This is a genomic window from Streptomyces sp. NPDC058671, assembly GCF_042716475.1.
Lineage (GTDB): Bacteria > Actinomycetota > Actinomycetes > Streptomycetales > Streptomycetaceae > Streptomyces.
This window is the reverse complement of record NZ_JBHXSA010000022.1, coordinates 1-55,091: the sequence shown is the minus strand read 5'-3', so window position 1 is coordinate 55,091 and position 55,091 is coordinate 1. Positions and strand designations below refer to the sequence as shown.

Below are 55,091 nucleotides of genomic sequence, written 5' to 3'. Positions count from 1 at the left end.
TTCGGCCGGCACGTCCTCGACACCCTCGACAACGGCGGCGGCACCGGCACCACGTGCTGGATCGAGCCCGCCTGGAAGATGCTGCTCTCCAACAAGGCGCTCCTCGCGATCCTCTGGGAGCTGTACCCCGGCCACCCGAACCTGCTGCCCGCCTACCTCGACGGGCCGCGTGAACTCGCCTCGACCACCGGCTGGGCGGCCAAGCCGCTGCTCGGCCGCGAGGGCGCGGGCGTCACCCTCCACGACGCCGGCACGGAACCGTTCGTACGGGACGGGGAGCCCTGCTGCTACCAGGAACTGGCCCCGCTGCCCGACTTCGACGGCAACCGGGTGGTGCTCGGCGCGTGGGTCGTCGAGAACGAGGCGGCGGGGCTCGGGATACGGGAGTCGGCAGGACTCGTCACCGACGAGTACGCCCGCTTCCTCCCGCACGTGATCCTCTGACCCCTCCCGGAGAGGCCCCCGCCGCTGCGCCGGCGGGGCGGATCAGTCCGACAGCACGCCCCTCAGCTGTTCGAGACCCCAGTCCAGGTCCTCCTTCGAGATCACCAGCGGGGGTGCGATCCGGATCGTCGAGCCGTGGGTGTCCTTCACCAGGACACCTCGCTCCATCAGCTTCTCCGAGATCTCCCGGCCCGTGCCCCGCGACGGCGCGACGTCCACGCCGGCCCACAGCCCGCGTCCGCGCACCGCCTCCACCGCGCCGGCGCCCACGAGCAGCCCCAGCTCCGCGTGGAGATGGTCGCCCAGCTCCGCCGCCCGCTCCTGGAACTCGCCCGTCCGCAGCATCGCGATCACCTCGAGGGCCACCGCGCACGCCAGCGGGTTCCCGCCGAACGTCGACCCGTGCTCACCCGGCCGGAACACCCCGAGCACGTCCCGGTCGGCGACCACCGCCGACACCGGCACCACCCCGCCGCCCAGCGCCTTCCCCAGGACGTACATGTCCGGCACCACACCCTCGTGCTCGCACGCGAACGTCCGTCCCGTCCGGCCGAGGCCCGACTGGATCTCGTCCGCCACGAACAGCACGTTCCGCCGGCGCGTCAGCTCCCGCACCCCCGCCAGATAACCGGCCGGCGGGACCAGGACCCCCGCCTCGCCCTGGATCGGTTCGATCAGCACGGCCACCGTGTTCTCGGTGACCGCGGCCTCCATCGCCGTCAGGTCCCCGTACGGCACGATCTCGAACCCCGGCGTGTACGGACCGTAGTGGTCCCGCGCCTCGTGGTCCGTGGAGAAGCTGACGATCGTCGTCGTCCTGCCGTGGAAGTTGTTCGCCGCGACCACGATCTTCGCGTGCCCGTCCGGCACGCCCTTCACCTCGTACCCCCACTTCCTGGCGGTCTTCACGGCCGTCTCGACCGCCTCCGCGCCGGTGTTCATCGGCAGCACCGCCTCCTTCCCGCACAACTCGGCGAGTTGGGCGCAGAAGTCGGCGAACCGGTCGTGGTGGAAGGCGCGCGAGGTCAGCGTCACCCGCTCCAGCTGGGCCTTCGCCGCGTCGATCAGACGCCGGTTGCCGTGCCCGAAGTTGAGCGCCGAGTACCCGGCGAGCAGGTCGAGGTAGCGGCGCCCCTCGACATCGGTCATCCAGGCGCCGTCCGCCGAAGCGACGACGACCGGCAGGGGGTGGTAGTTGTGAGCGCTGTGCGCCTCCGCCGAAGCGATCGCGTCTTGTGTGCCCGACACGGGATCTCCGTTCGTCCTGCGGCTCGCGGGATGGACCCGCCGAAGGGGTTGTGGTCCCTGTTTCTATCGTCGCTCGCGCACCGGGCGGGGAAACCTCGCGCACGGCGCGCCCTTCGCGGGTGTCGTGTCGGGCAGGCCGTGACCGCGTGTCCCCGCTCCGGCCGGACCGACGAGACCCCCGCTACTCTGAGAACACGCACGGCGACTGGCGCACGGGGAAGCGACCCCGGGGGAGCCGTGCGCGGCAACCACACGGGACGCCGCCCGCCTGGGCGTCACGGGACCTCGTCCCGCGTGGCGCCGCGCCTCCCACGCAGCGCCCCGGGACCCACCGACGCCCCGGAGGATCCCCGCATGAACGCCCCGCAGCATCCCGCGCTCGCCGCCGCCGACCCCGAGCTCGCCGCCCTCGTCGACGCCGAGGAACGGCTCCAGGGGGAGACCCTGCGCCTCATCCCCAGCGAGAACTACGTCTCCGCCGCCGTCCTCGAAGCCTCCGGCACCGTCCTCCAGAACAAGTACAGCGAGGGCTACCCCGGCCGCCGCTACTACGAGGGCCAGCAGATCATCGACCGGGTCGAGACCCTCGCCGTCGAGCGCGCCAAGGCCGTCTTCGGCGTCGAGCACGCCAACGTCCAGCCCTACTCCGGCTCCCCGGCCAACCTCGCCGTGTACCTCGCCTTCGCCGAGCCCGGTGACACCGTCATGGGCATGGCCCTGCCGATGGGCGGCCACCTCACCCACGGCTGGGGCGTCTCCGCCACCGGCAGGTGGTTCCGCGGCGTCCAGTACGGCGTCCGCCCCGCGACCTCCGAGGGCGACGGCCTCATCGACTTCGACGAGGTCCGCGACCTCGCCCTCAAGGAGCGCCCGAAGGTGATCTTCTGCGGCGGCACCGCGCTGCCCCGCACGATCGACTTCGCCGCCTTCGGCGAGATCGCCCGTGAGGTCGGTGCCGTGCTCGTCGCCGACATCGCCCATATCGCCGGCCTCATCGCGGGCGGCGCCCACCCGTCCCCCGTCCCGCACGTGGACGTGATCTCCACGACCACCCACAAGACCCTGCGCGGCCCGCGCGGCGCCATGCTCATGTCCCGCGAGGAGCACGCCAAGGCGCTCGACAAGGCCGTCTTCCCCGGCCTCCAGGGCGGCCCGCACAACCAGACCACCGCCGCCATCGCCGTCGCCCTCCGCGAGGCCTCCCAGCCCTCCTTCCGCGACTACGCCCACGCCGTCGTCGCCAACGCCAAGGCCCTCGCCGAGGCGCTCCTCGCCCGCGGCTTCGACCTGGTCTCCGGCGGCACCGACAACCACCTGATCCTGATGGACCTGACCCCCAAGCAGGTCCCGGGCAAGATCGCCGCGAAGGCCCTCGACCGGGCGGGCATCGTCGTCAACCACAACACCGTCCCCTACGACCCCCGCAAGCCGTTCGACCCCTCCGGCATCCGCATCGGCACCCCCTCCCTCACCTCGCGCGGCCTGGCCCCCGAGCACATGGACCAGGTCGCCGACTGGATCGACCGCGGCGTCACGGCGGCCGGCACGGGCGACGAGGACGCCCTCCGCACCCTCCGCGCCGAGGTCGCCGACCTGATGAGCGCGCACCCGGCCCCGGGCCTCCCCGTCTGACCGCGCCAGGGACCGGACCGGCAGTCACCCGCCGGGGCCCAGGGACTCCGCCGCCCGGCGGGCCTCCTCCCGGTCCGGTATGCCCTCCAGCCGGAAGGTGCGCACGCCCCCGCTCCTCGTCCAGAGGAGCGTGGGGCCCGCCGTGCGGACCTCGTGGGTCCAGGCCGTGCCCGCCCCGTCCGTCAGCGGGACCGTCAGGAGGTGCGGGGCCGCGAACCAGTAGCCCTGCGCGCCGTCCGGGAGGTCGACCCACTCCGGTCGCGTCCTGACCTGTTTGGCGAAGCCGATGTCCAGGCGGGCCGGGAACTCGTCCAGCCGGACCGTCCGCCCCCCGTCGCGCCAGCACAGGCTGATCACCGCCCGGCCCCGCTCGGCCGACCCCGTCACCGTGACCGCGTCCGGCGCGCCGAGCGCCCCCGGTATCAGAGGCTCGAAGCCCGCCCTGCGCCCGGCCTCCGCCAACGGCACCGGCTCCGCGCATCCGGGCACCGGCACCGCGCCTCCGTCCGGGACCCGGCGCCCCTCCGGGTCGTACCGCACGGCCACCCCGCCGAAGCCGAACCACTCCGCCACCGCCGCCCGCACCGGCGGGGTCAGCACCAGGACGATCAGCACCCCGGTGAGGCCCGCGACCAGCGCCCGCCACCGCTCGCGCGCCCACGCCCACGCCGAGGCCCACGCAGGGACCCACGCCGACGTCCACCGCCGTCGCCGGCCCGGCCCGGGCACCTGCTCGGGCACCCCTTCGGGCACCCCTTCGGGCGTCGGCGTCGGCACCCGCTCGGCGAGGAGCTGTGCGAGCACCCGCTCGGCCATCGTCCCGCCGTCCACGTCCGGCACCCGCAGCCGCCGTCCCAGCTCCCGCAGCTCGTCCGGCAGCTCCTCGTCAGCCACGCCCCTCGCCTCCTTCCCGGTCCTCGCCGAGCTCCAGTCCCAGTTTCCGCAGCGCCCGGCTCAGCCGGGACTTCACCGTCCCCTTCGGCCAGCCCAGCGCCTGCGCCGTCTCCGCCTCGTCCAGCTCCAGGAGATAGCGGTGGATCACCACCTGCCGGTGGTCCTCGCCGAGACCGTCCAGGGCGTCGAGCAGCCGCCGGCTCCGCTCCCGCTCCTCGGCCGCGACCGCCGGGTCCGCCGACTCCGGTATCCGCGGCTCACCGCCGAGCAGGTCCGCCTCCCGGTCCGCGACGGCCCGCCGCCGCCCCGCCGCCCGCACTGTGTTCCTGGTCTCATTGACGACGATCCGCAACAGCCACGGCCGGAACGCCGCCCCCTCCTGGAACCGCCCCAGCGAGCGGTACGCCTTGAAGAAGGCCTGCTGCACCACGTCCTCGGCCTCCGCGCCGGCGCCGCACGCCACCGCCGCCCTCAGAGCGACCGCCGTATGCGCGCGAACCAGCACCGCGTACGCCTCCGGCTCTCCGGCGCGTACCCGTGCGATCACCGCGGCCTCGTCGGCGACCAGGCCCCCCTCCCGCGTCCTCACACTCTTGATACACCGGCAGTCCGGGATCGGTTCCCACACCTGAGAGAATGATGTGCATGGCCTCTGACAGCCCGCCCGTCACCCACCTCCACCCTCAGGGGAATGGCTCCGCCGTGCAGCATCGACCGCGTGTGCTCTCCGGAATCCAGCCCACCGCAGGCTCGTTCCACCTCGGCAACTACCTCGGCGCCGTGCGCCAGTGGGTCGCCCTCCAGGAGACCCACGACGCCTTCTACATGGTCGTCGACCTGCACGCGATCACGGTTCCCCAGGACCCCGCCGAGCTGCGCGCCAACACCCGGCTCGCCGCCGCCCAGCTGCTCGCCGCCGGTCTCGACCCGGAGCGCTGCACCCTCTTCGTCCAGAGCCACGTCCCCGAGCACGCGCAGCTCGGCTGGGTCATGAACTGCCTCACGGGCTTCGGCGAGGCCTCCCGTATGACCCAGTTCAAGGACAAGTCGGCCAAGCAGGGTGCCGACCGCGCCACCGTCGGCCTCTTCACGTACCCGATCCTCCAGGTCGCGGACATCCTGCTCTACCAGGCCAACGAGGTCCCGGTCGGCGAGGACCAGCGCCAGCACATCGAGCTGACCCGTGACCTCGCGGAGCGCTTCAACGGCCGCTTCGGCGAGACCTTCACGATCCCCAAGCCGTACATCCTCAGGGAGACGGCGAAGATCTACGACCTCCAGGACCCGGCGGTCAAGATGAGCAAGTCGGCGTCCACGCCGAAGGGCCTCATCAACCTCCTGGACGACCCGAAGGCCACCGCGAAGAAGGTCAAGAGCGCGGTCACCGACACCGACACGGTGATCCGGTTCGACCCGGAGAACAAGGCGGGCGTCTCCAACCTGCTCACGATCATGTCCACGCTCACCTCCACGTCCGTCGAGGACCTGGTCACGAGCTACGAGGGCAAGATGTACGGCGCACTGAAGACGGACCTGGCCGAGGTCATGGTGGACTTCGTCACGCCGTTCCGGGCGCGCACCCAGGAATACCTGGACGACCCCGAGACGCTGGACTCGGTCCTGGCCAAGGGAGCGGAGAAGGCCCGCGCGGTCGCCGCGGAGACGCTGGCGCAGACGTACGAGCGGATGGGCTTCCTGCCCGCCAAGCACTGAGGCGGAGGACCCTGGCCACAAGGGTGGTACAGGACGCACACTGGCGGCTGAACCACCGCACACCAGTCGACGGACGACGGAGGAGAACGACGTGGGGACCGTAACGCTCGGCGTTTCGATCGCGGTCCCGGAGCCCTACGGCAGCCTGCTCCAGGAGCGGCGCGCCGGCTTCGGGGACCCGGCCGCGTACGGCATCCCCACGCACATCACCCTCGTCCCGCCGACCGAGGTCCCGGAGGAGCGGCTGCCGGAGATCGAGGCGTACCTCGCACGTGTCGCCGCCGGCCACCAGCCCTTCCCGGTGCGCCTCCAGGGCACCGGGACCTTCCGGCCGCTCTCCCCGGTCGTCTACGTGAAGGTGAAGGAGGGCCACTCCCTCTGCCACCGGCTCCAGCACGTGATCCGGGACGAGTCGGGGCCGCTGGTGCGCGAGCTCCAGTTCCCGTACCACCCGCACGTCACCGTGGCGCACGGCATCTCCGAGGAGGGGATGGACCGGGCGTTCGAGGAGCTCGCCGGCTACGAGGCGGCGTGGATCTGCCGCTCCTTCGCGCTGTACGAGCAGGGCCCGGACGGGGTGTGGCGGAAGCTGTACGACTACCTGTTCGGCAGCGGCCGCCCGGTCTCGGCCGTCCCCACCCAGGGCGGCAGCCCGGTCGACACGCCGTCGGGGTCCCCGACGGCCTGACCGCCGGGGACCCCGCGCCGCGAGGTCCCGCCGCCTCGCACCGGCGGGTCTCACACCGGCAGGCGTCGGAACAGCGGCCTCGGCACATGCCGTACCGCCGCCATCACCATCCGCAGCGCCCCCGGCACCCACACCGTCTCCGAGCGGCGCCGCAGACCCAGCTCGACGGCGGTCGCGACCGCCTCGGGGGTCGTCGCGAGCGGTGTCTCCGCGAGCCCGGCCGTCATCTTCGAGCGGACGAATCCGGGCCGTACGACCATGACGTGCACCCCGGTGCCGTGCAGCGCGTCCCCGAGCCCCTGGGCGAAGGCGTCGAGACCGGCCTTCGAGGACCCGTAGATGAAGTCGGCGCGACGGGCCCGTTCGCCCGCCACCGAGGAGAGCACCACCAGGGAGCCGTGCCCCTGCGCCTGGAGCGCGCCCGCGCAGACGAGCCCGGCCGAGACGGCGCCGATGTAGTTGGTCCGGGCGACGCGGACGGCGGCCACCGGGTCGGACTCGTCCCGCGCCTGGTCGCCGAGGACCCCGAAGGCGAGGAGCACCATGTCGATGTCGCCCTCGGTGAAGATCTTGCCGAGCCGCTCCTCGTGGGACTCGGTGTCGAGCGCGTCGAACGGGACGGTCCGCACGTCCGCGCCGAGCGCGCGCAGCGAGTCGGCCGCGGCGGTGAGCGCGGGGGAGGGGCGTCCGGCGAGCCAGACGGTACGGGTACGCCGGGCGATCAGCCGGCGGGCGGTGGCGAGCCCGATCTCGGAGGTGCCACCGAGGACGAGCAGGGACTGCGGGGCGCCGAAGGCGTCCTTCATGGGGTCTCCTCAGATTCCGAGGCGGCGGGAGAGGTCCGAGGTGAAGACGGACCCGGGGTCGAGCGCGGTGCGCAGGGCCCGGAACTCGTCGAGCCGCGGGTACATCGCGGCCGCCGTCTCCGGCCGTACCCGGGAGTCCTCGGCTAGCTGGACCCGGCCGCCCGCACCCGCGACGTCCTCGTCGAGCGCGTCGAGGAAGGCTCCGAGCCCGGGGAGGCCGGCCGGCAGGTCGAGGGCGAGCCCCCAGCCGGGGAGCGGGAACGACAGCGGACCGGGGCCGCCCGCGCCGAAGCGCCGGAGGACGGCGTGGAAGGAGGGGCAGCCGCGGTCCGCGATCCGCCGCACCACCCTCCGCAGGGTGTCCTCCTGTCCGTCCGGGACGACGAAGCGGTAGGGGACGAGCCCCGCGCGCCCGTGGAGCCGGTTCCAGTGCGGGACGCCGTCGAGGGGGTGGAAGAGGGCGGTGAGCGGCCGGAGCCGGCCGGTGCTTTCGCGGAGCGACCCGCGGTACCGCAGCTCGTCGATGAGCCCCGCGGCGGTACGGCCGAGCAGCCCGCCGGGAACGTACGGCGGCGGGGCGGGCAGCCGTCCGGGCCGCAGGGCGAGCGGCGCGCGGCGGGCCCGGTGGCGGCGGGGCAGCGCGTCGTACGGGGCGTGGTCGCCGCGCGTGAGGACGGCGCGGCCGATGGTGGCGCCCCGGGAGCGCAGGTCGATCCGGGCGACGGAGTAGCGGTACCGGTGGTCGGTGGCGGCGAGCCGGTCCATCAGGTCGTCGAGGTCCCGGGCGCGCTCGGTGTCGAGGGCCATCAGCGAGGTCTCGACGGGCAGCAGCCGCAGGGTGACGGCGAGGATGACGCCGGTCAGGCCCAGGCCGCCGGTGGTGGCGTCGAAGAGCGGGGTGCCGGGCAGCACGGTCCGGATCTCGCCGTCGGCGGTGAGGAGCCGGAGCGCGGTCACGTGCCGCCCGAAGGCGCCGGCGGCCCGGTGGTTCGCGCCGTGGACGTCGGCGGCGACGGCCCCGCCGACGGTGGCGTGCCGGGTCGCGGGGACGACCGGGACGAACCAGCCCAGCGGCAGCAGCGCCTCCATGAGCCGGTGCAGGCTGACGCCCGCCTCGCAGACGACGAGACCGGCGGCGGGGTCGACGGCCAGGATCCGGTCGAGGCCGGTCATGTCGAGGACGGTGCCGCCGGCGTTCTGGGCGGCGTCCCCGTACGCGCGGCCGAGGCCGCGGGCGATCGAGCCACGGGCTCCGCGGCCACGGACGGCTTCGGCGGCTTCGGCCTCGCCGCGGGGCCGGTGCACGCGCGCGAGGGTCGGGGCCGTGCGCCCCCAGCCGCTGAGCTCTTCGCAGTCGTCGTCAAGGACGTAGGTCTCGACAGCCATGGAGGTGACCGTATAGCCGCCTGTGTCCCTTATGTCGGCATGGCGTGGCGGTTCGTCGAAACGGGTGATTAAAGGAGAGTCGGGTAAGCATCCCCCAGCAGCGCCGGGATCGGGGGTAAGGGTACGGAATGGACTGGCTGACCAAGCTCCCCGTCATCGGCCCGTGGGCCGCCCGCCTCATGCGGACCCACGCCTGGCGCGCCTACGAGACCCTCGACCAGGTCCACTGGAGCCGCCTCGCCGCCGCGATCACCTTCCTGTCCTTCCTGGCCCTCTTCCCGCTGATCACCGTGGCCGCCGCGATCGGCGCCGCGCTCCTCTCCGACCAGCAGCTCGCCCGGATCGAGGAGAAGATCGGTGACCAGGTCCCCGGCATCTCCGAGCAACTGGACATCGGCGGACTCGTCGCCAACGCCGGCACCATCGGCCTCGTCGCCGGCGCCCTCCTGCTCGTCACCGGCATCGGCTGGGTCGGCTCCATGCGGGACTGCCTGCGCGCGGTGTGGAAGCTCGACGACGTGGACGAGGGCAACCCGGTGCTGCTCAAGGGCAAGGACGCGCTCGTCCTGCTCGGCCTCGGCGGCGTCGCCCTCGGCTCGCTCGCCGCGTCCTGGCTCGGCTCCACCGCCGTCGGCTGGAGCGCCGACCGGGTCGGGGTCTCCGGCGACGGGGCGGGCGGCGTCCTCCTCCAGGGAGCGGCCGTCCTCATCGGTGTCGCCGCCGACTTCCTGATCCTGCTGTACGTGCTGACGCTGCTGCCCGGCGTGCAGCCGCCCCGCCGCGCCCTCGTGGTGGCGGCGCTCATGGGGGCGGTCGGCTTCGAACTGCTCAAGCTGCTGCTCGGCGGCTACATGCGGGGCGTCGCGGCGAAGTCGATGTACGGGGCGTTCGGCGTTCCGGTCGCCCTGATGCTCTGGATCAACTTCACGGCGAAGCTGCTGCTGTTCTGCGCCGCCTGGACCGCTACGGATTCACGTCGGGATCCTGCTCCCGCCGCCGACGCAGCCCCGCCGGCGCGGCCAGCGGCCAGCGCCGGTTGACCAGGAAGACGGCACCGGCGAGGAGCAGGAACACCCCGCCCGCCACGGCGAGCGCGATCCCGACGCCGCCGGACCTCTCCGTGGCCGCCGCCTGCACGGTGTTCCCCGGGACGTCCTCGCCGGGGCCCGCCGTGGCACCGTCGCCCGGAGCGGTCGTCCCCGTACGCACGGACCGCGGCGGCACCAGCTCGCCGACCGGCGTCACCTTCCCGGCGGCGGCGAAACCCCAGTCGAGCAGCCGGGCGGTCTCGCGGTAGACGGCGTGCTGCTCCTTCGACGACGGGTTCATCACGGTCACGAGCAACACCCGGCCGCCCCGCTCCGCGACCCCCGTGAAGGTGGCACCCGCGTGCGTGGTGCTGCCGTTCTTCACCCCGGCGATGCCCTGGTACGGGGCGACGCCGAAGTCACCCGTGAGCAGCCGGTTGGTGTTCTGGATCTCGAAGGTCTCGCGCTTCTTGCCCGGCTTCTGCTCGCCGGGGAAGACGGCCCGTGGCGTGGCGGCGTACTCGCGGAAGGCCGGCTTCTTCATGCCGTTGCGGGCGATGAGCGTCAGGTCGTACGCGGAGGAGACCTGGCCCGGGGCGTCATAACCGTCCGGGGACACCACATGGGTGTCCAGGGCCTGGAGCTCGGCCGCCTGTTCGTTCATGTCCTTCACGGTCTGGAGGAGGCCGTTGTTCATGCTGGTCAGGACGTGGACGGCGTCGTTGCCGGAGCGGAGGAAGACGCCCAGCCACAGTTCGTGGACGCTGTAGGTCTGCTTCTCCTTGATGCCGACGAGGCTGGAACCCGCTCCTATCCCGGCGAGGTCGGCGGTGGTGACGAGGTGGTTCCGCGTCTTGGGGAACTTCTCCAGGAGCGTGTCCGCGAAGAGCATCTTGAGGGTGGAGGCCGGGGCCAGCGGCCAGTGCGCGTTGTGCGCGGCGAGGACGTCGCCGTTCTCCGCGTCCGCGACGATCCACGACCGGCCGGAGAGCTCCTTGGGCAGCACCGGGGCGCCGGGGCCCAACTTCACCTGGGTCCCGGGCCTGCCGAGCAGGGGGCCGCCGATCGAGGACATCGCGGCCGGTGGCTTGGGCTGCTTGTCCTTCCCTGGCACCGGTTCGGCGTGGGCGGGCCCGGCGGAGACGAGCGGCAGGAGTACAGCAGCGGCGACCGCCCAGGCGGTCCTCTTCGAAGCAGACACGGTCGTGAACGTACAGGTACGGAATGACGATCCGAACCCCGGCTGGCTCCGCGCCCCCGGTCGTCCACCCGGACGCGGGGCCCCTGAGGCACGCGGTGATACTGGGGGCATGAAGCTCAGCCGCCGCGTCTCCTGGTTCCTGCTCGCGTTCGGGGTCTGGAGTTGGTTCATCTGGATCACCTTCGTCGCGAATCTGGCGAAGGACGGGAGCGGCCTCGCCTTCGACGACGCGGGCGACCCGACGGCCTACTTCTGGGTCCATCTGCTGCTTGCCGTCACGTCCTTTGTTCTGGGGACGGTGATCGGGGTGCTCGGGTTGCGTGGCGTGCGTGCCGCGCGCCGCGCGAACGGTTGAGAAGAAGGGGTTCCGGGGCGTGATCGCCTTCCTGCTGGTCCTGATCGTGGTCCTCGCGCTGCTCGGCGCGGTCCACTGGTACGTGTGGCGGCGCCTGGTGCGTGACGTCACGAGGCGCGGCAGCCTGCCGCGCCGGCTGGGCACCGTCGCCGTCGTGGCGCTGCCCCTGCTCTCGTTCGCGGCCCTCGGCTCCGCCCGCGCCGGAGCGCCCTTCACGCTCCAGCAGGTGGTGGCCTGGCCGGGCTTCCTGTGGCTCGCCCTGCTCCTGTACGTGACCCTGGCCCTGGCCGTCGGGGAGGCCGTACGGCCCGTCCTGCGCGCCTGGCTCGCCCGCCGGGACGCGGCGGGCGTACCGGCGGCGGCCGCGGCCCCGACGGCCGCTCCCGCGCCGGTACCGGTACCGGAGCCCGTACCCGCCGCGGCGCGCCCCGCCGAACCGGCCGAGCCCACCGCGGCGAGGGCCCCCGCGTCCGCCCCGGCGCCCGCCGCCGATGTCTCCCGGCGTCTGTTCGTGTCCCGGGTCGTCGGCGGCGCCGCCGCGGCGGCGGCCGTGGGGACCGTGGGCTACGGCACGTACGGCGTGCTGCGCGGTCCCCGGATCAAGCGGGTCACCGTCCCGCTCGCGAAGGTGCCGCGCGCCGCGCACGGCTACCGGATCGCCGTCGTCTCCGACATCCACCTCGGGCCGATCCTGGGCCGCGCCCACACCCAGCGCATCGTGGACGCGATCAACTCCACCCAGCCCGACCTGATCGCGGTCGTCGGCGACCTCGTCGACGGCACCGTGGAGAACCTCGGCCCCGCCGCCGAGCCGCTCGCCCGGCTCCGCGCCCGCCACGGCTCGTTCTTCGTGACCGGCAACCACGAGTACTTCTCGGGCGCCGACGCCTGGGTCGACCACGTCCGTGAACTGGGCCTGCGTCCGCTGCGCAACGAGCGCCTGGAGATCGCGGCCGGTTTCGACCTCGCGGGCGTCGACGACATCGCGGGGGAGAGCGAGGGCCGGGGTCCCGACTTCGCCCGGGCCCTCGGGGACCGCGACCGGGCCCGCGCCGCGGTCCTACTGGCGCACCAGCCGGTCGTCGTCCACGACGCCGTACGCCACGGTGTGGACCTCCAGCTCTCCGGTCACACCCACGGCGGCCAGCTCTGGCCCGGCAACTACCTCGCCGAACTGGCCAACCCGACCGTCGCCGGGCTCGAACGGTACGGGGACACCCAGCTGTACGTCTCCCGGGGCGCGGGCGCCTGGGGACCCCCGGTGCGGGTCGGCGCGCCGTCCGACATCACCCTGGTCCAACTCGCCTCGAAGCAGGCGTGACGGGAGCGGGGCGTGTGACCGGGGCCGGGCCGGTGACCCTGGCGGGGCGTGTGACCGGGGCCGGGCTCGTGGCCCGGCCAGGATTCACGAGGTCTCCGGCGGCTTCGCGCCCGACTTCTTCGACGGCGTCCCCGAGGCCGCCATCCCGGCCGCCGTCGGCATGAAGTCCGAGAGCAGCTCGTGCGTCTCCTTGACCAGGGGGCGCAGGACGCGGAAGCGGGAGAGCGAGATCGCCCGGGCGGTGACCGGCGCGAGCCGTTCCACCAGACGGCGGCTGTTGGCGGCGCCCTCCGAGCGGTCGTACACCCAGAACAGCACCAGGCCCATCTGCTGGAGCCAGAGCAGCCGGGGGAGTGCCTCCGCCAGTTCCGGGTCGACCTTCACCGAGGCGCCGGAGATGACCCGCCGGTGCACCTCGATCGCCGCCTCGCGCGGGCCCTCCGACTCGGGCGAGAAGGGGCTGAGCGGACTGTCGGGGTCGGCCGCGTTCTTGAAGAACTGGGACGCGAACTCGTGGTACGGCCCGGCGATGTCCAGCCACCCGAGGTAGACCCCCCGGATCCGGGCCGTCAGGTCCTTCTCGGCGCCCGTCAGGATGGGCTCGACGGCCGCCTGGTGCTCCTCGGCGATCCGGTCGTAGAAGCCCTGGACGAGGTGCTCCTTGGACGAGAAGTAGTAGTACGCGTTGCCGACGGAGACCCCGGCCTCCTGGGCGATGGCCCGCATCGTCGTCTTGTCGTAACCGCGCTCCCTGAACAGCCGGAGCGCGGTCTCGAGGATGAGCGTGCGGGTCTGCTCGCTCTTCGGGGCCTTCTTCTCGGCGGCCGCCTTCTCGTCGCCCTTCTTCTCGGTCGACTTGCCGGCCGCCTTGCTCTCTTCCGTCACGTCCTTCACGGGGGCGAGCCTAGCCGGGCGGACCGGGCACCTCGCAGTGCCCGTCCTCGCAGGCCGGCCCCTTGAGGGCCTCGCGCCACTTCGCCGCTGCGAGCACCGTCATCCGGGCGAAGGGCTGCCCCGCGGGGGTGGCGAGCCAGTGGGCCCTCGGCCGGTGGTCGGCGAGCGCCCAGAGGCAGACGATCCAGGCGGAGGTCTCCCGGTAGACCTGGCCCCGGTCCCCGACCACGGTGATCTCCCGCAGGGTGGGGGTGTGGTCGAGGTCGGGGAAGCGGCGCCTGGCTTCCCGCGATCCGGCCGGTACGAGGTCGAGCGGTACGAGCTGCCGCTGGCGCAGCAGCCAGTGCCTGAGGTGCACGCAGAGCGGGCAGCCGGCGTCGTAGAGGACGGTCAGTCGTCCGACGGGGATCGTCGGCGCGTTCGGGGCCGGCACGGCGGGTCAGCCCTGAGGTGCGGGCGGGGCCCAGGGCCCGGTCTTCGGGGCGGTGGTCCAGCCCTGCGGGCCGACGGGCGGGACCTGTTCGCGCTCCATGACACCGCGTCGGCGGATCTTGTTGAGGACGTAGACGTTCCCGAGGTGCATCACGCCGAGGACGAGGAGGACGACGCCGAGTTTCACGGAGAGCGCCTCGAAGAGCGAGCGGGCGTCGAGGACGGCGTCGTCCTGGCTCAGATAGAGGGCGACGAAGCCGAAGTTGACGAGGTAGAAGCCGACCACCAGGAGGTGGTTGACCGCCTCGGCGAGCTTCTCGTTGCCGTGGAGGACGTCCGCGAGGAAGATCCTTCCGTTGCGGCTGAGTGTGCGGGCGACCCAGACGGTCAGGGCCACGCTGATCAGCAGGTAGACGATGTACGCGATGACAGTGAGGTCCATGCCCCACCCTCCCTTGAACGCGTTCAAAAGCTGGCAGTCATGACTGTAGACCTCTCTTTGAACGTGTTCAAGTTGCTCAGGGGAGGGAATCCGGGGACCCGTGCGCGCCACCCCCGCCCTCGGGGTGATAGGCGACTTTTCGGGTGGTTCGTCCTTCACGGACGTACGATCGGCCCATGGCGCACCCCGAGGAACCGCCCGCCCCGAGCGCACCGCCGACACCGCGCGACTGGACCGACGAGCACGTCGCGCGCTGGCAGCCCGTCCTGCCCGGCCTCGACCCCGTGGTCGAGGGGGCCGTCACCCGGATGAAGAAGCTCTCCGTCCATCTCCGCCGGGTCAGGGAGCAGTCGCTCGTCGACTTCGGGCTGGAGCGGCACGAGTTCGACACGCTCCACAAGATCGCCGGGCGCGGCGGCAGCGCCGCCCCCTCCGAACTCGCCCAGGACCTCGACCTGGTCCCCGCCTCCGTCTCGGGACGTCTGGACGCATTGGAGAAGCGGGGCCTCGTCCGCCGCACCCGGTCCGCGGCCGGGCGGCGCCGGGTGCTCGTCGAACTGACCGACGCCGGCCGTGAGACCTGGCTCGGGGCGATGGAGGTCCTCGGGCACGAGGAGTACCGGCTGCTCGGCGTCCTCGCCCCCGAGGAGCGAGCCCTCCTCAACGACCTGCTGCGGCGGGTCATGGTCGCGGCGGAGTCCACGGAGCCCGCTCGCCCCTGGCACGGCTGAGCCCGCCGGCCCCTGGCACGGTGAGCCCGCCCGCCGCCGGCACGGCTGAGCCCGCCGCCTTGCACGGCCGAGGCCGTGCGGTGGGTCACATGCTGAGCGACCGCGCGTAGTTGAGCTGGCCCATCACCCAGTGGATGGTGTCCGGGCCCCGCGCCGGGATCATCGTCGAGTGGTGCCGGCCACCGCTGGTCACCGTGACCTGGATGAAGCCGGTGGTCTGCTTCTCCTTCATCAGCAGGAACAGCAGGCCCAGCAGGCAGAAGACGAAGAAGACGACCGCCAGCACGATCCCGGCCGTCGAGATCTTCTCCTCCGTCCGCGACATGTCCATCGCGTTCCAGACGGCCCCCTTCAGGGGCATGGCCCCGGCGGGGGTGATGATCTGGTCGCCGACGACGGTGATGTCACCCAGGCTCAGCAGCGGCGCGCCCCCGGCGGGGACCGGCGGATAGGACGGCTGCGGCACCGGCACCCCCTCGGGGATCGTCGGCTGGTAGCCGCCCTGCGGGTACCCGTACCCGGGCGCCCCGGCCTGCTGGCCGGGGCCCCACTCGTACTCCTCCGACTTGTAAGGGTTCGGCTCGCTCATCAGTCCCCGTCCTCCGCAAAGAAAAAGCCCGCTCCTGCACGCCGCAGCGTACAGAAGCGGGCCTCGTCGGCCGAACGGGATGTCAGAAGCGGCGCGTGATCAGCGCCCGCTTGACCTCCTGGATGGCCTTGGTGACCTCGATGCCACGCGGGCACGCGTCCGTGCAGTTGAACGTCGTGCGGCAGCGCCACACGCCGTCCTTGTCGTTCAGGATCTCCAGGCGCTGCTCGCCCGCCTCGTCACGCGAGTCGAAGATGAAGCGGTGCGCGTTGACGATCGCGGCCGGACCGAAGTACTGGCCGTCGTTCCAGAAGACCGGGCAGGACGACGTGCACGCGGCGCACAGGATGCACTTGGTGGTGTCGTCGAAGCGCTCACGGTCCTCGGCGGACTGCAGGCGCTCGCGCGTCGGCTCGTTGCCCTTGGTGACCAGGAACGGCATGACGTCCCGGTACGCCTGGAAGAACGGCTCCATGTCCACGACCAGGTCCTTGAGGACCGTCAGGCCCTTGATGGCCTCGACCGTGATGGGCTTCTCGGGGTTGATGTCCTTGATCAGCGTCTTGCAGGCGAGCCTGTTCTTGCCGTTGATCCGCATCGCGTCCGAGCCGCAGATGCCGTGCGCGCACGAGCGGCGGAAGGTCAGCGTGCCGTCGACGTCCCACTTGATCTTGTGGAGGGCGTCGAGCACACGCTCCTTCGGGTCGATGTCGATCTGGAAGTCCTCCCAGACCGACGCGTCCGACACCTCGGGGTTGAAGCGGCGGATCCGCATCGTGACCGTGATGTACGGGGAGGCGGCGGAGTCCTTCTCCACCCTGTCCAGTACGGGGGTAGCCATCAGTACTTACGCTCCATCGGCTGGTAGCGGGTCTGGACGACCGGCTTGTAGTCGAGACGGACGGTCTCGGAGCCGTCCTCGCCGACCTCGCGGTACGCCATGGTGTGGCGCATGAAGTTGACGTCGTCGCGGTTGGGGTAGTCCTCGCGGTAGTGACCGCCGCGGGACTCCTTGCGCGCCAGGGCCGAGACGGCCATGACCTCGGCCAGTTCGAGCAGGTTGCCCAGCTCCATGGCCTCCAGGAGGTCCGTGTTGAAGCGCTTGCCCTTGTCCTGGATGGACACGTTCGCGTAGCGCTCGCGCAGCTCGGCGATCTTCTCGACGGCCGTCTTGATGGTCTGCTCCGTGCGGAACACCATCACGTTGGCGTCCATCGTCTCCTGGAGCTCACGGCGCAGGTCGGCGACCCGCTCGTTGCCCGTGGAGTTGCGCAGCCGCTCGATCTGCGCGACGACGAGGGACTCCGGGTTCTCCGGCAGCTCGACGAAGTCGTGCTTGGCGGAGTACTCGGCGGCGGCGATGCCGGAGCGCTTGCCGAAGACGTTGATGTCGAGCAGCGAGTTGGTGCCGAGGCGGTTGGCGCCGTGCACCGACACGCAGGCGACCTCGCCGGCCGCGTACAGGCCCGGGACGACGGTGGTGTTGTCCATGAGGACCTCACCCTCGACGTTGGTCGGGATGCCGCCCATGGCGTAGTGCGCGGTGGGCTGGATCGGGATCGGGTCCGTGTACGGCTCGATGCCGAGGTACGTACGGGCGAACTCGGTGATGTCCGGGAGCTTGGCGTCCAGCTGCTCCGGCGGGAGGTGCGTCAGGTCCAGGTAGACGTGGTCGCCCTCGGGACCGCAGCCGCGGCCCTCGCGGATCTCCGTGTAGATGGAGCGGGAGACGACGTCACGGGACGCGAGGTCCTTCATGACCGGCGCGTACTTCTCCATGAAGCGCTCGCCGTCCTTGTTGCGGAGGATGCCGCCCTCACCGCGGGCGCCCTCCGTCAGCAGGATGCCCATGCGCCAGATGCCCGTCGGGTGGAACTGGAAGAACTCCATGTCCTCGAGGGGCAGACCGCGCCGGAAGCAGGCGGCCTGGCCGTCACCGGTCAGGGTGTGCGCGTTGGAGGTCACCTTGAAGAACTTGCCGGTGCCGCCGGACGCGTAGATCACGGCCTTGGCCTGGAAGATGTGGATCTCGCCGGTGGCCAGCTCGTACGCGACGACGCCGGCGGACTTCTTGACGCCGTCGACCTCGGTGATCAGCTGGTCCAGGACGTAGAACTCGTTGAAGAACTCCACGCCCTCCTTGACGCAGTTCTGGTACAGCGTCTGGAGGATCATGTGACCGGTGCGGTCCGCGGCGTAGCAGGACCGGCGGACCGGGGCCTCGCCGTGGTTGCGGGAGTGACCGCCGAAGCGGCGCTGGTCGATGGTGCCGTCCGGGGTCCGGTTGAACGGCAGGCCCATCTTCTCCAGGTCGAGGACGGCGTCGATGGCCTCCTTCGCCAGGATCTCGGCGGCGTCCTGGTCGACCAGGTAGTCACCGCCCTTGACCGTGTCGAAGGTGTGCCACTCCCAGTTGTCCTCCTCCACGTTGGCGAGCGCGGCGGCCATGCCGCCCTGCGCGGCGCCCGTGTGGGAGCGGGTGGGGTAGAGCTTCGTCAGCACGGCGGTGCGGCTGCGCTTCGTCGACTCGATGGCGGCGCGCATGCCGGCGCCACCGGCGCCGACGATGACGGTGTCGTACTTGTGGATCTTCATGACGTGGATTACCTCAGCCCCGTGCCTAGCGGATGTTCGGGTCGAAGGTGAAGATCACCAGCGTGCCCAGAAGGATGGTGAACACCGTGGCGGTGTACAGCAGGCCCTTGAGCCACAGGCGCGTCTTGGCCCGCTCCGCGTAGTCGTTGATGACGGTGCGGAGGCCGTTGGCGCCGTGCAGCATGGCGAGCCAGAGCATCAGCAGGTCCCAGACCTGCCAGAACGGGGAGGCCCAGCGGCCGGCCACGAAGGCGAAGCCGATCTTGGAGACGCCACCGTCCAGGAAGAGCTGGATCAGCAGGTGGCCGAGGACCAGGACGACCAGGACGATGCCCGAGAGGCGCATGAAGAGCCATGCGGCCATCTCGAAGTTGCCCCGGGTCGCGCGCGGGGTCTTGCCGGTGCGCTTGCGAGGGGCCTCGATGTACGGCGCGGGGTTGTCCACGTCGTAGACGGTGCCGCCCTCGACGGGGCCGATCGCGGCGGAGGAGGTGTCAGCAGACATGAGTGGCGTCAGCTCCCGAACAGTTCACGTGCGGCGTGGCCGAGGATCGGGTAAAGCGAGCCCGCCATCAGCACGACCCAGATGCCCACGACGGTCCAGAGCATCTGCTTCTGGTAGCGCGGGCCCTTGGACCAGAAGTCCACGGCGATGACCCGGAGGCCGTTCAGCGCGTGGAAGAGGATGGCTGCGACGAGGCCGTACTCCAGAAGAGCGACGATCGGCGTCTTGTAGGTCGCGACGACCTCGTCGTACGCCTCGGGGGAGACGCGGACGAGAGCGGTGTCCAGCACGTGTACGAACAGGAAGAAGAAGATGAGGACGCCGGTGACTCGATGAGCCACCCAGCTCCACATTCCTTCCCGGCCGCGGTACAGCGTTCCAGCCGGCACGGAAAAACCCTCCGGGAGCGGGGATCAGGGTCGGCCGGCTTCAGTGTCGGTCTGACCCGGCCGGGTACGGTCCACCGGCCCCGGTCATCGTAGCGACGAGTTGTCGGTTCGCTCGCGCGGGGTCCATAGGTGTGATCAAAGAGGCACGGACGGGCTATCGCGCAGGCCGGAATCGCCGCATTCCGGACGGAATCACGAACCGGTGTGTCGGAGTGTGAGCGCCTCGGAGAACCGGAAGGCCAGCCGGGCGCGGGCGAGGCGACGTAGCTCCTCTGCCGCGATCACCCGCTCCTCCTCCGGTTCGTTGCCGAGACGTGACCGGATACCGGCCAGTACCCGGTCGAGCCGCTCCCCGGGACGCACTCCGTCGAGGCTGATCACGAACGCGTGTCCGAAGCCGCTCTCGTACGCGGCGTGGGCGGCCCGCAGCGCGGTCCGGGCCGCCGGCGGGGCGTCCGGGTGCGGCAGCGCGGAGGACTCGGCGGCCAGGGCCTCGTCGAGGTCGGCGCGGGACAGGTCGTAACCGGCCTCGTCGGCGGCGGCGAGCAGCGCGTCCACGGTCGGGTACGGCCGGTGCGCCGCCACCCGTTCGGCCCAACGGTGACTGTGGCAGCAGGCGAGGAGCAGCGCCTCGGCCTCGGCGGGCGCGGCGGCGTTGAAACCGGCGAGTCCCCGGAGGGTTCCGTGGGGCACGGGACCCCTGTGCTGCGTGGGCAGGGCGGTCGCGGCAGGGGCTCCGACCGCACCGGGGGTCGCGGCGGCGGTGGGAGGGGCGGGCGTGTCCGTGGAGCCCGCGGTCCGGCAGGGGAGGTGGGTGTCGCTGGTCAGCGTGGACTCCGGTACTCCGGGACGGATGGGGTGGACGTGACTCAACGTTATCGACGGGGCGAGAGAAGTGCCCGACGGATGCGCGAATTTCACCCGGAAGGGAGAGTTTCGGAACATGTGACGGATGATCGGGTTCCGTTCCCCCGATTGGCCGGACCGCCCGCCGTACGGGAGGATTCCGAATGATGCGGTACTCCATACGGGGGCCCCACCAGGGCCCCGCACTGATGGCGACCGCGGTGGCACTGGCCACCGTGGCGGCCTGTTCCCCCGGCGCTCCCACCGGAGCGCCCCCGCCCCCCACCCCCTCCGGCGGCACGTCCGCGAGCGCCGCGCCCACCAGCGCGCCGCCCGGCCCGACACCCACGCCGACGCGGACCTACCCCCTGTCCACCGCGCCCCGCACCGTCCCCGCCGTGCGCGACCACGAGGCCGCCCGCGGCCCCGGCTGGAAACCCGCGCCGACGGCCGGGATCGTCATCGCCGCCGGCAGCGAAGGACTCGCCGACGAGGCGCGGCTGCTCGCGGGGGAACTGAAGATCGCGTACCGGGGAGCCGTCGCCGCCCGCGCCGGCGACGTCGAGCTCGCCCTCGGCGGCGAGGGCGCCCCCGAGTCGTACACGCTCACCACCCGCGACGACCGGGTCAGGATCAGCGGCCCCGACCAGGCGGGCGTCTTCTACGGCACCCGCACCCTCAAGCAGTCGGTGAAGGCCTCGGGAGCGATGCCCGAGGGCACCGTCACCGACGCCCCCGCGAAGCCCCAGCGCGGACTGAACCTCGACATCGCCCGCAAGTTCTTCACCGCGGAGTGGATCGAGGCCCGGCTCCGGGAGATGGCCGACCTCAAGCTCAACCAGTTCGGACTGCACTTCTCCGACGACCAGGGCTTCCGGATCGCCTCCGACTCCCACCCCGAGGTCGTCTCGGCCGAGCACCTCACCAAGGCCGAGGTGCGCCGGATCCTCTCCCTCGCGCAGACCCTCCACATCACCGTCGTGCCCGAGATCGACTCGCCAGGACACCTCGGAGCCGTCCTGCGCGCCCACCCGGACCTCCAGCTGCGCAACGTCCAGGGCACTCCGCGCCAGGGTGCGATCGACATCTCCAAGCCCGCCTCGGCCCGGCTCGTGGACGAGCTGCTGCGCGAGTACGCCGCACTCTTCCCCGGCGGCTGGTTCCACGTCGGCGCCGACGAGTACCAGGCCCTGACCGTCCGCTCCCCCGAGGCCTCCTATCCGCAGCTGGCCTCGGCGGCCCGGCAGAAGTACGGCGCCGAGGCGCGCGTCCAGGACCTGGCGGAGGGCTGGCTGAACGACCGCGCGGCGGTCGTCCGCGACACGGGCAAGGTCGCGAAGGCCTGGAACGACGGGTTCTTCCGGGGCGGCGTCGTCGACGCGGACAAGGGCATCGAGGTCGAGTACTGGACCGGCAAGGAGATCGGGGCCCGGCCGCCGGCCGAGTACCTGGCCGAGGGCCGCAAGGTCGTGAACCTCAACGACGAGTACCTCTACTACGTCCTCGGCGAGCCGAACCAGTTCACCTACCCGACGGGCCGCCGCATCTACGAGCAGTGGACACCGCTCGTCCTGCGCGGCACCACGCCCGTCCCCGCGCGGTACGACCCCCAGATCCTCGGGGCCCGCTTCGCGGTCTGGTGCGACCTCTCCCGGTCGCAGACGCAGGCACAGGTCGCGGACGGCATCCGGCTGCCGCTGACGGCGCTCGCCCAGAAGGTCTGGGACCCGGCGAAACCGACCCTGACCTGGGACCAGTTCCGGGCGCTGGCGACGAAGGTCCGCTGATCCCGCCGGGGCGCCGGTCATGCCGCTCTCCGACGTGGGGCCCGTCGGCGCGGCGCTGAGGGAGCGGGAGCGGGGTGAGCGGCTGCTCGCCCCGCACCTGGTGGAGTCCCGGCGCTGTGCGACCTCTATGCAGCACGCCACAGCCACTGGCATGATTCCGGCCGCGCAGTGACGAAAAAGCGCCCCCCGGCGCAGTAGGGGACGTACTGCGTCCGCATCGGGTGGCGAGGAGGCGTCCATGGCGTCGGGAAACGGCCGGAGCCTGCTGGAACTGATCGAGGGGGCCGACGAGCGAGGCCTGGCCGCAGCCGGCCTCGCATGCCTCGACCGCTGCCTCCCCCTGCTCGCCGGTGACCGGGGCGACGCCCTGCGGCCCGTCTGGGCCGCCGTCGCGCGCGGCGACGGGAACGCCTGGGGCGAGGCCGTCGCCAAGGCCCGGGTCGAACTGGACGCCGACGGTACGGCGGACGTCGCGGCCGTACGCGGGATGCTGGCCGCCGCCCCGGCGGCCTGGACCGCCGCAGACCTCCGCGCCTGGGCCCACGCCTGCTCCGGCACCGCCCTCGCCCTGCACGGACGGTACGACGCCGGAGAGGTGCCCGACGGTCTCGTCGAGCGCTGCCGAGCGGGGGACGCGTACGGCGCGGGCCCGCTGCTCGCCGGGGAGCTCCGCCGCCAGCAGGCCGTCCTCGAGACGGTCGCCCACGGCCCGACCGGTCTGCGCCGGGCACGAGAGCTCTCCGTCGAGGGCGGCCGGGTGCTGCGCGCGGTCGTCTCACGCCGGGCCCGCACCGCCTGAATGGCCGGTCCGGTCAGGACTCCGGCGCCTCGACCGTCGCCGACGCGATGGTCTCGGCGATCTGCCGCTCCGCCGTGGCCTTGTCGAGTCCGAGGCCGGCGAGCACGCCCGTGCCGTCCTCCTGCTCCAGGAGGGCGAGCAAGATGTGCTCGGTGCCGACGTAGTTGTGGCCGAGCCGCAGCGCCTCGCGGAACGTCAGCTCCAGGACCTTCTTCGCCGCCGCGTCGTACGGGACGAGGGTGGGCGGCTCGTCGACGCCCGGCGGCAGGGTCGCGGCGGCGGCCTCGCGGACCTGGTCGAGGGTCACGCCCTGGGAGGTGATCCAGTACGCCGCGATCCCCTCGGGCTCGGCGAGCAGGCCGAGCGTCAGGTGGGCGGGGGTGATCTCGGCGTTCCCGACGGCCGTGGCCTCGTTCTGGGACGCCATGACCACGTTCCTGGCGCGGGGGGTGAACCGGTTGAACCCGGCGTTCGGGTCCATCTTCTCCGTGTCCGGTTCCTTGGGCACGAACCGCTTCTGGGCCGCCTGGCGGGTCACGCCCATGCTGCGGCCGATGTCGGTCCAGGAGGCCCCGGAGCGCCGGGCCTGGTCGACGAAGTGGCCGATGAGGTGGTCGGCGACATCGCCGAGGTGGTCCGCCGCGATGACGGCGCCGGAGAGCTGCTCCAGGGCGTCGGGGTGGACCTTCTTGATCGCGTCGATGAGTTCGTCGAGGCGGACGGGAACGGTCGGAACGACTGGATTCGTCATGAGGGCAACCCTAGGTTGACACCACCCGACTGTCAACCATCGGTTGACAGTGAAAGGGGTGCACTGCGCCCCCGGCGGAAAAGCGTGCGAAAAGGAGCCGAAACGGCCTCGGAAATGGGAGACGACCGGGGTCGCCACCCCCCACAGGAGAGACCCCGGTCGTCGTCCACGGACCCGCAGCACGGCTCCGTACTCCATTCAGCGCCGGGGATGCGTTTTCTGTCACACCGCCGCGCACCCGCGACCGGACGCGCCCCGAGCGTTCCTCGTACGCCCTCACCCGGAGGTTGCAAGTTGCACAAAGACCCCGGATCGCGTGGACGCGACGCCCGGCCACGACGTAGCGTGCAGATGCGCGAGGCGGCGTGGCGGTGGTGACCAGCCGCGATGGAGCGACGACGCGACCACGCGACCGACGAACAGGGTTTGGGGAGTGCTGGGGGACGACGCGGAGCTGACGGCCGCGGTGCTCGCTGCGCAGGACGGGGACGAGAACGCCTTCCGTACTGTGTATCGCGCCGTGCATCCACGGTTGCTCGGCTACATACGCACACTGGTCGGCGACGCCGACGCCGAGGACGTCACCTCGGAGTCCTGGCTCCAGATCGCCCGCGACCTCGACCGCTTCGACGGCGACGCGGACCGCTTCCGCGGCTGGGCCGCGCGGATCGCCCGCAACCGCGCCCTCGACCACATACGGATGCGGGGCAGGCGCCCCGCGTCAGGCGCCGACGAGGACGAACTCACCGACAGGCCCGCCGCGTCCGACACGGCGGGCGAGGCCCTGGAGGCCCTCGCCACCGGACACACCATGCGACTGATCGCCCAGCTTCCGCAGGACCAGGCCGAGGCCGTCGTCCTGCGCGTCGTCGTGGGTCTCGACGCCAAGAGCGCCGCCGACACGCTGGGGAAACGCCCCGGCGCCGTACGCACCGCCGCCCACCGCGGCCTGAAGAAGCTCGCCGAACTCCTCGGCGTCGACGGTGACGCGGACGGGGCGGACGGCACCGCCGAAGCCGTCGCCGCCCTGGACGGTGTGCCTCCGCAACGCGGGCGCCTGCCGGGGTCCGTGCCGCCTCGCGGTGTGACGCAATCACGTCCCCGTACGCAGAAGGACATGTGATGGCCGACGAGCGGTACCAGTGGCTCGACCAGGAGTCCGCCGAGCGGCTGCTTCGCGGCGAGCCGGTCGACGCCGTCGACGACCACGCGCGCGCGGGCGCCGAGCGACTCGCCCGAGCCCTCGACACGGCCCGTACCCCCGCCTTCCCCGCGGCCGGAAACGGCGAACTGCCGGGCGAGGCCGCCGCGCTCGCCGCCTTCCGTGAGGCCACCGCCGAGCGTGCCTCCGCCCGCGCCGCCGCGACGGGCGGAGCCCCGCACGCCCGTACCCTCCATGCCGACCTCGGCCGGGTGCGGCTCGCGCCGGTGTCCGCCCCGAGGCGCCGCTGGGGACGGTCCGTGCGGTACGGACTGGCCGCCGCGGTCGCCGCCGTCACCGTCGGAGGGGTCGCCGTCGCCGCTGGAACAGGTGTGCTGCCGCTGGTGGGTCCGGCCCCCGCCAGCTCCGTCACGGCGGAGGAGACGGTCGACACGCTCGTCTCGAAGGAACCCGGCATACGCGAGGACCCCGAGGCGCCCCCGACGAGGCCGGGCGCCGACGGTGAACCCACGCCCGGCGTGTCCCCCTCCGCCGGCACCACCATCGCACCCCCCACCGGAGGCGCCGACGGCCACGGCACGGCCACCACGGGCCCCGGCACCCCGAAGCCCAGGAGCACGGCGGGTACGGGCAAGGGCTCCGGCGGCACCGGAACGGACCCCGGCGGCACGGACGTCGAGCCCGGCGGCGCGACCTCCCTGGCGAAGACGGTCAAGGCCTGCCGGGACTACCGGACGGGAAGGCTCGACGCCACCGGCCGCAAGCAGCTCACGAGCAGCCTGCGCGGCGGCGAGAGCCTCCGCCGCTACTGCGACCGGATCCTCGGCGGCGGTACGGGCGCGCCCGCGGGCGGGGCCAAGGACGAGACCAGGGACGAGACCAAGGACCCCAAGGGCGATTCCGGGGACGACAAGGACGACGCCGAGGGCCACCCCGGGGGCGGCTCGAAGGACGCCCCCGGGGGTGGCGGCGGGAACGACGGCGGGTTTGAGGACCGGTCGCACGGCGGACGGGACGACAAGCGCGGCGGCTCCACGGGCAGCCATGCCGGAACGGCCGCCGAGGACCGCCGCGGCACCGCCCGGCCGGCCACGGACACCGTCCGGCTCTCCGCCGCGCCGCCCCTCGGGATCGCCGTCACCGCACGCGTTCCGCTCGCGGTGTAACACTTCCCGGCCGGTCGGCGCAGTATGGAGTGTGCCGACTGGTCATCGGCCGCGCAGAGAGCCGGGGTTCCCCCCGTACCTACGGCTCCGCGCACCCGGCGCGGGTGGGACACGTTCCCCCGGTCCCACCCGCGCCCTCTCTTCACCCCTCCCGGGTCACCAGTGGACGACGACCTTGTCGCCCACCTTCACCTGGTCGAAGAGGGTCGTCAGCTTGGCCCGGTCCCGGACGTTGACGCAGCCGTGCGAGCCCCCGTCGTAGCCGCGGGCCGCGAAGTCCGACGAGTAGTGCACGGCCTGGCCGCGGCTGAAGTACATCGAGAGCGGCATCGGGGTGTGGTACAGCTTCGACCAGTCCTGACGGACCTTCCGCTCCACGGCGAAGGTGCCCTCCCGGGTCGGGGTGTTCTCAGAGCCGAAACGGACGTCCAGCGCCGAGACGACCTTGCCGTCGATCATCCAGGCCAGGGTCCGGCTCTCCTTGCTGATGCACAGCACCCGGCCGGTCATGCACCGCGCGTCGGGGGTGTCGAGCGTGTTCGTGGTCGCCGGCTTCAGCTCGTCGGCGGTCGGCTTCCGGCTCGCCCCGAGCAGCTTCTCCCAGGTCGCCGCGTCGACCGCCCCCGTCGGGGGAAGGTCCCCCTTCCGCTGGAAGGCCTTGACCGAACCGGCCGTCATCGTCCCGTAGAAACCCGTGGGCGCCCGGTCGAAGTGCCCCAGCTGCCGCAGCCGCGCCTGGAGCTCACGGACCTGCTCGCTCTCGTCCCCGTCGCCCATCAGGACCGCGGGCCCGGAGGTCGGTGTCGCGGTCCCGGTCGGTGTCGCGGTCGGAGTCGTGGTCGCGGTCGAAGAGGGAGCGACGGTCGTGGGCGCCGTCGTCGGACTCGCCGATCCGGAGCCGGAGCCGACGCCGCTACCGCCTCCCGCGCCGACCGCCTGGGCCGTACAGCCGGAGGCGAGGGCCACCGCGGCCGCTGCCAGTACCGCTCTGCGTATGACGGAAGAAGACCGCATCATCAATTGCCCCCCGGGATGAATCGTGTGTACGTAGGGATGCGTTCCGCGCGTGTGCGGTTGCGCGGGCGGACCAGGGACCGCGCATGCTGTGAGGAAGGTCCCAGCGTGCTGCTCTCCACCCCCCGGACACCCGCCGCTACAGTCCGTCGCGAGGGCCCGTACCGCTGAGTAACCAGCCGTCACATCGATCGGGAGGCACCACGCATGGCGCGTGAGACGGAGTCGGGACTGCCCATCGAGCCGGTCTACGGGCCGGGTGTCCTGGAGGGGTGGGATCCCGCGGAGAAGCTGGGCGAGCCGGGTGGGTACCCCTTCACGCGTGGTGTGTACGCGTCGATGTACACCGGCCGGCCGTGGACGATGCGCCAGTACGCCGGTTTCGGCACCGCCGTCGAGTCCAACGCCCGCTACAAGCAGCTGATCGCGAACGGTACGACGGGTCTGTCGGTCGCCTTCGACCTGCCGACGCAGATGGGCCACGACTCGGACGCGCCGATCGCGCACGGCGAGGTGGGCAAGGTGGGCGTCGCCATCGACTCGGTCGACGACATGCGGATCCTGTTCGACGGGATCCCGCTGGACAGGGTCTCCACGTCGATGACGATCAACGCCCCCGGAGCCCTCCTGCTGCTGCTCTACCAGCTGGTCGGTGAGGAGCAGGGTGTGCCGGCCGACCGGCTGACCGGCACGATCCAGAACGACGTGCTCAAGGAGTACATCGCCCGCGGCACGTACATCTTCCCGCCGAAGCCCTCGTTGCGGCTGACCGCGGACATCTTCCGGTACTGCCGGGCCGAGATCCCCAGGTGGAACACCATCTCGATCTCCGGCTACCACATGGCCGAGGCCGGGGCCTCGCCCGCGCAGGAGATCGCCTTCACCCTCGCCGACGGCATCGAGTACGTGCGCACCGCCGTCGCCGCGGGCATGGACGTGGACGACTTCGCCCCGCGGCTCTCCTTCTTCTTCGTGGCCCGCACGACGATCCTGGAAGAGGTCGCGAAGTTCCGCGCGGCCCGCCGGATCTGGGCCCGGGTGATGAAGGAGGAGTTCGGCGCGAAGAACCCCAAGTCGCTGATGCTCCGCTTCCACACCCAGACCGCGGGCGTGCAGCTCACCGCCCAGCAGCCCGAGGTCAACCTGGTGCGCGTCGCCGTCCAGGGCCTGGCGGCCGTCCTGGGCGGCACGCAGTCGCTGCACACCAACTCCTTCGACGAGGCCATCGCCCTGCCGACGGACAAGTCCGCCCGCCTCGCGCTGCGCACCCAGCAGGTCCTGGCGTACGAGACGGACGTCACCGCCACCGTCGACCCCTTCGCCGGCAGCTACGTGGTGGAGAGGATGACCGACGACGTCGAGGCGGCCGCCCTTGAGCTGATGGGCCGGGTCGAGGAGATGGGCGGCGCGGTCGCCGCGATCGAGCGCGGCTTCCAGAAGGGCGAGATCGAGCGTTCCGCCTACCGGATCGCGCAGGAGACCGACAGCGGTGAGCGGGTCGTCGTCGGCGTCAACCGTTTCACGGTCGACGTCGAGGAGCCCTACGAGCCGCTGCGCGTCGACCCGGCGATCGAGGCCCAGCAGGCCGAACGCCTCGCACGACTGCGTGCCGAGCGCGACCAGGCGGCCGTGGACACGGCGCTCACCGCCCTGAAGGAGGCGGCGGGGAGCGACGCGGGCACAGTCAACGTCCTGTACCCGATGAAGGACGCCCTCAGGGCCCGCGCCACCGTGGGCGAGGTCTGCGACGCGCTGCGGGAGGTCTGGGGCACCTACGTCCCGACCGACGCGTTCTAGGACGCGGGGCGCTCGCGGTCACGACGCAGGTCACAGCGGAGTGTCGCACCCGTGTGCGACACTCCGCCGCATGCTGGGTGTCACCGATCTGCCGACCTATCTCACCGGGCTCGTCCTCATCATTCTCCTCCCGGGGCCGAACTCGCTGTACGTGCTGTCCGTCGCCGCCCGCAAGGGCACCCGGACCGGGTACAAGGCCGCCGCCGGGGTGTTCACCGGCGACACGGTTCTCATGACCCTGGCCGCGCTCGGCGCCGCCTCGCTGCTCCAGACCACCCCGCTCCTCTTCATGATCGTGAAGTACGCGGGCGCGGGCTACCTGGCCTGGATGGCGTACGGGATGCTGCGGGCCGCCCGGACGATGTGGCGCGACCGGCGCGAGACGACGGAGCCCGAGCCGGCCACGACCGGCGGGCCGGTCGAGCGCCCGTACCGCCGCGCGCTCGTCATCAGCCTGCTCAACCCGAAGGCGATCCTCTTCCTCATCTCCTTCTTCGTGCAGTTCGTGGACCCTTCCTACGCCTACCCGGCGCTCTCCTTCCTGGTCCTCGGCGGCCTGCTCCAGCTCGGCAGCTTCCTCTACCTGACCACGCTCATCTTCGGCGGGACACGGCTCGCCGCCACCTTCCGCCGCCGCAGGAGGCTCTCGGCGGGGGCGACCTCGGCCGCGGGCGCGCTCTTCCTCGGCTTCGCCGCGAAGCTCTCCCTCACCAGCGCCGCTTGACCCTCACACCGTGTGAGCCCGTTCCCTAGGGGCCGTCATGTACACCATCGGAGACTTCGCCCGGCACGGGCGGGTGTCGGTCCGCATGCTGCGCCACTACGACGGCATCGGACTGCTGCGCCCGGCCCACGTCGACCCGCACAGCGGCTACCGCTTCTACGAGGCGGACCAGCTCGCCCGGCTCAACCGTGTCATCGCGCTCAAGGACCTCGGCTTCACCCTGGAACAGGTGGGCGCCATCCTCGACGAGCGGCTCGGCGCGGACGAGCTGCGGGGCATGCTGCGACTGCGCCAGGCCGAGCTGGAAGCGGCCCTGGCGGAGGCGCGGGCCCGGCTCGCCCAGGTCGGCGCGAGGCTCCGAGCCATCGAGAGCGAGGGGCGCATGTCCACCCAGGACGTCGTCGTCAAGAAGATCCCCGCCGTCCGCGTCGCCGAGCTGAGCGCAGTCGCCGCCAGCTTCGGGCCCCACGACATCGGCCCGGTCGTCGGCCCCCTGTACGACGAGCTGTGCGGCCGCCTGCGGGCCGCGGGGGTCACCGGATACGGCCCGGGGATCGCCTCCTACGAGGACGCGGGCAAGGGTGACGGTTCGGTCCTCGTGCACGCCGCCATGACCGTCCCCGAGGGCACGGCAGTGGAAGGCGTCGAGGTGCACGTCCTGCCCGGCATCGAGGAGGCGGCGACCGTCGTCCACCGGGGCTCGATGGACACCATCCTGCCCACGGCCCAGACCCTGGCCCGCTGGATCGAGGCCAACGGCTACCGGTCGACGCGCTACGCCCGCGAGCTGTACCTGGAGTGCCCCGAGGACCGCTCGCAGTGGGTCACGGAGCTTCAGGAGGCCATCGTCCGCGCCTGAGCCCTCACGCCCGCGGGCCCGGAACCCCAAAGTCCCGGGCCCGCGGGCGTACCGCTACCGCTACCGCTTCAGCGCCCTGCGCAGTCGCAGGGCCCGGCGGGCGAGCCCGCGGACCCGCGGATGGCGGGGGATCGGCAGACCGCCGGGCAGGTCCAGGACGGTGAGGCGGCGGCGGGTGAAGTGGTGCCGGGTGCGCTCGGCGAGCGGCCCCGACAGATGCCGTACCGCCGGCTCCCGCAGCTCCGGCCGGATCTTCGGCTGCATCGCGAAGCCGACCGCCGCGACCAGGTCGTTCAGCTCCGCCGTACCGACCTCGGCGGCACCGGCCTCCCCCTCCTCCAGGGGCGGGACGACGGCGTCCACGACGGTGAGCGGGATGCGGTTGCTGTTCTGGAACGGGGTGAGCCGCTCCAGGAGCGCGTCCGTGCCGACCCGGGCGACCGGCAGCCCGTAGAACGTCCGCGCGGTCAGCAGCGCCGTGGAGAAGCAGCCGACGACGAGCGCGGGCCGCAGCTCGCCGTAGAGGACCTCGGCGAGCACCGGCCGGTCCTCGACGGTCAGTTCGGCACCGAGCTCCTCCGCCTCCCGCACCAGCGTCCGCGACCAGGCGTCGGGGGCCGTGGGGTGCGGCTTGAAGACGAGCCGCCGGTGGCCCCGGGCGATCGCCCCCCGGACCATCCGCAGGTGCAGTTCCTCCTCCTCGGCGGCGGTCAGCAGGCTGAGCGCCGCCAGGTACTGGCCGAGGAGCAGGGCGGGCCCGTCCTGCCCCGCACCGGCGCGCCCGGGGCCCGCGAGCTCCTCGACGACCTTGGTGAACGCCTCCGTCGGTACGGCCTCCGGTACGGCCCCGAACTCGGCGAGCAGCAGCGGCGAGAGGCCGGTGACGAGGTCCAGGTGGAGCAGCCGGCCGACGCGGCCGCCGATCAGCGGGTCGATCTTGTTCCGGGTCGGCCCGTAGCTCATCAGACCGTCCGCGTACACCGTGATCGGCGCGTCGGGCAGCAGCTGGGCGATGGCGAGCGCGGGGGTCACCTGGAGGGACTCCAGGGCGAGTTCGACGCGGTCGTCGCCGAGGTTCCAGAGCTTGCGCAGATGGCGCTGGAGGAGCGGCAGATCGCTGGGACGCGGGGTCCAGCCGCCCGGGTGGAGCGGGGAGATCGTCTCGTTCCAGGACAACACGGAGTCGAAGCGGCCGCGCAGTCGTTCGAAGCCCTCGGCCTCGTCCAGGGGCGGGGTGGTCTCCGGCACGGCCGCGTTGTTGGTGACGAGGAGGATCCGGCGGTCGGCGGTGCCGAAGCAGCCGCTGTCCACGGCGGCGGCGAGCGTCACCGCCCCGTAGAGGGTGGACGCGCAGAAGATCTGGGTGGTCCGGCGGGCGCTCACGCGGCCACCCCCGCGGAGGCGGCAGCGGCACCGGCACCCGGACCCGCGCCCGGGGTGGGGGTCGGCGGTGGTGCCGGGCGGCGGCGGCGCAGCCTGCGCAGCATCGTCGCGCGGTCCCCTCCCATCGCCGTCAGGGCCTCGTCCAGGACCGCCTGCGGCATCCGCCGCAGCGCGCCCGCGCTCATCGCCTTCAGTTGACGGGCCACTTCCGGCTCGAATTTGTCGAGCGAACCGATGTGATGGGAGATCACCGCGCAATAGGTGCGGACGGCCTTCGGAAGGAGGAGATCGGCGTCCACGTCTTTCGTCGTCTCCTCGATCACCCGGTCGAATGCGCGGATGAAATCCAATTGCCGTACATCGCCGATCTGGGTGAGCGACGTGGCCACCCCGCGCCGGTAGAAGACGCCGAGTTCACCGATCGCGGCGAACGATTCCGCCTCGCGGTGCAGTTTCCAGATCCACGGCCGGTCCTCGGCCGTCCGCAGACCGTGCGGGAAGTGCAGCAGGCCGCGGTCCAGGAGCCGCCGGTGGTAGATCCCGGCCCAGGCGTACGGGTAGTCGACCGAGGTCGTCCGGTGCGCCGGCAGGATCGCGTCCCGCGGGTTCAGCACCTCGCCGCGCCGGGGGACCGGCGCCCGGCGGATGCCGCGGTTCCGGCCGGTGACGGTGACGTGGTCGGTGCGCAGGAAGTCGCAGCCGAGGTCCTCGGCCGCCGCGACCAGGCGGGAGTAGTAGCCGGGGGCGAGCCAGTCGTCCCCGTCGAGGAAGGTGAGGTATTCGCCGCGGGCGGCGTCGAGGCCGGTGTTGCGGGCCGTGGCGAGGCCCTCGTTGTGCTCGTGCCTGATCAGGACGGCACCCGGGAGCTCGCGCGCGGCCCGTTCGAGGAGTTCCGGAGTCCCGTCCGACGAGCAGTCGTCGACGAGCAGGAACTCGAAGTCCTCCCGGGCGTTGGCCCGCAGGCTCGTGAGGGTGTCGGGGGCGTATGTCTGCACGTTGTAGAACGGCACGACGACGGAGAGCTTGACCACGCGGCCGACGCTAGGCGCCGCCCCGGCATTCCCACCGACCGGTGGGCGGCCTTGCGGTGAACACCAGGCGGCGGGCCGATTAACCGCCTTTCCTGGAAGGCGGATCCGGCCCCCTGCGGTCCGGATCCCGACCCACTTCAACAGGCGGAGAGGCTCTGTTCACCGGTTGTTGTGGTCCAGTTGGGCCGAAAAGCGGAATGCCCTTCTAGCGTCCTCGGCGTGCAAGGAAGTAACAGAGAAGCGGTACGGGTCGCCGTACTCGCCGACTCCGACACCCGGTGGAAATGGGGCGCGCTCACCGCGCGCCGCATCACCACGGCGACCGCCGAACCCACCGGATTCGTCCTGCGCGGACGGGCGACGCCCACCGCGCGGCAACTCGCGGAGACAGGGGTGTCCACGACCACCCCGAGCGAGGTGACGGGCGCGGAGTTCCTGCGTGCGGTACGGGACGCGGAGGCGCGCGGCGAGGGATACGACGTCGTCGTCCTCGCCCTCGTGGGCGGCACCGTCCGGGCCGTCCTCCAGGGCCTGGCCGACCTCGGCCTCGACCGGCGCCCGGTGATCGTCACCGGCTATGTCGGCGTCGTCTACGAGAAGCTCACCGACGGCCTGCTGCTGCGCCACGGCGCCGACGTCGTCCTCGCCAACTCCCGCCACGACGCGGAGCGCTTCCGCGCCGTGTACGAGGGGGTGGGCGCCGGAGCCGACTCGGTCGTCGAGGCCGCCCTGCCCTTCCTCGGCGGCGCCCCGTACGCCCCCGAGGCCGGCCGCGACACCCTGGTCTTCGCCGCCCAGCCGTCCGTGCCCGCCACCCGGACCGAACGCGCCTACGTGCTGCGGCGGCTGATCACCCACGCCCGCCTCCACCCGGGCCGCGAGGTGCTCCTCAAGCTCCGCTCCAAGCCGGGCGAGCACACCACGCACCTGGAGGAGTTCCCGTTCCAGAAGCTGGTCCGCGAGCTCGACCCGCCCGCCAACTTCCGCCTGGTGTACGGACACATGGGCGAGGTCCTCGACCGTACCGACCTTCTGGTCACCGTCTCCTCCACGGCCGCGCTCGAAGCCCTGCACCGCCGCGTCCCCACCGCGATCCTCACCGACCTCGGGGTCCGCGAGGCGCTCGGCAACCACCACTTCGTCGGCTCGGGTCTGCTGGCCTCCTTCGACCGGCTCGACAAGGGGCTCGCCCCGACGCCCGACGAGACCTGGCTGGCCCGGCAGGGCGTCGCGTCCGACGGAGGGTACGAGCGCGCCTTCGACGCGGCCCGCGACCGGGTCGCCGAGCTCCTGGCACTGCCCACGCCGCCCCCGATCACCCCCTACTACACCGCCGAGACGGCCCCCGGCTACCTGCCCGGGATCCTCGCCCGCCACCGCCTGGACGTCACCGCGCCGGAGACCCGCGAGAGCGGCCTGCGCAGGATCGTCCGGGAGGCCGCGCGGGGCGCGTACCGCCACGGCGTGCAACGCGTCGCACCCGTCATCCGCCGCCTGGGAGAACTCTGATGCCCGCCACCGCCCAGCCACCCGCTGACCGGCCCCCGGAGCGGACGGAGCCGACGGTCACGCAGTCGACGGCCGCGCACCTCACCGCGACGGAGCCGACGGTCACACAGCCCGTGGCCACCCAGTCCACCGCGACGGAGCCGACGGTCACGCAGTCGACGGCCGCGCAGTCCACCGTGGCCCCGCCCCCCGCCACCGTGCTCGCCGTGATCCCCGCCCGGGGCGGCTCCAAGGGTGTCCCCGCCAAGAACCTCGCCCCGGTCGCCGGTGTCCCCCTGGTGTCCCGCGCCGTCCACGCCTGCCTCGGCGCCCGCCCCGTCACCCACGTCGTCGTCTCCACCGACGACGCCGGCATCGCGGCCGCCGCCCGCACCGCCGGGGCCGAGGCCGTGCGGCGGCCCGCCGAGATCGCGGGCGACACCGCCACCAGCGAGGCGGCCGTCCTGCACGCCATGGACGCCTTCGAGGCCACCCACGGCCGCCCGGCCGACGTCGTCCTCCTCGTCCAGTGCACGAGCCCGTTCCTCACCTCCGCCGAGGTCGCGGAGACCGCCGAGCGCATCACCTCCGGCGCCGCCGACACGGCCTTCACGGCGGCCCCGACCCACGGCTTCCTCTGGCGCGACACGGTCGACGACGGCGCCACCGGCGTCAACCACGACAAGGCGCACCGCCCCCGTCGCCAGGACCGGGAGCCCGAGTACCTGGAGACCGGCGCCGTCTACGCCATGGACGCGGCCGGCTTCCGTACCCACAGGCACCGCTTCTTCGGCCGCACCGCGCTCGTCGTCACCGACCCCGCCCGGGTCCTGGAGATCGACGACCCGCACGATCTGGCCCGGGCCCGTGCGATCGCGCCACTCCTCGAGAACTCCGACACCCCGGCCACCCCCGGCTTCGCCGACATCGACGCCGTGGTCCTCGACTTCGACGGCACCCAGACCGACGACCGGGTCCACCTCGACGCCGAGGGACGCGAGTTCGTCTCCGCGCACCGCGGCGACGGACTCGGCATCGCCGCCCTGCGCCGCGCCGGCCTGCCTGTCCTCATCCTCTCCACCGAGCAGAACGCCGTCGTCGCCGCCCGCGCCCGCAAGCTCAAGATCCCCGTCCTGCACGGCATCGACCGCAAGGACCGGGCCCTCAAGGAGTGGTGCGACGCCGAGGGCATCGACCCGCAGCGCGTGCTCTACGCCGGAAACGACGTCAACGACCTGCCCTGCTTCCACCTCGTCGGCTGGCCCGTCGCGGTGAGCAGCGCCCACGACTCCGTACGGGCCGCGGCCCGCGCGGTCACCGTCACCCCGGGCGGCTCAGGAGCGATCCGCGAGATCGCCGCCTGGCTCCTCGGCCCCGAGCTCAACACCCCCGACGCGTAAGGAACAGCACCATGAACACCCGAACCCGCACCCTCGGCGACAAGACCGCCGGCCCCGGCCACTCCGTCTACATCACCGGCGAGATCGGCATCAACCACAACGGTGACCTCGACAACGCCTTCGCCCTCATCGACGTGGCCGCCGAGGCCGGCTGCGACGCCGTGAAGTTCCAGAAGCGCACCCCCGAGATCTGCACCCCGCGCGACCAGTGGGACATCGAGCGCGACACCCCCTGGGGCCGGATGACGTACATCGACTACCGCCACCGCGTCGAGTTCGACGAGACCCAGTACCGCGCCATCGACGAGCACTGCCGGAAGCGCGGCATCGACTGGTTCGCCTCCCCGTGGGACACCGAGGCCGTCGCCTTCCTGGAGAAGTTCGACGTCCCCGCCCACAAGGTCGCCTCCGCCTCCCTCACCGACGACGAGCTGCTGCGCGCCCTGCGCTCCACCGGCCGTACGGTCATCCTCTCCACCGGCATGTCGACGCCGAAGCAGATCCGGCACGCGGTCGAGGTCCTCGGCAGCGACAACATCCTGCTCTGCCACGCCACCTCGACCTACCCGGCCAAGGCCGAGGAGCTCAACCTCCGCGTCATCCAGACGCTCCAGGAGGAGTACCCGAACGTCCCGATCGGCTACTCCGGCCACGAGACCGGCCTGCAGACCACGCTGGCCGCCGTCGCCCTCGGCGCCACCTTCGTCGAGCGTCACATCACCCTCGACCGCGCCATGTGGGGCTCCGACCAGGCCGCCTCCGTCGAGCCCCAGGGCCTCCAGCGCCTGGTCCGCGACATCCGCACCATCGAGGCCGCCCTCGGCGACGGCGTCAAGAAGGTCTACGAGTCGGAGCTCGGCCCGATGAAGAAGCTCCGCCGGGTCCAGGGGCTCGTCGCCGCATGACCGGGCAGCTGGCGTTCGTCGAGAGCCCGGTCCAGCTTCTGAACGTCCTGGAATGGGCGCACACGCAGGCCACCGCCACGGGCGGCCGTCCCGCGGGGGCGACCCGGCCGGGTACGGCGGACGGCGCCCTCGCCGGGCCCGGCCTGCCGGTCCCCACGGCGCCGACGAGCGCGGCGCCCCCGACCGGTGACCCCGCGGACGCCACCCCGCCCCTCACGGTCGTCGTCCTGTCGCCGACCGACCCCATGTCGCGCGGCCAGCTGCGCCGGATGGCGCAGCTGGCCCGCGACGAGGGCCTCACCGTCCGCTGGCAGGAGGCCCGCGGCGGCCGGGGCTCGCTCGTCCGCACCCTGCGGGAGCTCGCCCGGCCGCTGCGCTCGGCGGAGCGGGTGATCATCGGGGACCCGTTCTCCCGGTACGTCCAGCTGCTCCTGACGCTGTTCGGCCCCCGGCACCTGACGGTGGTCGACGACGGCACCGCGACCATGGAGTTCGCCGCCCAGATCGGCCGGGGCGAGCGCCTGGTGCGCTGGCACCGCAAGGGCCGCCTCGGCCCGCGTGAGCTGGTGCTCGCCCCGGTGACCTCGCTCGCCCGGCGGCGCCTCGCCCCGGCCCCCGGCCGTACGGTCGAGATCTTCACCTCACTGCCCGTCGAGGCCCCCGAGGGCATCGAGGTCACCGAGAACTCCTTCGCCTGGACCCGCACCCGGTTCGGCCCGCCGCTGCTCACCAGCGGCGCGGACCTGGTGGGCACCTCGCTCGTCGAGACGGGCGTGGTCGACGCGGACCACTACGACCGGGTGGTGGGGGAGCTGGCCCGCACCCACGGCGCCACCCGCTACTTCGCGCACCGCAGGGAGAGCGCCGAGAAGCTGCACCGCATCGCGGTCGAGACCGGTCTCCAGGTGGTCCGGCCCGAGCTGCCCCTGGAGTTGATCGCCCGGCGCGGCCCCGTCGGCCGTACGATCGTCAGCTTCCCGTCCACGGTCGTGCACACCCTGCCGCTCGCCCTCGCCGGGACCGGGGTGAAGGTCGCGGTCTGCGAGATCGCGCCGGAGTGGCTGCGGGAGAGCGCCTCACCGCGTGCCCAGGGCTTTCTGTCCGGGGTGGCCGGCACCGCGGCCCACGAGGTGGACCGGCTCACCGCACGGGCGGCCGCGCCCTCCGACCGGCTCGGATTCGGGTGACCCTACCCACATGGAACGGCCTTCATGCCTGGTGAACGGAGTTTCTTTCCCCTAACGGGTTGAACATTTGGTGATCAACGGGCAGTTGACCTCTCCGAAGGCCTACCCTTCAAAAGGTGAACCAGTTGACCTCCCGTGAGCCAGACTCCGTCACCCTGCCCGGAAAGCTGTCCGACACCCTGCGCGTCGAGCTGATCGGCTTCCGCAGAGACGTGCACATGCACCCGGAGCTGGGGAACCAGGAGTTCCGTACGACCGCCGCGCTGAAGGCCCGCCTCGAGGCGGCCGGCCTCGCGCCGAAGGTCCTTCCGGCCGGCACCGGGCTCATCTGTGACATCGGCGTCCCGGACCGCCGCCGCCCCATGCTGGCGATCCGCGCCGACCTCGACGCGCTGCCCATCCCCGACGTCAAGACGGTCCCGTACGCCTCCACGGTGGCCAACCGCGCGCACGCCTGCGGACACGACGTCCACACCACCACCGTCCTCGGCGCCGGACTCGTCCTCGCCGAACTGGACCGGCGGGGCCTGCTGCCCAACGCCGTGCGGCTGATCTTCCAGCCCGCCGAGGAGGTCCTCCCCGGCGGCGCCGCCGACGCCGTCGCGGCCGGGGTCCTGGACGGAGTCGGCCGGATCATCGCCGTCCACTGCGACCCCCGGGTCGACGCCGGCAAGATCGGACTGCGCTCCGGCCCCATCACCTCCGCCTGCGACCGTCTCGAAGTCACCCTCGACGGGCCCGGCGGCCACACCGCGCGCCCGCACCTCACCACCGACCTCGTCACCGCCGCCGCCCGGGTCGCCACCGACGTGCCCGCCGTCCTGGCCCGCCGCGTCGACGCCCGATCGGGCCTCTCCGTCACCTGGGGACGCATCGAGTCCGGCCACGCGCCGAACGTCATCCCCCAGCACGCGGAGCTCTCCGGCACCGTCCGCTGCCTCGACCTCCCGACCTGGCGCGAGGCCCCCGACCTGGTGCACGCGGCGATCGACGAGATCGCGACCCTGCACCGCGCCAAGTCGACCGTGAACTACGTCCGCGGCGTCCCCCCGGTCGTCAACGACGCGGGCGTCACCGAACTGCTCCACGACGCCATGGCCGCCCGCCGCGGGACGCACGCGATCGAGGACACCGAGCAGAGCCTCGGCGGCGAGGACTTCTCCTGGTACCTGGAGCACGTCCCCGGCGCCATGGCCCGCCTCGGCGTCCGTACCCCCGGCGACACCCGTGTCCGCGACCTGCACGCCGGCGACTTCGACGTGGACGAGCGCTGCATCGAGACCGCGGTGGAGCTCTTCACCGCCGCGGCCCTCCTCGACGCCGCGCCGAGCGTCTGAACCCCGGCAGCCCCTCTCCGGCGCCCCTCCCCGGCCGGGCCGGGGCGGGGCGCCGAGGCCGTGACCCCGGCCGGACGGACCCGTCATCCGTCCGGCCGACCGCCGTCCCCCCATCGGCCCACCGCCCGGCGTGGCGCGCCGCCGGCCCCCGTCCCGCCGTCCGTTCCCGGCGGTATAACCGGCCGTACCGGGCCGAACGCCCCCGGTCGGCTCGCCGGCCGGTACGCGACGATCCGATAACGACTCATGAACGGGTCTTTAACTGACATCTACGCGCGTTACGATCGCCGCGAAACCAGCGCCGGAAGAGGCGCTTTCGGTCAGTCTTGAAGGGACCCTCCTCTTGCGCCGGATCACCAGGATCACGACCGTGGGCATCGCCTCCGCGGCTCTCGCCCTCTCCGCCACCGCGTGTGGCAAGTCTTCGAACGACTCCGGCTCCGGGACGGACTCGAAGGCCGCCAAGGCCGCCATCGCGTACGACATCGGCGGCCGCGGCGACCAGTCCTTCAACGACGCCGCCTACGCCGGCCTGAAGAAGGCCGAGGACGAGCTCGACGTCAAGGGCTCCGAGGCCGAGCCCTCGGAGGGCGAGGGTGACGCCGACAAGGTGCAGCGCCTCACCGCGCTCGCCCGCGCCGGCAACAACCCGGTCATCGGCGTCGGCTTCGCCTACGCGCCGGCGATCGAGAAGGTCGCCAAGGCCTACCCGAAGACCACGTTCGGCCTCATCGACGACACGTCGAAGACCGGTCCGAACATCGCCAACCTCGTCTTCAACGAGGAGCAGGGCTCCTACCTGGCCGGCGTCGCCGCCGCCAAGGCGTCCAAGACCGGCACGGTCGGCTTCATCGGCGGTGTCGAGGTCCCGCTGATCAAGAAGTTCGAGGCGGGCTTCGCGCAGGGCGTCAAGGACACCAACCCCAAGGCGAAGGTGCTCGTCCAGTACCTGACCCAGCCGCCGAACTTCGACGGCTTCTCCAAGCCCGACCTCGGCAAGGCCGCCGCGCAGGGCCAGCTCGACAAGGGTGCCGACGTGATCTACGCCGCCGCCGGTCTGGCCGGTTCCGGCTCGATCGAGGCCGCCGCGACCGCCGGCAAGTGGGCCATCGGCGTCGACTCCGACCAGTACAACCAGGCGGGTCTCGCCTCCTACAAGGAGCACATCCTGACCTCGGTCACCAAGGACGTCTCCGACTCCGTCTTCAACCTGATCAAGTCGGTCAAGGACGGCAAGCCGCAGACCGGTGAGATCCGCTACGGCCTCGCCGCGGACGGTGTCGGCCTGGCCGACTCCAACCCGGCGTACAAGAAGATGACCGAGGTCACCGACGCCGTGGCGAAGGCGAAGAAGGACATCGTCGACGGCAAGATCACGGTCAAGACCGCTCCGTAAGGACCGCGGTTCACTGACTGAAGGGCCCGGCGACGGTGGGATCCCCACCGGGCCGGGCCCCCTTCCCGTACAGGTTTTCACTTTCCGGCAGCGCTACGCGTGTAGATGTCTCCCTGGCACGATAACTTCGCCCCGCCCTGCCCTCCCCGCTCCCACTCCTTCCGGCCAAGGAGAGTGCGTCATCAACGCGTCCAGCCCGCCCCCTGCCGTAGAACTGCACGGCATCACCAAGCGATTCCCCGGCGTCGTCGCCAACAGGGACATCGCCATCACGGTCCGCAAGGGCACCGTGCACGCCCTCATCGGCGAGAACGGAGCCGGCAAGTCGACCCTCATGAAGATCCTCTACGGCATGCAGAAGCCGGACGAGGGCACCATCGCCGTCGACGGCGAGCAGGTCACCTTCTCCAGCCCCGGTGACGCCATCGCGCGCGGCATCGGCATGGTGCACCAGCACTTCATGCTCGCGGACAACCTCACCGTCCTGGAGAACGTCGTCCTCGGCGGCGAGAAGCTCTACGGCATCGGCGCCAAGGCGCGGAGGAAGATCCAGGAGATCTCCGACGCGTACGGCCTCGGGGTCCGCCCCGACGCGCTCGTCGAGGACCTCGGTGTCGCCGACCGCCAGCGCGTGGAGATCCTCAAGGTCCTCTACCGCGGTGCCAAGATCCTCATTCTCGACGAGCCGACCGCCGTGCTCGTCCCGCAGGAGGTCGACGCGCTCTTCGACAACCTGCGCGAGCTCAAGTCCGAGGGCCTGACCGTCATCTTCATCTCGCACAAGCTGGGCGAGGTCCTGAAGGTCGCCGACGACATCACCGTCATCCGCAGGGGCACCACGGTCGGCACCGCCGACCCGAGGACCGCCACCACCAAGCAGCTCGCCGAGCTGATGGTCGGCAGCGAGCTGCCCTCGCCGGAGACCCGCGAGTCCACGGTCACGAACGTACCGATGCTCACGGTGAAGGGCCTGACCCTGGTCGAGGGCGGCGGCGCGACCCCCCTGACGACGGCCGCCCCGCCGGACCCGTCGCGCACGGCCGTCGTCCGTGAGGAGGCCGTCGCGGGCCGCAAGCTCCTCGACGACATCTCCCTCACCATCCACAAGGGCGAGATCCTCGGCATCGCGGGCGTCGAGGGCAACGGCCAGACCGAACTCATCGAGGCCCTCATGGGCATGGCGACCCCCGACGCGGGCGTCATCTCCCTCGACGGCAAGGACATCTCCAAGGTCTCGGTGCGCAAGCGCCGCGAGGGCGGTATCGGCTACATCCCCGAGGACCGCCACCGCCACGGCCTGCTCCTCGAAGCCCCCCTCTGGGAGAACCGCATCCTCGGCCACGTCACCGAGGCGCCCAACTCCCGGCGTGGCGTCCTGGACCCGAAGGGGGCCCGCAAGGACACCGAGCGGATCGTGCGCGAGTACGACGTGCGCACCCCCGGCATCGACGTCACCGCCGCCTCCCTCTCCGGCGGCAACCAGCAGAAGCTGATCGTCGGCCGCGAGATGAGCCACGCCCCCAAGTTCCTGATCGCCGCCCACCCGACCCGCGGTGTGGACGTCGGCGCGCAGGCGCAGATCTGGGACGCGATCCGGGACGCCCGCCGTGAGGGCCTGGCGGTGTTGCTGATCTCCGCCGACCTCGACGAGCTGATCGGTCTCTCCGACACCCTCCGGGTCATGTACCGCGGCAGGCTCGTCGCCGACGCCGACCCCGCCACCATCACGCCCGAGGAGCTGGGCTCCGCCATGACCGGCGCGGCCAGCGGTCACCTCGAAGGCAACGAAGAGCAGCCCGGAGACGGTGACGCCCGATGATGAAGTTCGACAAGGACAAGCTGATCCTGGGCGCGGCGGGACCGGTGCTCGCGCTGGTCTCCTCGTTCGTGCTCACCGTGCTGGTGCTGCTCGCGACGGGTCTCGACCCGATCGAGCCGATCACGCTGATGATCGACAACGCGGCGTTCTCGGACATCCAGGTCCTGATCGTCAACCAGACGGGGATCTACTACCTGGCAGCCCTGGCCGTGGCCATCGGTTTCCGGATGAACCTGTTCAACATCGGTGTCGACGGTCAGTACCGGCTCGCCGCGATGGTCTCGGCCCTCGTCGGCGCCTCGGTCGAGCTGCCCGGCCCGCTGCACATCCTGCTCATCGTGCTCGTCGCGATGCTGACGGGTGCCTTCTGGTCCGGCATCGCCGGCATCCTGAAGACCACCCGGGGCGTCTCCGAGGTCGTCTCGACGATCATGCTGAACGCCATCGCGACCTCGCTGGTGGCCTGGCTGATCCTGCCGAAGAACTTCGGCGTCCAGCCGGAGGGCTCGAACAACCTCACCACGGGTGAGATCTCCGAGTCCGGCTGGTTCCCGGGCATCGACATGGGCGAGGGCAACGGAGTCGTCTACGGCTTCACCTTCGTCGCGCTCGCGCTCGGCGTCGTCTACTGGTTCGTCCTCAACCGCACCCGCTTCGGCTTCGACCTGCGCGCCACCGGCGCCAGCGAGTCCGCAGCCCAGGCCAGCGGTGTCGACGCCAAGAAGATGATCCTCACCTCGATGCTGCTCTCGGGCGCCCTGGCCGGCCTCGCCGGCATGCCGACGCTGCTGGGCGAGTCCCACACGTACAGCCTCGACTTCCCCGTCGGTGTCGGCTTCACCGCCATCACCATCGCCCTGCTCGGCCGTAACCACCCGGTCGGCATCTTCTTCGCGGCCCTGCTCTTCGCGTTCCTCGACAAGGCCTCCTCGTCGCTGGACACCGAGGGCTACCCGAAGGAGATCACCAAGATCATGCAGGGCATCATCGTGATCGCGGTCGTCGTCTCCTACGAGCTCGTCCGCCGTTACGGCCTCCGCCGCCAGCAGCAGAAGGTCGGCGAGGAACTCGCCGCCGGCGGCGCCATCAAGACCGACAAGGAGGTCTCGGCATGAGCACCGGCACTGTCACCAAGCCGAGCGCCGCGCCCAAGGGCGGCGGACGCCGCAAGCTCACCCTGCCGTGGATCATGCTGATCGTCGCGGCCGGTCTCCTGCTCTTCTCGTTCGTCAGGGCCGTCTCCGGGGCCAACGACCTCACCTCCGTGGGCCAGGTCTCCGGCGCCCTCCAGCTCGCCGTCCCCATCGGCCTCGCCGGTCTCGGCGGTCTCTGGGCCGAGCGCGCGGGCGTCGTCAACATCGGCCTCGAAGGCATGATGGTGCTCGGCACCTGGTTCGGCGCCTGGGCCGGCTACCAGTGGGGCCCGTGGGTCGGCGTCCTGCTCGGCCTCCTCGGCGGCGCGCTCGGCGGTCTGCTGCACGCGATCATCACCGTCACGTTCAACGTGAACCACATCGTCTCCGGTGTGGCGATCAACATCCTCGCGGTCGGCTTCACCCAGTACCTGTCGAACTTCACGTTCGCCGAGGCCGAGGGCGGCTCCTCCAAGCAGTCCCCGCGCATCGAGCAGATCACCAAGATCACGATCCCAGGGTTGTCCGACTGGTTGCAGGACCTCCAGCAGAAGCACTGGTTCCTGATCTCCGACCTGGCCGGCATCCTCGGCGGCCTCGTCACCAACCTGTCGCTGCTCACGGTCGTCGCCCTGCTGCTGATCCCGGCCACCTGGTGGCTGCTGTGGCGCACGGCCTTCGGCCTGCGGCTGCGCTCCTGCGGTGAGAACCCGGTCGCGGCCGAGTCCCTCGGCGTGAACGTCTACAAGTACAAGTACATCGCCGTCACGGTCTCCGGCGCCCTGGCCGGCCTCGGCGGTGCGTTCCTCGCGATCGTCGCCACCGGCATCTACCAGGAGGGCCAGACCGGCGGCCGCGGCTACATCGGTCTCGCCGCGATGATCTTCGGCAACTGGATGCCCGGCGGCATGGCGCTCGGCGCCGGCCTCTTCGGCTTCACCGACAGCCTCAAGCTGCGCGGCGGCGCCGAGAACGTCCACGCGCTGCTGCTGCTGGTCGCCGTCCTCCTGGTGCTCGCCGCCGCCTGGCAGCTGTACAGGAAGAAGTACGTGGCGGGTGTGGTCGCGGCCGCGTTCTCCGCCGTGTTCTTCCTCTGGTACGCGCTGACCGACGAGGTCCCGAGCCAGTTCGTCGACGCGGCCCCCTACGTCACCACGCTGCTCGTGCTCGCCCTGTCGGCGCAGCGCCTGCGCATGCCGAAGGCGGACGGTCTGCCGTACCGGAAGGGCCAGGGCAAGTGACCGCCGCCCTCCCGGAGCCCGCGCCCGCGCAGCCCGGCCGTCCCGGAGCCGGCCTCGCCGGACCCGCGCTTCCGGAGACCGACTGGGAGGCCCTGCGGGTCGCGGCCCGCGAGGCCATGTCCCGCGCGTACGCCCCGTACTCGGGCTTCCCGGTCGGCGCGGCGGCCCGCGTCGACGACGGCCGGGTGGTCTCCGGCTGCAACGTCGAGAACGCCTCCTTCGGCCTCGGCCTGTGCGCCGAGTGCGGGCTCGTGTCGCAGCTCCAGGCGACCGGGGGCGGCCGGCTGACCCACTTCGTCTGCGTGGACGGCCGGGGCGAGTCCCTGGTGCCGTGCGGCCGGTGCCGTCAGCTCCTGTACGAGTTCGGGGGCTCCGAGCTCGTCCTGGAGACGCCCGCGGGGTTCCTGACGCTGGCGGAGATGCTCCCGCAGGCGTTCGGCCCGGACCACCTGTCGCGGTAACACCTCGGAGCGGCCCTTCCGGCACGATGGAAGGGTCGCTCCCCCCTTCCCCCCTCTATGCGCGTAGAAAGAGGAACCACCTCATGGACGTCATCTCCGTCATCCGCACGAAGCGGGACAAGGGCGAGCTGAGCCCGGAGCAGATCGACTGGGTCATCGACGCCTACACCCGCGGTGCGGTCGCCGACGAGCAGATGTCGGCCCTGGCCATGGCCATCCTGCTGAACGGCATGAACCGCGCGGAGATCGCCCGCTGGACCGCGGCGATGATCGCCAGCGGCGAGCGCATGAACTTCGACTCCCTCTCCCGCCCCACCGCCGACAAGCACTCCACCGGCGGCGTCGGCGACAAGATCACCCTGCCGCTCGCCCCGCTCGTCGCCGCCTGCGGCGCGGCCGTCCCGCAGCTCTCCGGCCGCGGCCTCGGCCACACCGGTGGCACGCTCGACAAGCTGGAGTCCATCCCCGGCTGGCGCGCGCTGCTCTCGAACGAGGAGATGCTGCACGTCCTCGACACCACGGGCGCCGTGATCTGCGCGGCGGGCGACGGCCTGGCCCCGGCGGACAAGAAGCTCTACGCGCTCCGCGACGTCACGGGCACGGTCGAGGCGATCCCGCTCATCGCCAGCTCGATCATGTCGAAGAAGATCGCCGAGGGCACGGGCTCGCTGGTCCTCGACGTCAAGGTCGGCACCGGCGCGTTCATGAAGACCATCGAGGACGCCCGTGAGCTGGCCGCCACGATGGTCGGCCTCGGCACCGACAGCGGCGTGAAGACGGTGGCCCTGCTCACCGACATGTCCACCCCGCTCGGCCTCACCGCCGGCAACGCCCTGGAGGTCCGCGAGTCCGTCGAGGTCCTCGCGGGCGGCGGCCCGGCGGACGTCGTCGAGCTGACCATCGCGCTCGCCCGCGAGATGCTCGAAGCGGCCGGCATCAAGGACGCGGACCCGGCTAAGGCGCTGGCCGACGGCTCGGCGATGGACCACTGGCGCCGGATGATCGCGGCCCAGGGCGGCGACCCGGACGCGACCCTGCCGGTGGCCCGCGAGCAGCACGTGGTCACCGCCCCCGCCGACGGCGTCCTCACCCGCCTCGACGCGTACGACGTCGGCATCGCCGCCTGGCGCCTGGGCGCGGGCCGCGCCCGCAAGGAGGACCCGGTGCAGGCCGGCGCCGGCGTCGAGCTTCACGCCAAGCCGGGCGACACCGTCACGGCGGGCCAGCCGCTCCTGACCCTCCACACGGACACCCCGGAGAAGTTCGAGTACGCCCTGAAGTCTCTGGACATGGCCTGGGACATCGCCGCCCCGGGCACGTCCTTCACCCCGAACCCGATCGTCCTGGACCGCATCGCGTAAGGGCCGGAGCCGCCCGTCGAGCGGGACCGGTGGCCCCCACCGGTCCCGCTCGGCGAGGAGAGGCGCCTCCCTCAGCCGAGCGGCGTCCCCAACAGCCCCGGCAGCTCCCGCATGTGGTCGAAGACGACCGTCCGGGGCCCCGCGAGCCGATCCGCGCGGGACAGCCCGCCGCAGTAGCCGAAGGCGCGCATCCCGGCGGCGCGGGCGGCCTGGATGCCGTAGGGGCTGTCCTCGACGACCGCGCAGTGCTCGGGCGGGACGCCCAAGGTGGCCGCCGCGTGCAGGAAGAGGTCCGGCGCGGGCTTGCCCCGGGCGACGTCCCGGGCGCTGAACATCCGGCCCTCGAAGCGGTCGAGCAGGCCCACCCGCGTGAGGTTCTTCCGGATGCTCGCGTGGCTGCCGTTGGAGGCGAGGCAGTACGGGACGTGCAGCGTGTCCAGTACGTCGGCGACGCCCTCCACCGCCGTCAGCTCCGCGTCCAAAGCGTCCTCGTACCGCTGCCGGAACGGCGCGCCCCAACCGGGCTCCAGGGGACGGCCGATCCTCTCCTCCAGGATCGAGGTGAGGAGTTCGTGCGAGGAGCCGACGAAGTGCTCCACCATCTCCTCCTCGGTGAACTCCGCACCCAGGGTGGCGAACACCTCCCGGTCCACCCGGCAGTAGATCCACTCGCTGTCCACCAGGACACCGTCACAGTCGAAGATCACCAGCTCGACAGGCTCTTGAGTCATGATCCGGAGCCTAGGGCCCGTCAGGAGAGTCCCGCAGCCCTGCCCTCCGGGCAGACGGCGCTGCTTTCCGGACAGGCCCTGGCGACACGCCCACGCGATGAGTTCTCGTCCCCGCTCCGGTCTCACAGCACGTGGACACCAGTCAACCGCTTGTCGTGACCCTGCCCGCCCGCCCGAGCCGGGACGAGGTGGCGCGGCTCTGCGCCCGGCTCGGCGCCGCCCCGCCCGGTGACGTGGTCTGCGAGGTCGGCGCGCTCGCGCGGGCCGATCTCGCGGCCGTCGACGTCCTCGCCCGGCTGAGGCTCGCGGCCGGCCGCCGGGGCCACCGCATACGCTTCCACGGAGCAGGACCGGACCTCCGGGCCCTGCTCCTCCTCACCGGCCTCGACGACACACTGCCGACCTAGGCGACCTGGGTGATCGGGGCGGTCTAGGCCTCCAGCCGTGCCGGCAGGTCGAAGAGCGGGAACCAGCGCTCGGTGTCCAGGAAGAAGTCCATCCCGGCGACCTTGCCGTCCCGCAGCTCCAGGACGATGAGCGCCCACGGGCTGTAGCCGCCGGCGGGGTCCGGGTGGTACTGCGCGAACGCCGGCGAGCCGTTCGCCACGGTCGGCACCAGCTTCGAGCCGGAGCAGACCTCGCCGACGCCCAGCATCCAGCCCACGATGTCGTCGTGGCCCCGGAGCCAGAGGTCGTACGGCGGCATGGACATGGTCGCGTCCTCGTGGAGGAGCGCGGTCAGCGCCTTCATGTCGTACCCCTCGAAGGCGGCGACATAGCGCTCAAGGAGCGCCTTCTGCTCCTCGTCGAGCGGGTTCGCCGGGTCGGAGGTGGCCGGCGCCTGCTCGGCCAGGGTGGCCCGGGCCCGCTGGAGCGCGCTGTTGACCGAGGCGACGGTGCTGTCGAGGAGCTCCGCGACCTCGCTCGCCCGCCACGCGAGCACCTCGCGCAGGATGAGCACCGCCCGCTGCTTGGGCGGCAGGTGCTGGAGCGCGGCCACGAACGCGAGCCGTACGGTCTCCCGGGAGACGGCCGTCTCCGCCGGGTCGGCGGCCGAGGGCAGGACCCGTCCGTCGGGGATCGGCTCCAGCCAGGTGACCTCGGGCTGCTTGACGAGCTGCGCCTGGGCGACCGGCGTCGGCGAGGTCAGGTCCATCGGCCGTGCCCTCCGGTTGCCCGCGTTCAGCGCGTCCAGGCAGACGTTGGTGGCGATCCGGTAGAGCCAGGACCGCAGCGAGGAGCGGCCCTCGAAGGAGTCGATCGCCTTCCAGGCCCGCACCATGGTGTCCTGCACCGCGTCCTCCGCCTCGAAGGACGATCCGAGCATCCGGTAGCAGTAACCGGTCAGCTCCCGGCGGTACTTGTCCAGTTCGTCGGTCGTCGCGGTCGCGGCGTCACTCATCGGGTCCACACCCCACTCAGCCCTCACCGGCACCCGTTCGGTGCCGGTGAGAGGGAAGCTACCGCAGCGGACTGACAGTCGGGTCAGGTTCCCGGCTTGCGTCCGTAGACGAAGACGTCGTCACCGTTCCTGAGCAGGTTCCAGTACGCCTTGGCGTCGGCCGACCGCATGTTGACGCAGCCGCCGGAACCCGGCGGGTTCCACATGGACTTCGTGGTCGAGTGGAAGGCCTGCCCGCCGTCGAAGAACTGCGAGTACGGCATGGAGACGTGGTAGATCGTCGACCAGTGGTTGATGTTCCGCATGTAGATCTTCTTCGAGCCCGTGCGGGTCTCGGTGCCGTCCTTGCCCGTACGGACCGGCACGGGGCCGTACGTGAGACGGGCGCCGTCCTGGATCCAGCTCAGCTGGCGGGTCAGGTCGACGCAGGCGATCCGGCCCCGGTTGGTGGGGCAGGTGCCCGCCCGGTTGGGGTTGGTGCCCGCCGCCTTCTGCTGGAGCATCGTGTTCATCGTGCGCCAGGTGATCGTCCCCGCGTACCCCGCGGCCGGCGTGATGCCGTGCTTCGCCTGGAACGCCTGGATGGCCTTGCAGTCGGCGAGCGACTGCCGCCCGTCGACCGTCCGCCCGAGGAACTTCTCCACCTGCTTCTGGTACGGGCCCGTCGTCACGTTGCAGGACGCCGCCTGCGCCGGAGCCGCACCGAGCGCGATCGTCATCGGCACCACCATCGAGGTGAGGCCGGCCACGATGCCCGCTCTCTTCCCCATCCGACCCGCGATTGTCTTCATGATCGTCAACTCCCCCTAGAGTCCTATCGTTCAGGACGTCCGGGGGAGCGACTCAGTTGCATCGGATCCGGACGAGTTCAGCAGGACGCGGCGGGCCCGATCCGGCGCGCCTCCAGGCGGGCGCTGTGGCTGCCGTACAGCGTGACCGACACGACGCCGAGGACCGCGACGAGACCGATCAGGACGGTGCCGGCCCACCCGCCCGCGTGGAAGGCGATCGCGCCGAGCGTGCCGCCCGCGCTGCTGCCGAGGTAGTACGCGGACTGGTAGAGCGCCGAAGCCTGCGCGCGGCCCGTCTTCGCCGTACGGCTCACCGACGAGGAGGCGACCGCGTGGCCCGCGAAGAAGCCGGCCGTGATCAGGACCAGGCCCGCGAGCACCGTCGCCAGCGTGTCGGCGAGCGAGAGCAGCAGGCCGAGGGCGGTGGTGGAGACCGCCAGGTAGAGCGCCCCGCGCCGGCCGAGCCGCCCGACGAGGCGCCCGGCCGCCGCCGAGGAGACCGTACCGACCAGGTAGACCAGGAAGATCGAGCCGATCACGCCCTGCGGCAGGGAGAACGGGGCCTCCACCAGGCGGTAGCCGATGACGGTGTACACCGCGCCGAAGACCGTCATGAACAGGGCGCCGATCACGTACAGCCGCACCAGCAGCGGGTCCGAGAGATGCGTCCGTACGGTGCGGGCGAGAGCCCTCGGCGCGAGCGGGCCTGGGGTGAAGTGCCGTGCCTTCGGCAGCAGCGCCCGGAAGGCGAGCGCGCACAGCAGGGAGGTCAGCCCGACGGCCGCCAGACCCGCTCGCCAGCCCCACAGCTGGGCCACCCAGCCGGTCACCAGACGGCCGCTCATGCCGCCGAGCGAGTTGCCCGCCACGAACAGGCCGATCGCCGCGATCAGCGCCTTGGGCCGGACCTCCTCCGCGAGGAAGGCCATCGCGGACGCCGGCAGCCCGGCGAGCGCCGCGCCCTGGACGACACGCAGGGCGATCAGGGACTCCAGGTTCGGGGCGAGCGGCACCAGGAGCGCGACGGCGACCGCGACCGACAGGGAGGCGGTCATCATCGCGCGCCGGCCGAAGCGCTCCGAGAGGGCGCTGAGCGGGAGGACGCACAGGGCCAGGGCGCCGGTCGCGGCCGAGACCGTCCAGGAGGCGGCGGAGGCGGTGGCGCCGAACTCGGCCGAGATGGCCGGGAGGAGGGCCTGCGTGGAGTAGAGGAGGGCGAAGGTGGCGAGGCCCGCGGCGAAGAGCGCGAGGCTCATCCGGCGGTGGCCGGGGGTGCCGGGGGCGAGGCGGGTGTCGGCGGACGCGGTGGTGGCGGCCGCCTGGGTACTGGCGGAAGGCATGTCACGAACGTAGGACGCCCCGTTTCATGCGTCCAATGCACGGAACTGCTGTAATCGTTCCCATGGTGCATGAGTACAGGTCACAGCCTCGCCTGTCACCGAACAGTAACGAAGAAGACATGGGGCCGCTGCTCGCCCCGCGGCTCGCGTACTTCGCCGCCGTCGCTCGGCACGAGCACGTGACCCGCGCCGCGGCCGAGATGGGCGTCCCCCAGTCCACGCTCTCCCGGGCGATCGTCCGGCTCGAACAGGACCTCGGCGTCACCCTCTTCGCCCGCCGCGGCCGCACGGTCTCCCTCACCCCCGCGGGGCGCCGCTTCCTCACCGCCGCCGAGCGGGCCCTGGCCGAGGTGGAACGGGCCGCCGACACCGTACGGGCCGACGCCGACCCCACCGCGGGCCGCGTCGCCTTCGGCTTCCTCCACACCATGGGCTCCGAGACCGTCCCCGGTCTCATCCGCGCCTTCCGCGTCGACCATCCGCGGATCCGCTTCACCCTCGTCCAGAACTACGGCGAGGCCATGATCGAACGGCTCCGGGCCGGCGACCTCGACCTCTGCCTGACCTCCCCGGTCCCGGACGCCCCCGACCTGGTCGCCCGCCGTCTCGACGAGCAGCGGCTCCGGCTCGTCGTCCCCGACGACCACCGGCTCGCGAGCCGCAGACGGGTCCGCCTCGCCGAGGCCGCGGACGAGACCTTCGTGACCCTGGAACCGGGGTACGGACTGCGCCGCATCACCGACGACCTGTGCGCCGAGGCCGGCTTCAGGCCCCGGGTCGCCTTCGAGGGCGAGGAGGCCGAGACCCTGCGCGGCCTGGTCGCCGCCGGTCTCGGCGTCGCCCTGCTGCCGCCGCCGGCCGTCCCGCGCCCCGGCGTCGTCGAACTCACCGTCACCGCCCCGCGCGCGGTCCGCGAGATCGGCGTCGCCTGGCTCGACGGCCACCCGGACACGGCCCCGGTGGCCGCCTTCAAGAAGTTCCTCCTGAGCAGGAGGGGCCACCTGCTGCCGTAGGGCCCGTCAGGCCCGTCCCTAGAGACGCCGGGGGGCGCCCCCGAAGCCCGCCGCCAGCGGCATCCGCAGGCCGAGGGGCGGGGGAGCGGCCATCGCGTCCGTCACCGGGCGGGCGACCGGGCGGGCGAAGAGGGCACCGAGGACGAAGTCGGCGGCAAGGCACTGGACCTCGTCCGCGTACTGGCGCAGCGCGTGGCCGTCCGAGTGCACCTCGAAGCGGCAGGTGTCCCGGTTGGCCTTCTTCGCCCGCTGCGCGAACCGGAACGACAGCTCGGGGTCCGTACGGGCGTCGTTCGTGCCGTGGACGAGCAGCACCCGGCGCCCCACCAGCTGACGCACCGCCTCCGGCTCCGCCGCCACGTCGTCCTCCGGCAGCCAGGGGGCGAGCCCCAGGACCGCGCCGACCGCCGCGTGCCCGGCCGCCCGCAGCGCCGCCCGGGCGCCGAGCCCGTGGCCGACGAGGCAGACCGGGACGTCGCCGTAGCGCCGCACCGCCTCCGCGACCGCCCAGGACGCGTCCTGGGCGAGGTTCGCGTCGGCCCCGTTCCAGCCGCGCCCCCGGTAGCGCACCACATGGGCGACGAGTCCCTCGGACCGGCCCGCGCGGACGAGCGCGCGCCCGAGCGGCAGCATCGCCGCGTGGGCCCGCAGGGAGGCACCCCGCCCCGACACCGGCTCGCCGTCCGGCAGCAGCAGCACCACGCCGCCCGCGGCCGCCGACGTCCGTGAACCTGCAACAGGCCGTCCGAGCCGGGGTCTCCGGGCGTCGGGCGGCCCCACGAGTGCGAAGTGCGCCATGACAGAACAGTCTCAGAAGCGGAGGTGTACGCCAGTCGTACGCGCGGTCTCTGTTGCGTATCGTCCGGGGACCGAACACCCCCGGTTCTCAAGGCCGTCCGAAACGGGACATGCTCCCGATCGTCCCGAAGCCCTTCCGCGCGTACCAGCGGTGCGGCCAGTCGTTCACCCGGGCGGTCAGGAAACGGATGGTGCAGCCGGCGTCGGCGGCCAGGCGCAAGGCCGTGTCGAGGACGGCGCCGGCATGCCCCTGCCCGAGGTGCGCCCCGTCCGTGACGAGGTCCTCGATCTGCGCCACCCCGCTCGCCGGGTCCAGGTACAGATCGGCCCAGGCGGCCACCTCGCCGGCCGGGCCGTACGAAGCCAGGAACCGGACGATCTCGGCGCCCCTGAGCCGGGCCGCCCGCCGCTCCACCAGGTCGTGGACGTGCTCCGGGGCGGCCTGCGGCGCGATGCGGTGCCAGGACGCGGTCACCGGCCCGCGCAGCGCGTCCAGGTCCACTTCCCGGGCCCCGCCACGACCGTCCACGGGGCCGGTGTGGCACATGAGGAGTGAGGTGGAGTGCTGATACCCGGCCCGGGACATCGGCCCCAGACAGGCCGCGGCGACCGCCTCGTCGAGGACGTGCGCATGCCGGTACGGGAGGTGGCCCATCAGCTCCTCGATCCGCGCGGGCAGCGCCTCCGCGTCGGTCTCACCGTCGACCAGGACGTGGTTGTTCCCCCGGGACAGCGGGTACGCGTCGTCGAAGGCGGCGAAGCCGCCCGGGAAGTCGACCGTACGCGCCGCCTGCCTGCGGTCGAAGCCGGACAGGAAGGCGTGGACGCGGTGCAGCTCGGAGCCGGGTGTCGCGGAAGTCATGGGCCCACGCTAGGCGTTCGGGCTCCCGGGCCGGACCGCAAGACGTCCGGCGCGGACGCGGTGCTCCAGGGCGCGCTCTACGCGCGTAGGGGCTAGAGTGCGGAAATGACGAGCCAGACCCCCAGCATCCCCACCGCGGACCAGATCCGCCGCGCCCCGAAGGTGTTGCTCCACGACCACCTCGACGGCGGGCTGCGCCCCGGCACGATCATCGAACTCGCCCGGGAGCAGGGCTACTCGCAGCTCCCCGAGACGGAACCCGACAAGCTCGGCATCTGGTTCCGCGAAGCCGCCGACTCCGGGTCCCTCGAGCGGTACCTGGAGACCTTCGCGCACACCTGCGCCGTCATGCAGACGCGGGAGGCACTCTTCCGCGTCGCCGTCGAGTGCGCCGTCGACCTCGCCGAGGACGGCGTCGTGTACGCGGAGGTGCGCTACGCCCCCGAGCAGCACCTGGAGGGCGGCCTCACCCTGGAGGAGGTCGTGGAGGCCGTCAACGAGGGCTTCCGTGAGGGCGAGCGCCAAGCCAGGGCGAACGGGCACCGGATCCGGGTCGGCGCCCTGCTGACCGCCATGCGGCACGCCGCCCGCGCCCTGGAGATCGCGGAACTCGCCAACCGCTACCGCGACACCGGCGTCGTCGGCTTCGACATCGCGGGCGCCGAGGCCGGCTACCCGCCCACCCGCCACCTCGACGCCTTCGAGTACCTCAAGCGGGAGAACAACCACTTCACGATCCACGCGGGCGAGGCCTTCGGGCTTCCGTCCATCTGGCAGGCGCTCCAGTGGTGCGGCGCCGACCGGCTGGGGCACGGCGTCCGGATCATCGACGACATCGAGGTCGCCGACGACGGCTCGGTGACCTTCGGCCGGCTCGCCGCCTACGTCCGCGACAAGCGCGTCCCGCTGGAGATGTGCCCCTCGTCCAACCTCCAGACCGGGGCCGCCGCCTCCATCGCCGAGCATCCCATCGGTCTGCTCCGCCGGCTGCACTTCCGGGCCACGGTCAACACCGACAACCGGCTGATGAGCGGGACGAGCATGAGCCGCGAATTCGAGCTGTTGACCGAGGCGTTCGATTACACGCTCGACGACATGCAGTGGTTCACTGTCAATGCGATGAAATCAGCGTTCATTCCTTTCGATGAACGACTGGCCATGATCAACGAGGTCATCAAGCCCGGATACGCCGAGCTGAAGTCCGAATGGCTGTTCCAGCAGACCGCCACGACCAGCGATTCTTCCCGTACGGCGGGCTGAGACGGCACCCCGTCACGGGGGTGGGGGCGGCCGGGTGAGCGCGACACCCGGCCGCTTTCCGATGTTTGCGGAGGCGACGATCCCTGGTTAGGTTGCAGAGCCGCTCTGCATTCCCAGGATTTCCCCTCCCGGCTTTTTCCCGAAGCCCCCGGATTCCCCAAGGAAGATTTTCAGATGAAGCAGTCTGCCGCCAAGAAGCTCGGTGTCGCCGCCCTCGGTGCCGCTTTCGCCGTCACCGCCGCCGGCACGGCCTCCGCAGCGCCCTCCCTGCCCGTCGGTGCCGACGCGCTGGGCACGGTGACCAAGGCCCTCCCGCTGGGTGCCGGACTCACCGAACTCCCCGTCGGCGCCCCCGAGTCCCTCGGTGCCGGTCAGGGCGCCCTCGACCAGGGTGTGAAGACCCTGCCGGCCACCGCCGGCCAGGCCACCAAGAGTCTCCCGCTCGACGCCGTCACCGGTGGTCTCGGGGGTGGCGCGCTGGGCGGCCTCCTCGGCGGCCTGCCCGCCGGCCTCCCGATCGGCTGACCGCCGCCGCGACCGCCGAAGGGGCGCGC

The 55,091-nt window shown here is 72.1% G+C and carries 56 protein-coding genes and 1 riboswitch (1 of these 57 running past the window's edge); of the genes, 31 read left to right on the top strand and 25 right to left on the bottom strand.

Annotated elements, in window-relative coordinates:
* On the top strand, positions 1–444 hold the 3' end of the coding sequence (locus tag ACFWV2_RS25375; RefSeq protein WP_384408011.1) for a glutathionylspermidine synthase family protein. The gene continues 741 nt to the left of window position 1, outside the view; the window shows 444 of its 1,185 coding nt (coding positions 742–1,185); the start codon falls outside the window, past its left edge; it ends in the stop codon at positions 442–444.
* A 42-nt stretch (positions 445–486) separates the two neighbouring features.
* Here the strand turns inward: ACFWV2_RS25375 and rocD are convergent, their stop codons facing one another.
* Positions 487–1,692, bottom strand: coding sequence for an ornithine--oxo-acid transaminase (rocD, locus tag ACFWV2_RS25370; protein ID WP_384408009.1), 1,206 nt, complete (start codon positions 1,690–1,692; stop codon positions 487–489).
* A 191-nt stretch (positions 1,693–1,883) separates the two neighbouring features.
* Positions 1,884–1,973, top strand: a riboswitch (ZMP/ZTP riboswitch).
* A 73-nt stretch (positions 1,974–2,046) separates the two neighbouring features.
* Between rocD and glyA the strand changes: the two genes are divergently transcribed.
* Positions 2,047–3,324, top strand: a complete 1,278-nt coding sequence (gene glyA / locus ACFWV2_RS25365) for a serine hydroxymethyltransferase (RefSeq protein ID WP_384408007.1) — start codon at positions 2,047–2,049, stop codon at positions 3,322–3,324.
* 24 nt (positions 3,325–3,348) lie between these two features.
* Here glyA and ACFWV2_RS25360 read toward each other — a convergent pair whose 3' ends face one another.
* Complete coding sequence (locus ACFWV2_RS25360) at positions 3,349–4,218, bottom strand: hypothetical protein (protein WP_384408005.1); 870 nt, start codon at positions 4,216–4,218, stop codon at positions 3,349–3,351.
* Positions 4,211–4,807 (bottom strand): RNA polymerase sigma factor, encoded by a 597-nt coding sequence (locus ACFWV2_RS25355; protein WP_384408003.1) that lies wholly within the window; start codon positions 4,805–4,807, stop codon positions 4,211–4,213. The genes ACFWV2_RS25360 and ACFWV2_RS25355 overlap by 8 nt, the downstream gene beginning before the upstream one ends.
* 113 nt (positions 4,808–4,920) lie before the next feature.
* Between ACFWV2_RS25355 and trpS the strand changes: the two genes are divergently transcribed.
* Together trpS and ACFWV2_RS25345 are read left to right on the top strand one after the other, a co-directional pair.
* Entirely contained in the window at positions 4,921–5,931 is a 1,011-nt protein-coding gene (gene trpS, locus ACFWV2_RS25350) for a tryptophan--tRNA ligase (RefSeq protein ID WP_384408000.1), read from the top strand.
* 91 nt (positions 5,932–6,022) lie between these two features.
* Entirely contained in the window at positions 6,023–6,619 is a 597-nt protein-coding gene (locus ACFWV2_RS25345) for a 2'-5' RNA ligase family protein (protein WP_384407998.1), read from the top strand.
* A gap of 50 nt (positions 6,620–6,669) precedes the next feature.
* Here ACFWV2_RS25345 and ACFWV2_RS25340 read toward each other — a convergent pair whose 3' ends face one another.
* Both ACFWV2_RS25340 and ACFWV2_RS25335 read right to left on the bottom strand, forming a co-directional pair.
* Positions 6,670–7,425: a decaprenylphospho-beta-D-erythro-pentofuranosid-2-ulose 2-reductase gene (locus tag ACFWV2_RS25340; RefSeq protein ID WP_384407996.1), complete on the bottom strand. Its 756-nt coding sequence runs from the start codon at positions 7,423–7,425 to the stop codon at positions 6,670–6,672.
* 9 nt (positions 7,426–7,434) lie between these two features.
* The gene (locus ACFWV2_RS25335) at positions 7,435–8,811 is read right to left on the bottom strand and encodes an FAD-binding protein (RefSeq protein WP_384407994.1); all 1,377 of its coding nucleotides are present in this window, start codon (positions 8,809–8,811) and stop codon (positions 7,435–7,437) included.
* A gap of 128 nt (positions 8,812–8,939) precedes the next feature.
* Between ACFWV2_RS25335 and ACFWV2_RS25330 the strand changes: the two genes are divergently transcribed.
* Positions 8,940–9,851 carry a YihY/virulence factor BrkB family protein gene (locus tag ACFWV2_RS25330; RefSeq protein WP_384407992.1) on the top strand — a complete coding sequence of 304 codons (912 nt, stop codon included), beginning with the start codon at positions 8,940–8,942 and terminating at the stop codon, positions 9,849–9,851.
* On the opposite strand, the gene ACFWV2_RS25325 is transcribed toward ACFWV2_RS25330, so the two are convergent.
* Entirely contained in the window at positions 9,775–11,040 is a 1,266-nt protein-coding gene (locus tag ACFWV2_RS25325; protein ID WP_384407990.1) for a D-alanyl-D-alanine carboxypeptidase family protein, read from the bottom strand. The two genes, ACFWV2_RS25330 and ACFWV2_RS25325, sit on opposite strands and share 77 nt — an antisense overlap.
* Positions 11,041–11,149: 109 nt before the next feature.
* Here ACFWV2_RS25325 and ACFWV2_RS25320 point away from each other — a divergent pair, with 109 nt between their 5' ends.
* Together ACFWV2_RS25320 and ACFWV2_RS25315 are read left to right on the top strand one after the other, a co-directional pair.
* A complete protein-coding gene (locus ACFWV2_RS25320) occupies positions 11,150–11,395 on the top strand; it encodes an SCO4848 family membrane protein (RefSeq protein WP_384407988.1) in 246 nt (81 codons plus the stop codon).
* A 19-nt stretch (positions 11,396–11,414) separates the two neighbouring features.
* Positions 11,415–12,716 (top strand): metallophosphoesterase, encoded by a 1,302-nt coding sequence (locus ACFWV2_RS25315; RefSeq protein WP_384407986.1) that lies wholly within the window; start codon positions 11,415–11,417, stop codon positions 12,714–12,716.
* Between the two features lie 84 nt (positions 12,717–12,800).
* Here the strand turns inward: ACFWV2_RS25315 and ACFWV2_RS25310 are convergent, their stop codons facing one another.
* From ACFWV2_RS25310 to ACFWV2_RS25300, 3 genes are read right to left on the bottom strand one after another with little or no spacing between them, the layout of a single operon-like run.
* A complete protein-coding gene (locus tag ACFWV2_RS25310) occupies positions 12,801–13,610 on the bottom strand; it encodes a TetR family transcriptional regulator (RefSeq protein WP_384407984.1) in 810 nt (269 codons plus the stop codon).
* Positions 13,611–13,620: 10 nt separating this feature from the next.
* Positions 13,621–14,043, bottom strand: coding sequence for a thiol-disulfide oxidoreductase DCC family protein (locus tag ACFWV2_RS25305; protein WP_384407982.1), 423 nt, complete (start codon positions 14,041–14,043; stop codon positions 13,621–13,623).
* A 6-nt stretch (positions 14,044–14,049) separates the two neighbouring features.
* On the bottom strand, positions 14,050–14,484 hold the full coding sequence (locus ACFWV2_RS25300) for a hypothetical protein (RefSeq protein WP_360785514.1): 435 nt from the start codon (positions 14,482–14,484) through the stop codon (positions 14,050–14,052).
* Positions 14,485–14,660: 176 nt separating this feature from the next.
* Here ACFWV2_RS25300 and ACFWV2_RS25295 point away from each other — a divergent pair, with 176 nt between their 5' ends.
* The gene (locus ACFWV2_RS25295; RefSeq protein ID WP_384407980.1) at positions 14,661–15,215 is read left to right on the top strand and encodes a MarR family winged helix-turn-helix transcriptional regulator; all 555 of its coding nucleotides are present in this window, start codon (positions 14,661–14,663) and stop codon (positions 15,213–15,215) included.
* Positions 15,216–15,300: 85 nt separating this feature from the next.
* Here the strand turns inward: ACFWV2_RS25295 and ACFWV2_RS25290 are convergent, their stop codons facing one another.
* From ACFWV2_RS25290 to ACFWV2_RS25265, 6 genes are all read right to left on the bottom strand, one after another.
* Entirely contained in the window at positions 15,301–15,804 is a 504-nt protein-coding gene (locus tag ACFWV2_RS25290) for a hypothetical protein (RefSeq protein ID WP_384407978.1), read from the bottom strand.
* Positions 15,805–15,886: 82 nt separating this feature from the next.
* Positions 15,887–16,645, bottom strand: coding sequence for a succinate dehydrogenase iron-sulfur subunit (locus ACFWV2_RS25285; RefSeq protein WP_360785520.1), 759 nt, complete (start codon positions 16,643–16,645; stop codon positions 15,887–15,889).
* The gene (gene sdhA / locus ACFWV2_RS25280) at positions 16,645–18,399 is read right to left on the bottom strand and encodes a succinate dehydrogenase flavoprotein subunit (RefSeq protein ID WP_384407976.1); all 1,755 of its coding nucleotides are present in this window, start codon (positions 18,397–18,399) and stop codon (positions 16,645–16,647) included. Before sdhA ends, ACFWV2_RS25285 begins: the two co-directional genes overlap by 1 nt.
* Positions 18,400–18,424: 25 nt before the next feature.
* The gene (locus ACFWV2_RS25275) at positions 18,425–18,904 is read right to left on the bottom strand and encodes a succinate dehydrogenase hydrophobic membrane anchor subunit (protein WP_384407974.1); all 480 of its coding nucleotides are present in this window, start codon (positions 18,902–18,904) and stop codon (positions 18,425–18,427) included.
* Between the two features lie 8 nt (positions 18,905–18,912).
* Positions 18,913–19,293, bottom strand: coding sequence for a succinate dehydrogenase, cytochrome b556 subunit (gene sdhC, locus ACFWV2_RS25270; protein ID WP_073809812.1), 381 nt, complete (start codon positions 19,291–19,293; stop codon positions 18,913–18,915).
* A gap of 192 nt (positions 19,294–19,485) precedes the next feature.
* The gene (locus tag ACFWV2_RS25265; protein WP_384408125.1) at positions 19,486–20,010 is read right to left on the bottom strand and encodes a 2-oxo-4-hydroxy-4-carboxy-5-ureidoimidazoline decarboxylase; all 525 of its coding nucleotides are present in this window, start codon (positions 20,008–20,010) and stop codon (positions 19,486–19,488) included.
* Between the two features lie 293 nt (positions 20,011–20,303).
* Here ACFWV2_RS25265 and ACFWV2_RS25260 point away from each other — a divergent pair, with 293 nt between their 5' ends.
* From ACFWV2_RS25260 to ACFWV2_RS25250, 3 genes are all read left to right on the top strand, one after another.
* Positions 20,304–21,926 carry a glycoside hydrolase family 20 protein gene (locus ACFWV2_RS25260; protein ID WP_384407971.1) on the top strand — a complete coding sequence of 541 codons (1,623 nt, stop codon included), beginning with the start codon at positions 20,304–20,306 and terminating at the stop codon, positions 21,924–21,926.
* A 19-nt stretch (positions 21,927–21,945) separates the two neighbouring features.
* A complete protein-coding gene (locus tag ACFWV2_RS25255) occupies positions 21,946–22,098 on the top strand; it encodes a hypothetical protein (RefSeq protein ID WP_384407969.1) in 153 nt (50 codons plus the stop codon).
* 66 nt (positions 22,099–22,164) lie between these two features.
* Positions 22,165–22,725 (top strand): hypothetical protein, encoded by a 561-nt coding sequence (locus ACFWV2_RS25250; RefSeq protein WP_384407967.1) that lies wholly within the window; start codon positions 22,165–22,167, stop codon positions 22,723–22,725.
* 13 nt (positions 22,726–22,738) lie between these two features.
* Here the strand turns inward: ACFWV2_RS25250 and ACFWV2_RS25245 are convergent, their stop codons facing one another.
* Positions 22,739–23,476: a Clp protease N-terminal domain-containing protein gene (locus ACFWV2_RS25245; protein WP_384407965.1), complete on the bottom strand. Its 738-nt coding sequence runs from the start codon at positions 23,474–23,476 to the stop codon at positions 22,739–22,741.
* A 433-nt stretch (positions 23,477–23,909) separates the two neighbouring features.
* On the opposite strand from ACFWV2_RS25245, the gene ACFWV2_RS25240 reads away from it, so the two are divergent.
* Together ACFWV2_RS25240 and ACFWV2_RS25235 are read left to right on the top strand one after the other, a co-directional pair.
* Complete coding sequence (locus ACFWV2_RS25240; protein ID WP_384407963.1) at positions 23,910–24,599, top strand: RNA polymerase sigma factor; 690 nt, start codon at positions 23,910–23,912, stop codon at positions 24,597–24,599.
* Positions 24,599–25,804, top strand: coding sequence for a hypothetical protein (locus ACFWV2_RS25235; protein ID WP_384407961.1), 1,206 nt, complete (start codon positions 24,599–24,601; stop codon positions 25,802–25,804). Before ACFWV2_RS25240 ends, ACFWV2_RS25235 begins: the two co-directional genes overlap by 1 nt.
* 156 nt (positions 25,805–25,960) lie before the next feature.
* Here ACFWV2_RS25235 and ACFWV2_RS25230 read toward each other — a convergent pair whose 3' ends face one another.
* On the bottom strand, positions 25,961–26,821 hold the full coding sequence (locus tag ACFWV2_RS25230; RefSeq protein ID WP_384407959.1) for a L,D-transpeptidase family protein: 861 nt from the start codon (positions 26,819–26,821) through the stop codon (positions 25,961–25,963).
* A gap of 204 nt (positions 26,822–27,025) precedes the next feature.
* Here ACFWV2_RS25230 and ACFWV2_RS25225 point away from each other — a divergent pair, with 204 nt between their 5' ends.
* The 3 genes from ACFWV2_RS25225 (at position 27,026) to ACFWV2_RS25215 (ending at position 30,198) form a co-directional block, all read left to right on the top strand.
* Positions 27,026–28,615: a methylmalonyl-CoA mutase gene (locus ACFWV2_RS25225; protein ID WP_384407957.1), complete on the top strand. Its 1,590-nt coding sequence runs from the start codon at positions 27,026–27,028 to the stop codon at positions 28,613–28,615.
* A gap of 70 nt (positions 28,616–28,685) precedes the next feature.
* On the top strand, positions 28,686–29,339 hold the full coding sequence (leuE, locus tag ACFWV2_RS25220) for a leucine efflux protein LeuE (RefSeq protein WP_384407955.1): 654 nt from the start codon (positions 28,686–28,688) through the stop codon (positions 29,337–29,339).
* Between the two features lie 37 nt (positions 29,340–29,376).
* Positions 29,377–30,198 (top strand): MerR family transcriptional regulator, encoded by an 822-nt coding sequence (locus ACFWV2_RS25215; protein ID WP_384407952.1) that lies wholly within the window; start codon positions 29,377–29,379, stop codon positions 30,196–30,198.
* 60 nt (positions 30,199–30,258) lie between these two features.
* Here the strand turns inward: ACFWV2_RS25215 and ACFWV2_RS25210 are convergent, their stop codons facing one another.
* Positions 30,259–31,581 (bottom strand): polysialyltransferase family glycosyltransferase, encoded by a 1,323-nt coding sequence (locus ACFWV2_RS25210; protein WP_384407950.1) that lies wholly within the window; start codon positions 31,579–31,581, stop codon positions 30,259–30,261.
* Positions 31,578–32,612 carry a glycosyltransferase family 2 protein gene (locus ACFWV2_RS25205; RefSeq protein ID WP_384407948.1) on the bottom strand — a complete coding sequence of 345 codons (1,035 nt, stop codon included), beginning with the start codon at positions 32,610–32,612 and terminating at the stop codon, positions 31,578–31,580. The genes ACFWV2_RS25210 and ACFWV2_RS25205 overlap by 4 nt, the downstream gene beginning before the upstream one ends.
* Positions 32,613–32,831: 219 nt before the next feature.
* Between ACFWV2_RS25205 and ACFWV2_RS25200 the strand changes: the two genes are divergently transcribed.
* The 11 genes from ACFWV2_RS25200 (at position 32,832) to ACFWV2_RS25150 (ending at position 46,340) form a co-directional block, all read left to right on the top strand.
* The gene (locus ACFWV2_RS25200; RefSeq protein WP_384407946.1) at positions 32,832–34,121 is read left to right on the top strand and encodes a DUF6716 putative glycosyltransferase; all 1,290 of its coding nucleotides are present in this window, start codon (positions 32,832–32,834) and stop codon (positions 34,119–34,121) included.
* The gene (locus tag ACFWV2_RS25195; RefSeq protein ID WP_384407944.1) at positions 34,121–35,500 is read left to right on the top strand and encodes a cytidylyltransferase domain-containing protein; all 1,380 of its coding nucleotides are present in this window, start codon (positions 34,121–34,123) and stop codon (positions 35,498–35,500) included. The genes ACFWV2_RS25200 and ACFWV2_RS25195 overlap by 1 nt, the downstream gene beginning before the upstream one ends.
* A gap of 11 nt (positions 35,501–35,511) precedes the next feature.
* Positions 35,512–36,405 (top strand): N-acetylneuraminate synthase family protein, encoded by an 894-nt coding sequence (locus tag ACFWV2_RS25190; protein WP_384407942.1) that lies wholly within the window; start codon positions 35,512–35,514, stop codon positions 36,403–36,405.
* Positions 36,402–37,592: a hypothetical protein gene (locus tag ACFWV2_RS25185; protein WP_384407940.1), complete on the top strand. Its 1,191-nt coding sequence runs from the start codon at positions 36,402–36,404 to the stop codon at positions 37,590–37,592. The genes ACFWV2_RS25190 and ACFWV2_RS25185 overlap by 4 nt, the downstream gene beginning before the upstream one ends.
* A gap of 116 nt (positions 37,593–37,708) precedes the next feature.
* Positions 37,709–38,929 (top strand): amidohydrolase, encoded by a 1,221-nt coding sequence (locus tag ACFWV2_RS25180; RefSeq protein ID WP_384407938.1) that lies wholly within the window; start codon positions 37,709–37,711, stop codon positions 38,927–38,929.
* 343 nt (positions 38,930–39,272) lie between these two features.
* Positions 39,273–40,325: a BMP family protein gene (locus ACFWV2_RS25175; protein WP_384407936.1), complete on the top strand. Its 1,053-nt coding sequence runs from the start codon at positions 39,273–39,275 to the stop codon at positions 40,323–40,325.
* Positions 40,326–40,506: 181 nt separating this feature from the next.
* Entirely contained in the window at positions 40,507–42,144 is a 1,638-nt protein-coding gene (locus ACFWV2_RS25170) for an ABC transporter ATP-binding protein (RefSeq protein ID WP_384408123.1), read from the top strand.
* On the top strand, positions 42,141–43,259 hold the full coding sequence (locus ACFWV2_RS25165; protein WP_384407934.1) for an ABC transporter permease: 1,119 nt from the start codon (positions 42,141–42,143) through the stop codon (positions 43,257–43,259). Before ACFWV2_RS25170 ends, ACFWV2_RS25165 begins: the two co-directional genes overlap by 4 nt.
* Complete coding sequence (locus tag ACFWV2_RS25160) at positions 43,256–44,518, top strand: ABC transporter permease (protein WP_384407932.1); 1,263 nt, start codon at positions 43,256–43,258, stop codon at positions 44,516–44,518. The genes ACFWV2_RS25165 and ACFWV2_RS25160 overlap by 4 nt, the downstream gene beginning before the upstream one ends.
* The gene (locus ACFWV2_RS25155) at positions 44,515–44,979 is read left to right on the top strand and encodes a cytidine deaminase (protein WP_384407930.1); all 465 of its coding nucleotides are present in this window, start codon (positions 44,515–44,517) and stop codon (positions 44,977–44,979) included. Before ACFWV2_RS25160 ends, ACFWV2_RS25155 begins: the two co-directional genes overlap by 4 nt.
* Before the next feature lie 83 nt (positions 44,980–45,062).
* A complete protein-coding gene (locus tag ACFWV2_RS25150) occupies positions 45,063–46,340 on the top strand; it encodes a thymidine phosphorylase (protein WP_384407928.1) in 1,278 nt (425 codons plus the stop codon).
* A 71-nt stretch (positions 46,341–46,411) separates the two neighbouring features.
* Here ACFWV2_RS25150 and ACFWV2_RS25145 read toward each other — a convergent pair whose 3' ends face one another.
* Complete coding sequence (locus tag ACFWV2_RS25145) at positions 46,412–47,071, bottom strand: HAD family hydrolase (protein ID WP_384407924.1); 660 nt, start codon at positions 47,069–47,071, stop codon at positions 46,412–46,414.
* Between the two features lie 155 nt (positions 47,072–47,226).
* Here ACFWV2_RS25145 and ACFWV2_RS25140 point away from each other — a divergent pair, with 155 nt between their 5' ends.
* On the top strand, positions 47,227–47,478 hold the full coding sequence (locus tag ACFWV2_RS25140) for an STAS domain-containing protein (RefSeq protein WP_384407922.1): 252 nt from the start codon (positions 47,227–47,229) through the stop codon (positions 47,476–47,478).
* Positions 47,479–47,501: 23 nt separating this feature from the next.
* Here the strand turns inward: ACFWV2_RS25140 and ACFWV2_RS25135 are convergent, their stop codons facing one another.
* The 3 genes from ACFWV2_RS25135 to ACFWV2_RS25125 form a co-directional block, all read right to left on the bottom strand.
* Entirely contained in the window at positions 47,502–48,473 is a 972-nt protein-coding gene (locus ACFWV2_RS25135; RefSeq protein WP_384407920.1) for a sigma-70 family RNA polymerase sigma factor, read from the bottom strand.
* An 83-nt stretch (positions 48,474–48,556) separates the two neighbouring features.
* Positions 48,557–49,264 (bottom strand): L,D-transpeptidase, encoded by a 708-nt coding sequence (locus ACFWV2_RS25130; protein ID WP_384407918.1) that lies wholly within the window; start codon positions 49,262–49,264, stop codon positions 48,557–48,559.
* A 77-nt stretch (positions 49,265–49,341) separates the two neighbouring features.
* Positions 49,342–50,604, bottom strand: coding sequence for an MFS transporter (locus tag ACFWV2_RS25125; RefSeq protein WP_384407916.1), 1,263 nt, complete (start codon positions 50,602–50,604; stop codon positions 49,342–49,344).
* A gap of 62 nt (positions 50,605–50,666) precedes the next feature.
* On the opposite strand from ACFWV2_RS25125, the gene ACFWV2_RS25120 reads away from it, so the two are divergent.
* The gene (locus ACFWV2_RS25120) at positions 50,667–51,617 is read left to right on the top strand and encodes a LysR family transcriptional regulator (protein ID WP_384407914.1); all 951 of its coding nucleotides are present in this window, start codon (positions 50,667–50,669) and stop codon (positions 51,615–51,617) included.
* 18 nt (positions 51,618–51,635) lie between these two features.
* On the opposite strand, the gene ACFWV2_RS25115 is transcribed toward ACFWV2_RS25120, so the two are convergent.
* Both ACFWV2_RS25115 and ACFWV2_RS25110 read right to left on the bottom strand, forming a co-directional pair.
* Positions 51,636–52,415, bottom strand: coding sequence for an alpha/beta hydrolase (locus ACFWV2_RS25115; RefSeq protein WP_384407912.1), 780 nt, complete (start codon positions 52,413–52,415; stop codon positions 51,636–51,638).
* Positions 52,416–52,503: 88 nt separating this feature from the next.
* The gene (locus tag ACFWV2_RS25110) at positions 52,504–53,277 is read right to left on the bottom strand and encodes a GNAT family N-acetyltransferase (protein ID WP_384407910.1); all 774 of its coding nucleotides are present in this window, start codon (positions 53,275–53,277) and stop codon (positions 52,504–52,506) included.
* Positions 53,278–53,382: 105 nt separating this feature from the next.
* Here ACFWV2_RS25110 and ACFWV2_RS25105 point away from each other — a divergent pair, with 105 nt between their 5' ends.
* Both ACFWV2_RS25105 and ACFWV2_RS25100 read left to right on the top strand, forming a co-directional pair.
* The gene (locus ACFWV2_RS25105) at positions 53,383–54,537 is read left to right on the top strand and encodes an adenosine deaminase (RefSeq protein ID WP_384407908.1); all 1,155 of its coding nucleotides are present in this window, start codon (positions 53,383–53,385) and stop codon (positions 54,535–54,537) included.
* 174 nt (positions 54,538–54,711) lie between these two features.
* Positions 54,712–55,062: a hypothetical protein gene (locus ACFWV2_RS25100; protein ID WP_384407906.1), complete on the top strand. Its 351-nt coding sequence runs from the start codon at positions 54,712–54,714 to the stop codon at positions 55,060–55,062.
* Positions 55,063–55,091 lie beyond the last annotated feature (29 nt).

Excerpts from the sequence above, each read along its gene's own strand:
- ACFWV2_RS25335 (WP_384407994.1), bottom strand. The coding sequence starts at position 8,811 with ATGGCTGTCGAGACCTACGTCCTTGACGACGACTGCGAAGAGCTCAGC.
- ACFWV2_RS25125 (WP_384407916.1), bottom strand. The coding sequence starts at position 50,604 with ATGCCTTCCGCCAGTACCCAGGCGGCCGCCACCACCGCGTCCGCCGAC.
- ACFWV2_RS25120 (WP_384407914.1), top strand. The coding sequence starts at position 50,667 with ATGGTGCATGAGTACAGGTCACAGCCTCGCCTGTCACCGAACAGTAAC.
- ACFWV2_RS25330 (WP_384407992.1), top strand. The coding sequence starts at position 8,940 with ATGGACTGGCTGACCAAGCTCCCCGTCATCGGCCCGTGGGCCGCCCGC.
- ACFWV2_RS25290 (WP_384407978.1), bottom strand. The coding sequence starts at position 15,804 with ATGAGCGAGCCGAACCCTTACAAGTCGGAGGAGTACGAGTGGGGCCCC.
- ACFWV2_RS25340 (WP_384407996.1), bottom strand. The coding sequence starts at position 7,425 with ATGAAGGACGCCTTCGGCGCCCCGCAGTCCCTGCTCGTCCTCGGTGGC.
- ACFWV2_RS25150 (WP_384407928.1), top strand. The coding sequence starts at position 45,063 with ATGGACGTCATCTCCGTCATCCGCACGAAGCGGGACAAGGGCGAGCTG.
- ACFWV2_RS25255 (WP_384407969.1), top strand. The coding sequence starts at position 21,946 with ATGCCGCTCTCCGACGTGGGGCCCGTCGGCGCGGCGCTGAGGGAGCGG.
- ACFWV2_RS25185 (WP_384407940.1), top strand. The coding sequence starts at position 36,402 with ATGACCGGGCAGCTGGCGTTCGTCGAGAGCCCGGTCCAGCTTCTGAAC.
- ACFWV2_RS25130 (WP_384407918.1), bottom strand. The coding sequence starts at position 49,264 with ATGAAGACAATCGCGGGTCGGATGGGGAAGAGAGCGGGCATCGTGGCC.
- ACFWV2_RS25275 (WP_384407974.1), bottom strand. The coding sequence starts at position 18,904 with ATGTCTGCTGACACCTCCTCCGCCGCGATCGGCCCCGTCGAGGGCGGC.
- ACFWV2_RS25105 (WP_384407908.1), top strand. The coding sequence starts at position 53,383 with ATGACGAGCCAGACCCCCAGCATCCCCACCGCGGACCAGATCCGCCGC.
- ACFWV2_RS25160 (WP_384407932.1), top strand. The coding sequence starts at position 43,256 with ATGAGCACCGGCACTGTCACCAAGCCGAGCGCCGCGCCCAAGGGCGGC.
- leuE (WP_384407955.1), top strand. The coding sequence starts at position 28,686 with ATGCTGGGTGTCACCGATCTGCCGACCTATCTCACCGGGCTCGTCCTC.
- ACFWV2_RS25260 (WP_384407971.1), top strand. The coding sequence starts at position 20,304 with ATGATGCGGTACTCCATACGGGGGCCCCACCAGGGCCCCGCACTGATG.
- ACFWV2_RS25285 (WP_360785520.1), bottom strand. The coding sequence starts at position 16,645 with ATGGCTACCCCCGTACTGGACAGGGTGGAGAAGGACTCCGCCGCCTCC.
- ACFWV2_RS25250 (WP_384407967.1), top strand. The coding sequence starts at position 22,165 with ATGGCGTCGGGAAACGGCCGGAGCCTGCTGGAACTGATCGAGGGGGCC.
- ACFWV2_RS25165 (WP_384407934.1), top strand. The coding sequence starts at position 42,141 with ATGATGAAGTTCGACAAGGACAAGCTGATCCTGGGCGCGGCGGGACCG.
- ACFWV2_RS25135 (WP_384407920.1), bottom strand. The coding sequence starts at position 48,473 with ATGAGTGACGCCGCGACCGCGACGACCGACGAACTGGACAAGTACCGC.
- ACFWV2_RS25320 (WP_384407988.1), top strand. The coding sequence starts at position 11,150 with ATGAAGCTCAGCCGCCGCGTCTCCTGGTTCCTGCTCGCGTTCGGGGTC.
- ACFWV2_RS25145 (WP_384407924.1), bottom strand. The coding sequence starts at position 47,071 with ATGACTCAAGAGCCTGTCGAGCTGGTGATCTTCGACTGTGACGGTGTC.
- ACFWV2_RS25110 (WP_384407910.1), bottom strand. The coding sequence starts at position 53,277 with ATGACTTCCGCGACACCCGGCTCCGAGCTGCACCGCGTCCACGCCTTC.
- ACFWV2_RS25225 (WP_384407957.1), top strand. The coding sequence starts at position 27,026 with ATGGCGCGTGAGACGGAGTCGGGACTGCCCATCGAGCCGGTCTACGGG.
- ACFWV2_RS25115 (WP_384407912.1), bottom strand. The coding sequence starts at position 52,415 with ATGGCGCACTTCGCACTCGTGGGGCCGCCCGACGCCCGGAGACCCCGG.
- ACFWV2_RS25215 (WP_384407952.1), top strand. The coding sequence starts at position 29,377 with ATGTACACCATCGGAGACTTCGCCCGGCACGGGCGGGTGTCGGTCCGC.
- ACFWV2_RS25295 (WP_384407980.1), top strand. The coding sequence starts at position 14,661 with ATGGCGCACCCCGAGGAACCGCCCGCCCCGAGCGCACCGCCGACACCG.
- ACFWV2_RS25230 (WP_384407959.1), bottom strand. The coding sequence starts at position 26,821 with ATGATGCGGTCTTCTTCCGTCATACGCAGAGCGGTACTGGCAGCGGCC.
- glyA (WP_384408007.1), top strand. The coding sequence starts at position 2,047 with ATGAACGCCCCGCAGCATCCCGCGCTCGCCGCCGCCGACCCCGAGCTC.
- ACFWV2_RS25300 (WP_360785514.1), bottom strand. The coding sequence starts at position 14,484 with ATGGACCTCACTGTCATCGCGTACATCGTCTACCTGCTGATCAGCGTG.
- ACFWV2_RS25235 (WP_384407961.1), top strand. The coding sequence starts at position 24,599 with ATGGCCGACGAGCGGTACCAGTGGCTCGACCAGGAGTCCGCCGAGCGG.
- ACFWV2_RS25245 (WP_384407965.1), bottom strand. The coding sequence starts at position 23,476 with ATGACGAATCCAGTCGTTCCGACCGTTCCCGTCCGCCTCGACGAACTC.
- ACFWV2_RS25195 (WP_384407944.1), top strand. The coding sequence starts at position 34,121 with ATGCCCGCCACCGCCCAGCCACCCGCTGACCGGCCCCCGGAGCGGACG.
- ACFWV2_RS25100 (WP_384407906.1), top strand. The coding sequence starts at position 54,712 with ATGAAGCAGTCTGCCGCCAAGAAGCTCGGTGTCGCCGCCCTCGGTGCC.
- sdhA (WP_384407976.1), bottom strand. The coding sequence starts at position 18,399 with ATGAAGATCCACAAGTACGACACCGTCATCGTCGGCGCCGGTGGCGCC.
- ACFWV2_RS25190 (WP_384407942.1), top strand. The coding sequence starts at position 35,512 with ATGAACACCCGAACCCGCACCCTCGGCGACAAGACCGCCGGCCCCGGC.